Annotated in this window: 44 protein-coding genes and 1 riboswitch (2 of these 45 only partly in view); of the genes, 14 read left to right on the top strand and 30 right to left on the bottom strand. The window is 50.4% G+C overall.

From position 1 onward, the window contains the following. On the top strand, positions 1 to 311 hold the 3' portion of the coding sequence (gene cpaA, locus AC0VZ8_RS06775; RefSeq protein WP_260067006.1) for a capreomycin N-acetyltransferase CpaA. Its footprint begins 175 nt before the window's first position; only the last 311 of its 486 coding nucleotides appear in the window; its start codon lies beyond the left edge, outside the window; its stop codon occupies positions 309 to 311. Between the two features lie 140 nt (positions 312 to 451). Here cpaA and AC0VZ8_RS06770 read toward each other — a convergent pair whose 3' ends face one another. Next, the gene (locus AC0VZ8_RS06770) at positions 452 to 964 is read right to left on the bottom strand and encodes a GyrI-like domain-containing protein (RefSeq protein ID WP_475486450.1); all 513 of its coding nucleotides are present in this window, start codon (positions 962 to 964) and stop codon (positions 452 to 454) included. 57 nt (positions 965 to 1,021) lie between these two features. Then, positions 1,022 to 1,972: a helix-turn-helix transcriptional regulator gene (locus AC0VZ8_RS06765; RefSeq protein ID WP_475486449.1), complete on the bottom strand. Its 951-nt coding sequence runs from the start codon at positions 1,970 to 1,972 to the stop codon at positions 1,022 to 1,024. A gap of 242 nt (positions 1,973 to 2,214) precedes the next feature. Between AC0VZ8_RS06765 and AC0VZ8_RS06760 the strand changes: the two genes are divergently transcribed. Both AC0VZ8_RS06760 and AC0VZ8_RS06755 read left to right on the top strand, forming a co-directional pair. Further along, entirely contained in the window at positions 2,215 to 2,697 is a 483-nt protein-coding gene (locus AC0VZ8_RS06760; protein WP_071221168.1) for a PH domain-containing protein, read from the top strand. Then, a complete protein-coding gene (locus AC0VZ8_RS06755; RefSeq protein WP_071221169.1) occupies positions 2,690 to 4,366 on the top strand; it encodes a PH domain-containing protein in 1,677 nt (558 codons plus the stop codon). The genes AC0VZ8_RS06760 and AC0VZ8_RS06755 overlap by 8 nt, the downstream gene beginning before the upstream one ends. Here AC0VZ8_RS06755 and AC0VZ8_RS06750 read toward each other — a convergent pair. From AC0VZ8_RS06750 to AC0VZ8_RS06725, 6 genes are all read right to left on the bottom strand, one after another. Further along, positions 4,361 to 4,999, bottom strand: a complete 639-nt coding sequence (locus AC0VZ8_RS06750; protein WP_475486448.1) for a TVP38/TMEM64 family protein — start codon at positions 4,997 to 4,999, stop codon at positions 4,361 to 4,363. The genes AC0VZ8_RS06755 and AC0VZ8_RS06750 overlap by 6 nt on opposite strands. A 186-nt stretch (positions 5,000 to 5,185) precedes the next feature. After that, the gene (locus AC0VZ8_RS06745; RefSeq protein ID WP_475486447.1) at positions 5,186 to 8,122 is read right to left on the bottom strand and encodes a family 10 glycosylhydrolase; all 2,937 of its coding nucleotides are present in this window, start codon (positions 8,120 to 8,122) and stop codon (positions 5,186 to 5,188) included. Positions 8,123 to 8,456: 334 nt separating this feature from the next. Further along, positions 8,457 to 9,452: a Gfo/Idh/MocA family protein gene (locus tag AC0VZ8_RS06740; RefSeq protein ID WP_475487653.1), complete on the bottom strand. Its 996-nt coding sequence runs from the start codon at positions 9,450 to 9,452 to the stop codon at positions 8,457 to 8,459. Positions 9,453 to 9,490: 38 nt separating this feature from the next. Beyond that, on the bottom strand, positions 9,491 to 9,817 hold the full coding sequence (locus AC0VZ8_RS06735) for an antibiotic biosynthesis monooxygenase family protein (protein WP_339222277.1): 327 nt from the start codon (positions 9,815 to 9,817) through the stop codon (positions 9,491 to 9,493). A 230-nt stretch (positions 9,818 to 10,047) separates the two neighbouring features. Continuing rightward, positions 10,048 to 16,131 carry a phosphodiester glycosidase family protein gene (locus AC0VZ8_RS06730; protein ID WP_475486446.1) on the bottom strand — a complete coding sequence of 2,028 codons (6,084 nt, stop codon included), beginning with the start codon at positions 16,129 to 16,131 and terminating at the stop codon, positions 10,048 to 10,050. Positions 16,132 to 16,610: 479 nt separating this feature from the next. Beyond that, positions 16,611 to 17,705: a CapA family protein gene (locus AC0VZ8_RS06725; RefSeq protein ID WP_475486445.1), complete on the bottom strand. Its 1,095-nt coding sequence runs from the start codon at positions 17,703 to 17,705 to the stop codon at positions 16,611 to 16,613. A 560-nt stretch (positions 17,706 to 18,265) separates the two neighbouring features. Between AC0VZ8_RS06725 and AC0VZ8_RS06720 the strand changes: the two genes are divergently transcribed. The 4 genes from AC0VZ8_RS06720 (at position 18,266) to AC0VZ8_RS06705 (ending at position 20,639) form a co-directional block, all read left to right on the top strand. After that, a complete protein-coding gene (locus AC0VZ8_RS06720; RefSeq protein WP_475486444.1) occupies positions 18,266 to 18,748 on the top strand; it encodes an Lrp/AsnC family transcriptional regulator in 483 nt (160 codons plus the stop codon). 53 nt (positions 18,749 to 18,801) lie between these two features. Further along, positions 18,802 to 19,371: a chromate transporter gene (locus tag AC0VZ8_RS06715; protein WP_475487652.1), complete on the top strand. Its 570-nt coding sequence runs from the start codon at positions 18,802 to 18,804 to the stop codon at positions 19,369 to 19,371. Further along, positions 19,371 to 19,913, top strand: a complete 543-nt coding sequence (locus AC0VZ8_RS06710) for a chromate transporter (protein WP_475486443.1) — start codon at positions 19,371 to 19,373, stop codon at positions 19,911 to 19,913. The genes AC0VZ8_RS06715 and AC0VZ8_RS06710 overlap by 1 nt, the downstream gene beginning before the upstream one ends. A gap of 177 nt (positions 19,914 to 20,090) precedes the next feature. After that, positions 20,091 to 20,639, top strand: coding sequence for a hypothetical protein (locus AC0VZ8_RS06705; protein WP_475486442.1), 549 nt, complete (start codon positions 20,091 to 20,093; stop codon positions 20,637 to 20,639). Between the two features lie 629 nt (positions 20,640 to 21,268). Here the strand turns inward: AC0VZ8_RS06705 and AC0VZ8_RS06700 are convergent. From AC0VZ8_RS06700 to AC0VZ8_RS06675, 6 genes are all read right to left on the bottom strand, one after another. After that, positions 21,269 to 21,628 carry a Rieske (2Fe-2S) protein gene (locus AC0VZ8_RS06700; protein WP_071221177.1) on the bottom strand — a complete coding sequence of 120 codons (360 nt, stop codon included), beginning with the start codon at positions 21,626 to 21,628 and terminating at the stop codon, positions 21,269 to 21,271. Between the two features lie 488 nt (positions 21,629 to 22,116). Next, entirely contained in the window at positions 22,117 to 23,172 is a 1,056-nt protein-coding gene (locus AC0VZ8_RS06695) for an amidohydrolase family protein (protein ID WP_475486441.1), read from the bottom strand. Between the two features lie 27 nt (positions 23,173 to 23,199). Beyond that, a complete protein-coding gene (locus AC0VZ8_RS06690) occupies positions 23,200 to 24,750 on the bottom strand; it encodes an ABC transporter substrate-binding protein (protein ID WP_475486440.1) in 1,551 nt (516 codons plus the stop codon). Between the two features lie 65 nt (positions 24,751 to 24,815). Beyond that, positions 24,816 to 25,676, bottom strand: coding sequence for a carbohydrate ABC transporter permease (locus tag AC0VZ8_RS06685; RefSeq protein ID WP_071221179.1), 861 nt, complete (start codon positions 25,674 to 25,676; stop codon positions 24,816 to 24,818). A 12-nt stretch (positions 25,677 to 25,688) separates the two neighbouring features. Further along, positions 25,689 to 26,609 carry an ABC transporter permease gene (locus AC0VZ8_RS06680; protein WP_260067014.1) on the bottom strand — a complete coding sequence of 307 codons (921 nt, stop codon included), beginning with the start codon at positions 26,607 to 26,609 and terminating at the stop codon, positions 25,689 to 25,691. A gap of 228 nt (positions 26,610 to 26,837) precedes the next feature. Next, positions 26,838 to 29,144 carry a helix-turn-helix domain-containing protein gene (locus tag AC0VZ8_RS06675; protein WP_475486439.1) on the bottom strand — a complete coding sequence of 769 codons (2,307 nt, stop codon included), beginning with the start codon at positions 29,142 to 29,144 and terminating at the stop codon, positions 26,838 to 26,840. A gap of 245 nt (positions 29,145 to 29,389) precedes the next feature. Between AC0VZ8_RS06675 and AC0VZ8_RS06670 the strand changes: the two genes are divergently transcribed. Then, positions 29,390 to 30,571 carry a glycerate kinase family protein gene (locus tag AC0VZ8_RS06670; protein WP_475486438.1) on the top strand — a complete coding sequence of 394 codons (1,182 nt, stop codon included), beginning with the start codon at positions 29,390 to 29,392 and terminating at the stop codon, positions 30,569 to 30,571. Next, positions 30,571 to 32,040 (top strand): SLC13 family permease, encoded by a 1,470-nt coding sequence (locus AC0VZ8_RS06665; protein WP_475486437.1) that lies wholly within the window; start codon positions 30,571 to 30,573, stop codon positions 32,038 to 32,040. Before AC0VZ8_RS06670 ends, AC0VZ8_RS06665 begins: the two co-directional genes overlap by 1 nt. A 116-nt stretch (positions 32,041 to 32,156) precedes the next feature. Here the strand turns inward: AC0VZ8_RS06665 and atzF are convergent, their stop codons facing one another. The 4 genes from atzF to AC0VZ8_RS06645 are packed head-to-tail and all read right to left on the bottom strand — an operon-like array spanning position 32,157 to position 38,892. Further along, a complete protein-coding gene (gene atzF / locus AC0VZ8_RS06660; protein WP_475486436.1) occupies positions 32,157 to 33,890 on the bottom strand; it encodes an allophanate hydrolase in 1,734 nt (577 codons plus the stop codon). After that, positions 33,887 to 37,501, bottom strand: a complete 3,615-nt coding sequence (uca, locus tag AC0VZ8_RS06655) for an urea carboxylase (RefSeq protein WP_475486435.1) — start codon at positions 37,499 to 37,501, stop codon at positions 33,887 to 33,889. The genes atzF and uca overlap by 4 nt, the downstream gene beginning before the upstream one ends. Further along, positions 37,494 to 38,162 (bottom strand): urea amidolyase associated protein UAAP2, encoded by a 669-nt coding sequence (locus tag AC0VZ8_RS06650; protein WP_071221597.1) that lies wholly within the window; start codon positions 38,160 to 38,162, stop codon positions 37,494 to 37,496. Before AC0VZ8_RS06650 ends, uca begins: the two co-directional genes overlap by 8 nt. A 7-nt stretch (positions 38,163 to 38,169) precedes the next feature. Continuing rightward, a complete protein-coding gene (locus AC0VZ8_RS06645; RefSeq protein ID WP_071221185.1) occupies positions 38,170 to 38,892 on the bottom strand; it encodes an urea amidolyase associated protein UAAP1 in 723 nt (240 codons plus the stop codon). A gap of 67 nt (positions 38,893 to 38,959) precedes the next feature. Then, positions 38,960 to 39,068, bottom strand: a riboswitch (guanidine-I (ykkC/yxkD leader). A gap of 257 nt (positions 39,069 to 39,325) precedes the next feature. Between AC0VZ8_RS06645 and AC0VZ8_RS06640 the strand changes: the two genes are divergently transcribed. Then, on the top strand, positions 39,326 to 40,657 hold the full coding sequence (locus AC0VZ8_RS06640) for an APC family permease (protein WP_071221186.1): 1,332 nt from the start codon (positions 39,326 to 39,328) through the stop codon (positions 40,655 to 40,657). A gap of 255 nt (positions 40,658 to 40,912) precedes the next feature. Here the strand turns inward: AC0VZ8_RS06640 and AC0VZ8_RS06635 are convergent, their stop codons facing one another. The 3 genes from AC0VZ8_RS06635 to AC0VZ8_RS06625 form a co-directional block, all read right to left on the bottom strand. After that, the gene (locus tag AC0VZ8_RS06635; protein ID WP_475486434.1) at positions 40,913 to 41,254 is read right to left on the bottom strand and encodes a hypothetical protein; all 342 of its coding nucleotides are present in this window, start codon (positions 41,252 to 41,254) and stop codon (positions 40,913 to 40,915) included. A 59-nt stretch (positions 41,255 to 41,313) separates the two neighbouring features. Next, the gene (locus AC0VZ8_RS06630; RefSeq protein ID WP_475486433.1) at positions 41,314 to 43,569 is read right to left on the bottom strand and encodes an outer membrane protein assembly factor BamB family protein; all 2,256 of its coding nucleotides are present in this window, start codon (positions 43,567 to 43,569) and stop codon (positions 41,314 to 41,316) included. A gap of 192 nt (positions 43,570 to 43,761) precedes the next feature. Further along, positions 43,762 to 44,085, bottom strand: coding sequence for a hypothetical protein (locus AC0VZ8_RS06625; RefSeq protein WP_475486432.1), 324 nt, complete (start codon positions 44,083 to 44,085; stop codon positions 43,762 to 43,764). 271 nt (positions 44,086 to 44,356) lie between these two features. Between AC0VZ8_RS06625 and AC0VZ8_RS06620 the strand changes: the two genes are divergently transcribed. From AC0VZ8_RS06620 to AC0VZ8_RS06610, 3 genes are all read left to right on the top strand, one after another. Further along, complete coding sequence (locus AC0VZ8_RS06620) at positions 44,357 to 46,069, top strand: DUF4127 family protein (RefSeq protein ID WP_475486431.1); 1,713 nt, start codon at positions 44,357 to 44,359, stop codon at positions 46,067 to 46,069. Positions 46,070 to 46,375: 306 nt separating this feature from the next. After that, positions 46,376 to 46,717, top strand: a complete 342-nt coding sequence (locus tag AC0VZ8_RS06615; protein ID WP_194541295.1) for a sigma-70 family RNA polymerase sigma factor — start codon at positions 46,376 to 46,378, stop codon at positions 46,715 to 46,717. After that, positions 46,669 to 46,902 (top strand): hypothetical protein, encoded by a 234-nt coding sequence (locus AC0VZ8_RS06610; protein WP_475486430.1) that lies wholly within the window; start codon positions 46,669 to 46,671, stop codon positions 46,900 to 46,902. Before AC0VZ8_RS06615 ends, AC0VZ8_RS06610 begins: the two co-directional genes overlap by 49 nt. Positions 46,903 to 47,199: 297 nt before the next feature. Here the strand turns inward: AC0VZ8_RS06610 and AC0VZ8_RS06605 are convergent, their stop codons facing one another. From AC0VZ8_RS06605 to AC0VZ8_RS06595, 3 genes are all read right to left on the bottom strand, one after another. Beyond that, complete coding sequence (locus AC0VZ8_RS06605; RefSeq protein WP_475487651.1) at positions 47,200 to 48,408, bottom strand: sensor histidine kinase; 1,209 nt, start codon at positions 48,406 to 48,408, stop codon at positions 47,200 to 47,202. 30 nt (positions 48,409 to 48,438) lie between these two features. Continuing rightward, positions 48,439 to 49,131 (bottom strand): response regulator transcription factor, encoded by a 693-nt coding sequence (locus tag AC0VZ8_RS06600; RefSeq protein WP_475486429.1) that lies wholly within the window; start codon positions 49,129 to 49,131, stop codon positions 48,439 to 48,441. A 149-nt stretch (positions 49,132 to 49,280) separates the two neighbouring features. After that, positions 49,281 to 50,465 carry an acyltransferase gene (locus AC0VZ8_RS06595; RefSeq protein WP_260067027.1) on the bottom strand — a complete coding sequence of 395 codons (1,185 nt, stop codon included), beginning with the start codon at positions 50,463 to 50,465 and terminating at the stop codon, positions 49,281 to 49,283. Between the two features lie 472 nt (positions 50,466 to 50,937). On the opposite strand from AC0VZ8_RS06595, the gene AC0VZ8_RS06590 reads away from it, so the two are divergent. Beyond that, on the top strand, positions 50,938 to 51,684 hold the full coding sequence (locus AC0VZ8_RS06590; protein ID WP_475486428.1) for a class I SAM-dependent methyltransferase: 747 nt from the start codon (positions 50,938 to 50,940) through the stop codon (positions 51,682 to 51,684). A gap of 216 nt (positions 51,685 to 51,900) precedes the next feature. On the opposite strand, the gene AC0VZ8_RS06585 is transcribed toward AC0VZ8_RS06590, so the two are convergent. The 6 genes from AC0VZ8_RS06585 to AC0VZ8_RS06560 all read right to left on the bottom strand — a co-directional run. Beyond that, positions 51,901 to 52,389 (bottom strand): cation:proton antiporter regulatory subunit, encoded by a 489-nt coding sequence (locus tag AC0VZ8_RS06585; RefSeq protein WP_071221197.1) that lies wholly within the window; start codon positions 52,387 to 52,389, stop codon positions 51,901 to 51,903. Between the two features lie 81 nt (positions 52,390 to 52,470). Further along, positions 52,471 to 53,691 (bottom strand): cation:proton antiporter, encoded by a 1,221-nt coding sequence (locus AC0VZ8_RS06580; RefSeq protein WP_071221198.1) that lies wholly within the window; start codon positions 53,689 to 53,691, stop codon positions 52,471 to 52,473. Between the two features lie 368 nt (positions 53,692 to 54,059). Further along, positions 54,060 to 54,662, bottom strand: a complete 603-nt coding sequence (locus tag AC0VZ8_RS06575; RefSeq protein WP_071221199.1) for a response regulator transcription factor — start codon at positions 54,660 to 54,662, stop codon at positions 54,060 to 54,062. Beyond that, positions 54,659 to 55,792: a sensor histidine kinase gene (locus AC0VZ8_RS06570; RefSeq protein WP_475486427.1), complete on the bottom strand. Its 1,134-nt coding sequence runs from the start codon at positions 55,790 to 55,792 to the stop codon at positions 54,659 to 54,661. Before AC0VZ8_RS06570 ends, AC0VZ8_RS06575 begins: the two co-directional genes overlap by 4 nt. Before the next feature lie 85 nt (positions 55,793 to 55,877). After that, positions 55,878 to 56,954: a Delta(5) desaturase DesA gene (gene desA, locus AC0VZ8_RS06565; RefSeq protein ID WP_475486426.1), complete on the bottom strand. Its 1,077-nt coding sequence runs from the start codon at positions 56,952 to 56,954 to the stop codon at positions 55,878 to 55,880. Positions 56,955 to 57,080: 126 nt separating this feature from the next. Next, positions 57,081 to 57,671: the 3' portion of a Gfo/Idh/MocA family protein gene (locus tag AC0VZ8_RS06560; RefSeq protein ID WP_475486425.1), read on the bottom strand. Its footprint extends 408 nt past the window's final position; the window shows 591 of its 999 coding nt (coding positions 409-999); its start codon lies beyond the right edge, outside the window; its stop codon occupies positions 57,081 to 57,083.

The following is a 57,671-nucleotide window of genomic DNA, read 5'->3' as shown; positions in this document are numbered from 1 at the left end:
GCTGTACAGGCTCATCAGCCCAAATTCCGATCGCAATCCCGTTAGGTGCATATGACGAGGATTTGCTGGATTTCGGACTTGGGATGAAACCGGAATCGACCGGACAAGGCCGGGGAAAAGAGTTTCTCTCGTTCGTGCTGGCATCCATCGCTGAATTTCACAAGCGCCAATCGTTTCGGCTGACCGTTGCCAAATTCAATGAACGAGCCATTCGCTTGTATACCCAGCTGGGCTTCTCGGAAGTTGCAACGTTTGATTATGGCGGCACTACGTTCATAACGATGATCAAGAAGCCGGGCTCCGGATTGTAAAATAAAGAGGGTAATCCCGCTGCGGGATCACCCTCTTCTTCATCATTGGCCAATATCGCGTATTCCCGGGTTAGGTCATATCATCCGAAGAATAGTCGCTTTCCACTCCAGGCACTGGAACGCCCTGCCGATATTAACTCCTATTCAATCGCGATATATACGTCCACCACAGTATTCGCAGGATCAAACTGCTGCATGTCATAGCGTTCGTAATCCCCGGTATACGTCCTTTTATCGGCTGATTGCTGGAAATAACTCCAAATTTCATGCCACACCTGCGGAACGACTTCCAGCAAAGGACCACGTCTAGTCCGGAATACCATGTACTTGGCTGCCGGGACGGCCGCCTGCTGCAGCTCCTCGGTAGAAGCCGCAACTACCACAGCTTCATCTATCCTGTTGCCAATAATTAAGGTGTATGCCCCGGACGCGTCGCTTTCGTAATCCGTGTACAACGCATAGATGGCTTGATCCTTATCATATAATTGCGTCTGCACCCCGCTTTGGAAATACCGATCCCATAACTGCGGTATCTTGCCTTGCTGTCCTGCCTCCGCTTCATTCGTCGTTCGAACGCCGACACCCTGAATGGACATGGCGGGTCTAGTCTCGATCCATCGTTCACTTTGATTCTGCTGTTGGCTATGACTCATATGTTGTTTCCTCCTTGAGATGAATATATTTCTATTCTAAAGAGGTAACGTGGACATCTATCTGTCCTGGTTAACGTAGCGCTGCATAATCAATTGCGCTCTTCGTTTCACTTCATCCGCCGCTTCGCCTGGCTCCTCAATCAGCACCTGATCACCAAAGCTTAGTATCATGCTGTAAAACCATTCATCCAATTTGTATAACACTCGAACGCGTAAAGAGCCGTCCGGGTTGACGGTTACTTGTTCGGACGGAAAAATATCCGCCACCCGCTGACGCGCGGCAGCTTCGAATAGCAGCACCGTCTCCTGCTCCAGCGCGCTTGACCAAGAGGACTCCCATTCCAAGCGTTCCATACTCGGTATCATTCTTGTCTCCGAAGTCTCATCCAGCATCTCGATATGCTGCATGCGCGATAACCGAAAGATTCGAAAGTCTTCCCGCTCCAGGCAAAAGGCTTGTACATACCAAATATTGCCCTTCAGAATCAGGGATGCCGGTTCAATGGTTCTTCGCTCCGCATTGCCCCGATTATCGATATACTCCATCACGACCCTGCGCTTTTCTTGAATAGCCTTTTTGAGCAAGCCCACGGCCGGTTTCAGTCCTTGACGCTGTCCCCAAGGCTGAAAGTCCATGACCACCGGTTCCCTTCGATATTCATCGCCAAGCCCCTGCTCTACCCTGTGCAGCAGCGATTTTACCTTCTCAAGCAGGATGCCCATCTGCTGATCCTCCAGTGCACTGCTCATCCCTTTAACCGCTGTAACCAGCGCACTCATCTCCTCGGCGGACAGCCAGTACTTGTCAATCATATAATGCTCCATAATTTCAAACCCGCCGGATATTCCCTGGTGGGCCGCAATCGGGATCCCGGCTTGGCATAGCGTATCCATGTCGCGATATATGGTTTTGCTTGATACTTCAAACCGATCGGCCAACTCCTTGGCGCTCAGTCTCCCCCGGTTCAGAAGCAGGACGGTTATGGCTAATAGCCGGTCTATTTTCATTACACGCGATCCTTTCATTCTCGATCATTTCAAGTTCTTCCTTAACTCAAGCTTAACAGATTCAGCATATGTTCATGCAACCGTTAGGTCAGGTTCAATTGCTCGTTAGCCTGTTATGCTACAATGATAAGCACGGCAAGCAAGTCGGGAGACGGGATGAAACGAATCCTTCCCGAGCAACGTAGACATACATATAAATGCAAGGACTGTTTGAATCTTAAACATCAAGGAGGAACATACATATGGACAATCGGCTTGACGCTATGCGCAGATGTCACCCGGACTCCGTAACGATCTCCCGCATCACGGGTTTCATTACGGATGGAGTGATCCTGCTCGCTGCTGCAGCTTATCTGATCATCGCCGCTATATTCGGGTGGACCCTGATACCGGGCTGGATCACCATCGGACTGCTGGTTCTCGGAGCCTGGTTTACTTGGGCCGTGCCCTCTTTCACCTACAAACAATTCGGCTTCAAGGTAAGCGAGGAAGAGTTGGAGCTTCGCTCCGGCTGGATCTGGCTCAGTGACACCCTTGTCCCGATGACGCGTGTACAGCATGTGGAGCTTGAGCGAGGGCCGCTCCTTCGTAAATATGGTCTAGCCAAGGTAAAGGTCGTTACCGCCGCAACGACTCATGTTATTCAGGCGCTCAAGCTGGAAGATGCAGAGGAACTGAAAAAACAGATCGGCGAGCTGGCCAAAGTGGTGGATCACGATGAATGAACCGACAAGACTGCACCGGCTGTTCATCCTGTTCCCGCTCGTAGGCAGCGTAAAATCACTCATTCCCATCGCCGCTCTCGTATCCATCAAATTCCTTAACGGAAAATCGCTGCGGGACATCCCTTGGTACTGGCTGTCCGCCGTCATCGTCATCATGGTCTCGCTTCTGCTTCTGTACGGGTATCTGAAGTGGAAACGCTTCGTCTATACGTTAGAAGAGGACAAAATCCTCATCCGCCGCGGTGTTCTGTTCCGTGAGGAGCTGTCCATCTATACGGGCCGCATTCATTCTATGAATATGGAGCAGCCCTTGCTGCAGCGTATACTGGGACTTACCCAGGTCCGAATTGAAACACCGGGCAAAACGGAAGGCGGCGGCATACTGCCTGCCATCACCAATAGCGAAGGCGAACGGCTGCAGCGCTGGCTGCGCGAGCAAACCCGAACAAGGCAGACGGAACGGGAGGTTCACCAAGCTCATGAGAGTTCCGACCCAACCGATCAGAGCTTTCCCGCTCCGAGCGAGAGGGCAGCTGTTCAACCGTCGGAAACCCGAGAGAATCACGAATCCATTCAACCGTCGAATCAGAACATGGGATACGGAAGCGGTCTTTTGGAGGATTCCGATTCCGGCGGCGCCGCCGGGAGACATACCGCAGACGATCCAGGGACGGCAGAGGAAGAACGCAGCACGCTGCTCCAGCTATCCTCCGGACGCCTGCTCATTGCCGCGCTCTCCTCGCCCAACCTGTCACTGGCTTTAGCCTTTGTAGGCGGTATTATATCATTTGCCGATGACCTGCTCCCGGATCAAATGTACCAATCGCTGTTTCAATCGGCAGGGAAGCTGCTGCCCGGGAGCTGGATCAGCATTGCCGCGGTGGCGCTTATTATATCCTGGCTGCTCTCCGCCGTGCTCTACACGATCAAATATGCGGGATTTACCGTCGAGCGCATCGGAAAACAAATCTCGGTCAGCTGCGGGCTGCTGGAGAGAAAAAGGCTGCTCTTCTCTCCCGAACGAGTGCTGGCCATTACCGTAAAAGAAGGCGTATTCCGGCGCTGGTTCGGTTACGCTGAAGTGAAGGTTCATGTGCTTACGTCCGAGTCCGACAAGCATTTCATGCTTCATCCTCTACTGAAGACCGTAGATATTCCAGCGCTGCTGAACCGGGTCACACCTCAATTCAGCGCTCAGCCTATTACCGCTTCGCCGCCGCCCCGCGCAAAATGGATGTACCTGCGGTGGAAGCTGGCTTTTGCCGCGATCGTTAGTGGCGCATGCATTTGGTATTTTGACAGACTCGGTTTGTTATCGCTTCTGCTCCTCCCGCTCTCGTTAGCTTGGGGACTCCTTTCGCACCGGGATTCCGGACTTAATGTAACGGACAAACAGCTGACGATCCGCAGCCGTTTCATTGCGATGTCCACCAGGTATATACGCCGGCCGCAGATTATCGCCATGGAGGTCAGCGGTACCCGCAGACAGCGAAGAAGAGGGCTCCTGTCTCTGCAGGTGAAGATGATATTCAGCGAGATCAACGAAAGCTTAAACGGCATGGATCAGCGAGAGATCGAGGCGGTTCGGGCTTGGTTCCAAAAGAAAAAGGGCGAGACCTCCGCATCTGCAGAACGAAGTGGTCCCGCCTCATCCATTGAGCAGCTATAAACGATTGCCCTCGGTTCTTCCTGAACGGCCAAAGCCTGATAACCGATAAACCAGCAGGGTTATCGCGAGAAATACGCCGTATACCCCAATGGTTATCATGATGTGGGAAGGGTCGGTCATCAGATGATCGCCTACCATCGAGAACAGCAGCATGGCAGGGATTTTGCCTAGAGCGGACGCGATGCTGTAAGATGCGAACGTTACCTTGCTGAGAGCCGCGTACACATTGATGACAATGGAAGGAATAAACGGGATCAACCGGGTAAACAGGATGGTCATAAAGGCGTTCCGTTCGAACATCGTTGTCACTTTTCCCAGCCTGTTATAACGGTAAAGCACCCGGTCGCCCCATTCCTGAAACCCGTATCGGATAAACATAAACATGAGGATGGAAGCAGCGGTAGAGCCGACCCAAGTGACGATTCCACCGATAACCGGCCCGAGGGCAGCACCGATTACGCCTCCTACCACCGGATAAGGGATCACCGGAAACAAGGCCATGATGACAGCCATGAACATGATCAGCGTCATACTGTCTGTCGATCGAATCCAGACCAATATGGTATCTCCATAAAAATACACAAGACCACCTATGGCGGCGTAAATCAATGCCATTCCTAATTTCTTGAACATACACCACACTCCAGGTCGTAATGCACCTATTGTATCACGCAGCATGTCCATTGGAACAAACGCAAAAGGGACGCCCCAAGGCTATAAGCCGGGGTGTCCCTTTTTCCTGATGCGGGCCAGTCCGCCCTCTAAAGCGACTCCTTACTTAGGGAAGTAAACCAACCGTTAACCAGTAAGGATGTAAACTCACGGTTTGTTCGGTTTCCCCGGTGGGTTCACCGGAGGCTTTCCAGGCTTACCATGATGTTTCACTTTCACCGTGACCGGTTTGCTTGCGGCACTCTCGTTATGCAGACGATCGACAGCCGTCACAACATACGTGTAAGTTTGTCCCTCCGCTGCGGTATGATCAACAAAGAATTGCGTCTTATCGGCGGTTTTTCGGAGAGTTCCTAACAAATGCGACGGATCTTGAACACTGCCGGTGCCTCTTCCATCAAAACGATAGACCGCATAATACGTCTCCTCATCTGTCGACTTCCAGCTTAGCTTCACACCATCCTGCTCGTGATCAGCCTTGGGCTTCTTGGGCGCTGTCGGCGCTTCCGAATCGATCCAAGGCATCGCCGGAATCAATGCCGGATATCGATACAGATCGTTCTTCAGTCTGTCGGTAAATCCGAGCGCATTATCCTTAAACCATTTGGAACTGAAGTACATGCTGCCCCGGACTTCCTCAAAGTTGCGGTTGTAATGGATCTGGTTCGGCATCTCTTCGGGATTGGACCAATCGGCATTCGACCCGATTTTGTATACGGCTTGCCCGCTGTATAGATGAACATTCTTGCCGGACACAATCCCGCTCCACCAATCGATCAGCTTATCGTAAGCGGCGGCGGAATAACCGATATTCCAATAAATCTGAGGCGTGATATAATCGATCCACTCTTCTTCAACCCATTTCTTCGAGTCGGCATAGATGGCATTGTAACTCTCGAGACCATTGGTTTCAGAGCCGGTCGGATCGCTGGATTTATTTTTCCAGATACCAAACGGGCTGATACCGAATTTCACGTAGCTCTTCTCGGCCTTGATAGCTTCGTTCACCTTCTGAATGAATTGATTGACGTTATTTCTTCTCCAGTCTCCCTTATTCGTAAAAGAGCCTTTGTACTGGTTAAAGGTGTCCGTATCCGGGAAATCCACGCCGGTTACGGGATACGGGTAGAAGTAATCGTCAAAATGCACGGCGTCGATGTCGTAATTCCGAACGACCTCCATGATGCCGTCAATAATAAACTGCTGTGCCTCCGGTATCCCCGGGTTGAAATACAGCTTGCCGCCATATTCTTCGACCCACTCCGGATGCTGCCTGGCCGGGTGATCTGCCACAAGTTTGTTAATGTCTCCTTGAAGACTGATGCGGTATGGATTAAACCAGGCATGAAACTCCATATTCCGCTTGTGGACTTCCTCCAGCAGGAATGCCAGCGGGTCGTACCCCGGATCCTTGCCCTGAACTCCCGTCAGCCATTCTGACCACGGCCCGTAGTTGGACGGGTAGAATGCATCCGCCGTCGGCTTGATCTGCATAATGACCGCGTTCATTCCAGCATCCTCCAGCTGATCAAGCAGGCTGATAAACTGCTGTTTCTGCTGATCCGGATCGGTGACTCCTTTGGCGGGCCAGTCAATATTGTCGACGGTTGCAATCCACGCCGCTCTCATCTCGGCTTTCGGATGCTCCGAAGCTTTATTCACCGTAATGTAGAGTGAGCTGGTCTTTCCTTGGAATGTGGCTGTTACTCTAGCGGAACCTATCTTCAAGCCGGACACCACTCCTCTATCATCGACAGCGGCTACACTCGGATTACTGCTGGTAAACGTAACACCTTCCGTTATGATCACCGGCTCCTCCATCCAGGAGTAGGTTGCGGACACCGCCGTCTCGAAGGAGTCTCCAACCGTAACCGCTGTAAGACCTTGAAGTTCGATGCTCTGCAGAACCGGAACCGGGTCCGTCACCGTAATGGCATGCTGTGCGGTTACTCCGCGGTACATTGCTGTAATGTCTGCCGTTCCCGCAGAAACTGCGGTCAATTGACCAGCTTGATCTACCGATACAACGCCCGGTTGATCGCTTGCATAACTAATTCCTTCAGTCAGCCATACAGGATCCGTCTGGTTTCCGTAGACGGAGTAAACCACACTGGTTCTCATTTTTCCGGTAAGACTGGTCTCCATATGCAGCGGCCCGGATAACAGCAATTCTTCAGGGGCTGGCACATCCTGCGTAATATGAAGCTCATACTGAGATTGTGGTGCATCTCCGTATTCAGCCGTTATGGTTACCGTTCCCGGCGCCAATGCTTTAATGGTGTCGTATGTAGCGCCTGTCACCGTAGCGATGTTCTCGTCGCTGCTGGTAAGTTTCACGCCGGTTGTTAATAATGCAGGTTCCGTTTGTCCTTCATAGGTTGCATATACTTGGGGTTTCACCGTTTCTCCAACGCCCATGGGCGTCAGCCCGCCAATGTCGAGTCCGAACACCTGGGAACCCGTATAGAATGCCGACAGCCTGTCGAAGTACACGGTGCCTTTGTTTTTATTCGTATCTTTTAATTCGGTGATATAGATCTGATTCACTTTGAGAGGAGCCTTGATGGTAGAGGGAACGTTAAATTTGACGTATTTCCAGCCCTTCCAGCTAAAACCGGAGGTAGACGTTAAATCCACGGCATGCTTGCCGCCGGAAGAATCCTGAAGCTGGGCCCGGAGCCAGTGGTTCCCGCCATCGCCGTAAACCCATAAGCCGAGGGCAGTCGGTGAACCGGGGACGCTTCTGCCGGTAGAACCGTCCGGGTCTTTGAAGTTGAGATATGCTGCCGAGGTGCCGGATTCGCTGCCCACAAAATCATAAGTTAGAGCTGCAGCGTGATGTCCGTAATAGATTGGCTCCGGCCTCCCCACTACATCCAGCTGGGCCTTCCCCCTTGCAGAGGATGCGGACAAATTTGTTACCGATTCAAAATCTTCCATAACGACCGCCCCTGGTTCTCCGGTGCTTGCGTACTCATCAACGGAATAACCCCAAGCATAAACAGCCGAGCTGAACATCACGGCTAACGCCAGCGTCACGGATAGGATCGACTTACTTCGATAGACACGCCTTTTGATTATCATTCACGAATTCACTCCCTTTAGTATGAGTGCTTGCTATCCAAACTGAAGTCCAATTCCAAGCGAAATCGGCTGCAGCTCACCTCCTGTCGATCTGCTGGAGTAGATGATCATGATGGTTTGTACATACATGTTCATCTCTATCTCTATCATATTGAAATTTTATTTCAAATTTCAATAGTTTTAATAAAATATAATTTTATAAATCAGGCAGGAATTTAAGCTGCCCATGACGTAGCAAACACAAAAAAGAAGCCAACACGGGACAATCCCCCGTATCGGCTTCATGATTCATTCAGTTCACGTATTCCAAAAGGCTGATAATCAGCGTCACGGCTTAACCTTCCGAAGGATACTTTAGGCCCCACTGCCCCCGGATCTGATCCAGCAGCCTCATAATCGCAAGCGACTCATCAAGCGGCATCACGTCGCTCTCCAGCCGCCCTTCCAACAGACACTGCCCCACTTCGTAAGCCTCGAAGCTATACCCTTTTTCCTGACGATCATCCGTAACAACCACCGGTTCCTCGCCATCAACATGAAGCGAAGCGGATGTTGCATTCAGGAAGGACGGAATGTGAATATACCCGTTTGTGCCATAAATATAAGCTTCATTCGTCAATCCTAGCCGGATCGCCCCGTTTAACGAAGCAGTCTTCCCGGATTCATAAGATAGAATAACCGAGAACTGCTCATCGACGCCCGTTTCGCCGATATGCGCGGTACTCCATATCTTTTCCGGCTCGGTTCCGAAAATCATGGATGCAAACGATACCGGATAAATACCCGCATCCAGCAGCGCGCCGCCGCCAAGCTCCAAATTCAGCAAACGGCCCTGCGGATTCCAGCCGCTTCGAAAACCAAAATCGGCCTTCAGCAGCCGAACGTCGCCGATATGTCCGTCGTTCAGCCATTCGCGCACCTGCCGGATCGGCAGAAGGAAACGCGTCCACATGGCCTCCATCAGGAACAGCTTCTGCTCCCGTGCAGCCGCCACTAATTCCTCCAGTTCATCCCCGTTAATCGTAAAGGGTTTCTCGCACAGGACGGCTTTGCCGGCCTGAAGACACAGTAAGGCATGCTCCCGGTGCAGCGGATGCGGAGTTGCTATGTACACAACATCGACATCGGGATCCCTCACGAGCTCCTCGTAACTGCCATAAGCCTGCGGTATATCATATTTGGACGCAAACTCACCTGCACTGCTCGCCGTACGTGAGCCTACAGCCACAAACTGAGCATTCTCCACATACGCCAGATCGGCTGCAAACTGCTCCGCAATCCAGCCTGTCCCCATAATTCCCCATCTGATCTTGCCCGGATTCTGCTTCATCATTACTCCTCCTCATCCTCTTCATTGATGGGCCTTGCCTAAAGCTTGTAGAAGCTATCCCTCTCCACCTTGCAAATTCGCAAGCCGAAGCTTTCATACCACTCGTTCTTGCCCCGTTCCTGCGCTACCTGATGTGCGGCATTCTCCTTCCATAAACGAATGGCCTCCAAGGAATCCCAGTACGATACCGTGATCCCGAGACCCTCATCCCGGGCAGACTCCACCCCCAAATAGCCGGGCTGCTGCGCTGCGAGCTCTGCCATTTTATCGGCCATCGCCCCATAACCCCGGTCACCCTCTGTACGCTTGGACACAAAAATGCAGGCATAATACGGCGGCTTCGGCGTGTTCGCGTATTCCGTCATCCTCTTTCCCTCTTCCCGGTTACCAGATTAGCCATTACTCCGATTTACATTCACTCATTGACCATGTAATCATTATATCGGAACTTCCGCCATTCTTTAACCTGTAAGAAAAATGTCTTTCGACCTATATGCCATGAAGATAGACCGCGGTTAGTTTTAAAAAAAGAAACCGCCTCTCTCCACTGTGATGGTCTACAGGAGAAGAGAAGCGGTATTATGACTTCTAGAATTTACTTCAGCTTATTCAGCAGATTATAAATGACCTGCGCGCTTTCCGCACGCGTGGTCAGGCCTTCCGGTTCAAAGCGGCTTGGCGTATGACCCTGAACAAAACCGAGGGCATGCGCCGTTTCTACCGCTTCCCGAACCCAGTCCGGGGACTCGGCGAGATCAGTAAATCCGCTTCCCGCGCTGATGCTCTCCTGCTGCAGTTTCATCGCGTGGACATAAGCACGCACCAGCATCGCCGCCATTTCCTGGCGCTTGATCGGAGCGTCGGGAGTAAAGCGGTCTTTGCTGGTTCCGTTCACGATGCCGGACTGGGCAGCTGCTGACACGGCCTTGGCGTACCATTTGCTTGAAGCTACATCGGCAAACGGCGCAGGTCCTTCCGCCTTAAGATCCAGCAGACGAACCAGCATCGCGGCAAATTCAGCCCGGGTCACTTGCTGGGCCGGTGCGAAGCGGTCAGCGCTGACGCCTTCGATGAGCTGCTTCGCAGCCAAATTGCCGATCACCTCCGCGGCCCAGAATGAAGATGGAACATCCGCAAAGGTTTTCTCGTAATCCAGCAAACCGTAAGCGCTGAAATGGCGGATTCCCGCGGCCACGCGGCCGTCTTTGTTTACATCGCCAATATACTCCAGCTCTCCGTTGCCTGATAAATAGTACATGGAGATTCTTTTGCCATTGGCATCTGAAGATACAGGCAGTTCTAGCGTGATCGAATGATCGAATTCGGTTAAGCTGTGAACTTTGCCATCCGCTGTCGTTAATTGAAGCTGGAACTCCAGCATGGCTCCGGCTGCTGTCAGCTTAGCGCCGGAGACGCGGGCAGCTTGCGCGATTCGCTCCTTCATCTCCGCACCCGATAACGTTGCGGCACTCAGTTTTATCGCGCCATTCTCAAGCTGCCCAGCATTTGCAAGACCGCCCAGCTGACGAAGCACTTCGGCCGGTATCGTTAGGGACAAATTCTTCGCTTCAAGACGGATTGAACCATCCTTGAGTATGTCTGCTGCATTCCCTGGCAGCGTGATATCCGTAAAGTTTCCGTCCACCGACAAGATCACTTGCCCGTTCGACAGTTTAGCTGCAAGCTCGCTGGCCGATAGGGTGATGCTGCCTGACGGTGGTCTAACAGGCGGCGTTACCGGCGTTACCGGTGGTGTAACTGGTGGTGTTACCGGCGGCTGCACGGGCGGGTCTACCGGCGGCTCCGGTCCCGGATCAGGATTCCCCCCGCCACGGGCGATTACCTTCAAATCGTACTCCGATTTGAACCCTTCGTAGGTTGCCGAAATGACGGTCGCCCCTGCTGCCAAAGCCCGTACCGAGCCCTGTTCATCAATGGAAGCTACGTCCGGCTTACTGCTCGCATAGGTGATGCCTTCGATTAAACGGATACGGCTGCCGTCGGTATATACCGCCTCTGTTACCGTCCGATCGGCGTCCCCGACCTTCAATTCGGGTTTGCCGCTTAAGAGGATCGATTCGATGCTGCCGTTCGGAATTCGGTCCACCGTAATCTTCACGTCTGCATAAACGTCCGGTGCAACCGTGCTGGTCGCTCTTACCACCGCGCTGCCCAGACCTTGAGCCGTCACGATGCCGTCTGCGGATACGCTGACAACGTCATTCGACGGTTCGGAATGGTATACGGACCATACCACGGTTCGTTCAGCTCGGCTCGGCTTCACCGCAGCCTGCAATTCGTGACTTTCGCCAGCGGCGAGCGTCAGCTCGTCAGATTTTATAACAATCTGTTCCGGATTAGGCTTCGTCAGCGTAAACTCGTCCACGACGCGTCCACCAACCGTTTTGGTTACGAAATGAAGCTCGTCTCCCTTCACTTCCACGGAGGCATACATTTGAGTCTTTTCTTCGTCGACCACCTCATGCCAGCCCCGCTCCGTGTGGGAGTAGAATTTAGGACCTGACGATCCCGCCACGACGTAGGTCGTGCCCTTCCCTTCCGCGGCAATCTGGTTGTTCATCATCGGGTAGGAACGAATATAAATATGATCATGTCCGTTTAACACGAGATCCACGCCGGATTCCTCAAGTACCGGCGCCCACAGGCTGCGTACCTCAGCGGAATCATAGATGCTTCCATAAGGCCCGCGGTGGAACATCGCTACGGTCCATTTCTTTGTGTTGTTAGCCAGATCCTGCTGGAGCCACTTCTTCTGCTCTTCCAGCTGATACTCACTGTTCAGCATAATGAAATGAACGTCCTTGTAATCAAAAGAGAAGTTCGTTCCCTTCAAGCTGTCCAAGCCATTGCCCGGCTGGTTAAAGTGAGCCAGGAAATCACCGTTCTCCTTGGTCCCCATCACTTCATGGTTGCCGATGGCCGACACTAATGTCGTATTCAGGAAATGCTTCTGGGCTTCATCGAACCAATAGTTCCACTGCTCCTCCAGGAAGCCCTTGTCCACCATATCGCCGGCATGGACCATGAATTCGGCGTCCGGATGCTCGGCTGCCGCCATGTCGATCGTATTCCCCCACAGCTCGAACTCCTTCGCGGTGGATGCCTGGGAATCGGCAAAATACAGGAATTTCGTTGTATCTCCCGCAAGCTCCGTTGTTTTAAAAGAGCCTTGGGCACTGTAATGGCCTTGTCCATCACCGACACGGTACACATATTCTGTGCCTGGCTCAAGGCCGGACGCCGTCGCTTTATGGACGCGGACCGTGCCGAGATCCAAGGTATGGTACAGCTCGCTGGCACCATTGAACTTCTGGGCGTTCGGCCCATCGAAATCCGTAAATTCGGACCGCTTGGCCACTTCCACCACAGTCCCTTCCGTCGCCGGGTCCGTGTGCCAGTTCAGCATCCGCGACGTGGTTGGATCTTCGCCCATACCCACACTGATGTTAAACGGTGTCGGGCTTCCTGCAAGCGGCGATACCTTAAACTCCAAGGCCGGGCTATATTGATTGTTCTTCACGGCCTGTACGGTATACGTCTTGATCTGGGACGTCAGCGCACCTGTCTTTAAGGAACCCGCTGCGTCTGTTGTGCCGATCGCTGTATCGTCCACCGTAATCTGTGCGCTTTCAACAGGTTGTCCTTGAGCGTCGGTCACTTTAAATTCAGTTTCGTAGCCCTCTACGATTCCTTCCTCATTCCAGCTCAGCGCATAATGCGCTGCGATCTTCGATTCTACCGGAAGACCGAAGAACGAGAATTCGGTATTCCCCGTATCCGTGTAGGATACCGCTCCGGACGTGAGTGATATGATGCTGCTGCCGGCTGCGTTCTTTTTCAAGTCATACCGGATTTGACCGATCCAATCGGTATCCAGCAGGGATGCGGTATGAATGTCCTTCCAAGTCACTCTTACCTTTCCTGTTGTACCGTCGATGCTTGCGCTAACCTGGGATGGACTCAGCTTGTCCCCTGGTATGAGCTCCAGATTCTCCACTTTGGTGGGATCGAATTGGAAATCGATATAGCCGCTGCGGATTTGGGATGTCTTCACACCGCCGATATCCAGCGTGTAACTGCCGCCAACATAGATTGTTTCCGGCGTATCGTACACCACCTTGGCTGAGCCCGTATTTACGGTGAAGTTCCATTCCTTGGTCGTTTGGTTGCCCGACAGATCGCGGACGGTAACTTTTGCCTGATGAACGCCATCGGCGAGTGGAACATTCGGCGTGTAATGAATTTTCCCTTCCGGTGGATACAGAGTATGCTGCACCAGGCTTCCATCCAGATAGAATCGGATTTTGTCCGGATCGATCAGCGTCGTTCCCGGGTGTGCGACAGGATCATAGCCTGCATCCTCGGCATACACGGTAATGGTCGGCGTGTTCTCTGTAATCTCCGCACCGTCAGCCGGCGAAAATCTCTTCAGAACCGGCGGATCGATATCGTCATTGGCCGGACCGTACAATGCGCGAATTTCGTCCACGTAGATGACTCCGGCGTCTTTTTTCGCGTTATTTGTTTCCATATATCGTACAGGTGCGTCCATCACCAGCGGAAGTGTTCTTCCTTTGGGTACGGACGCCTCGAGATACTTCCATCCCTTGAAGTCGACGCCGGTTGTCTGATCGGTAAAATCGAGCCCGATTGTGCCTTTGCTGTCACGCAGTTGGGCACGAAGCCAGTGCGTGTTGCCATCCCCGTACACCCACATGCTGATCTTCTCGGGATAGCCTGGGATTTCGATATAGTCCGCAGCGCCTGTTGTCTCCAGATAAGCGCCGGAGGTGCCTGTCGTCCCGGTAAAATCGTACTCCAGCTTCAAGGCGCCATTCCCGGAACGAATATAGGTGTCATCGGTTTCAATGGATACCCTGCTGTATTTGAACAGCGCACCGGCGCTCGGTTTATAACGGCTAAGGCCGTTCTCGAAATCTTCGAGCATGACCGGCGGAAGACCGACGTTCACTTCGATTGAGGTCTCGATTTGACCGTACTTCACGAAAATTTTGCCGCTGACGTCCTGCTTGTCCGTGGCGGTAAACGTTCCGTTGCCGTCAATCGTCCCGATATCGCCTTCGGTACGCCACTCCAAACGGCTATTGTCGGTCTGTACCACTTGACCATTGCGAAGCGCCGTGACCTTGAGCGTCTCGGTCGAGCCGGAAGAGAAGGTCTTCACCGCGTCCGAGAACTTGAGCTCGGTCAGCTCATCGACGACTTCCAATGCGGCTTTACCTGTCAGATTACCCGATTGTACGGATACCTCGGTCAATCCAGGTTGGTTGCCTGCTTTAAACGTCCCGCTGGCGTCGATTGTCCCATAGGCTGGGTCAACGCTCCAAACCGCGGCCTCCGTCATTTTCGCCGGATGCAGATTCTGATCCACGGCCGCCGTTTTGAAGCTAGCGGATGAACCGGTCAGCACTCTTTCCAGCGTGGGCGCCACAACAAGTTTATTCGCCGCTCCTTCAGGCGCCTTGTTCACCAGCAAAATGCCGTTGGCCGTTTTGCGTTCCCCGCCGTCCGACGGCGAGTTGAGCACTTTGCGCTCTGTTTCTCCCGGCAGGCGGGCAACGAAGGTAGCCGAACCGCCTCCGTCCAGATTCAGTGCGTTCACTACGCCAAGCTCCAGCAGCATTTCACCAAGCTCGATGTAATTAAGTCCTTCACTGAACCCAGGCTGGCGGCCATCAACCTCAAACAGCACGACAGAGCCGTCCGCTTTGGTGCCCACCACCGTTCTCGGGTGTACAGCCGGATCGGTATGCTGCTGCACGACGCCATCCTTGACCAGCATCACGGTACCGCCAATCGCCATCGTGACGTCCTGCCATTCGTTATCCAGCTGAAAACTTGCCGTCACTTCATCCCCTGCCTTCAGTCCAGTAAGCTTGCTCCGCTGCGAGCCCGAAGCGGACAAAACCACTTGACCTTGGCCAATCGGCGAGTTCCCCTGGTCTTTAAGAACGGAAGCCACCTTCATCGTCAAGGTCTCCCCGCTGGCGGCCCTGCCGCTCACGATATCCAGAATGACCTCGTCGCCAAGATTATTGGTCATCGTGGTGGCATTGAATTTTTCGGTATAAAGGACAAGTGCATCCGTCCCTCTTAGACGGTTGATGGAGGACAGGCTGCTGGTGTTTCCGCCTATTGTCACGTTCTTCGTTAATTTCGGACTGCCGTACAGGCTCGTTCCGTCCTGTTTAATGCCAAAGGCGTTCCGGCCGCTGGGCGGATCCGTCAGAAGCTCCCCGTCCCCCATAAACAATCCGAGCGGAATTCCGGTGGACATATCATAGAAATCTCCGTTTACCGCCGCGATGACGCGATTGCCTGTCTTGTCGGCATCGGACGCCATTTTGCTGACTCCCTGCATGCCGTATACCTTGCCGTCCGTGAGACCCGGCTGAAGCTCCAGATTCCCCTGCGTTGGGTTGAACTCCACCATGTGGACCTTCTGCTCGCCACTGCCCTTTTGCATATTGGCCCACGTATATGTAGCCCCCGGCCCGATCTCCATCTGCCGCATATCAATAATCGATGACGCGGCGGCGGCTGGATCTTCGGCAGCAGCTTGTCCTGCGGGAAACAGCAGCGATAGAAACATCACTCCGCTGAGCAGCGATGATATTCTCTTTTTGCTCCTTAACATGTACATGAATTCCTCCTTCTCTCTGCTTGGACTCTGGTTCCTCTCGGTTGTAAGTCCGCTCATGAACGAAAGACCTACTCGGGAGTATAACGCTGGCTTGTTAATTCCACCTCCAATCTGTGTTAAGACGAAGTTAACTCTGCCGCTATCGGCTTTACATTCAGTCATTAGCTGGAAGGGCTGCAAAAAAGTATGCTGCCGATCCGTATTTACCGCTTCGGGCGACCGAAATTAACTCGTCTTTTCTCTCTTCATCATATTGAAATATTATTTCAATTTACAATATATTTTGTAAAATTTTATTTTATTTTTTCGGCAGGAATTCCCGGATGAGTGGCGTAAGCGCAGCTTTTGTCGAATGCGGGGAATGAAACAAACGCCTTGCTGCCAGTTTCCGACTTGTTTTTACGGGGACCTTCCAAAAAGCGCACAAAAAAACAACCGCAGCTTATAGCCACAGTTGTTTTCAACATTCCCTATTATTTTTTGCTGACGTTGCCGTTGGCATCAATCTTTGCATTGTAGGAGAGTTTATTAAGTTTCGCGATGATGTCTTTGTTGTACTTCTTGTCCATCAGATTCGGTTGGCCTTGAATAATCTTCACCGGCGTAACCCGGCTCGTGATCTTGGAGCCTTGGATTTCAACATGCACCATCATCGACAGCAAGGTTTTGTCCCCGCCCCGGGTCGAGCGGTTGAACACGAAGTTGCCGAGCGAATAATAAATCGGCTTGTTCTTGTAATATTCGATGCCCATCAACGTATGGCTGTGCGATCCAATAATGATGTCGGCACCGGCGTCGATCATCTTCTTCGCCATCGTGCGCGCATATTCTTCCGGATAGTCAGCGAATTCCTCGTTCCAGTGGATGTACACGATTGTGTAATCATTTGTTTTTGCCGATTTCTTGATATGAGTCAGCATCGGCTCCATCGTGTACGCGGAAGCAGCGCCCGGATGGTTCTTGCCCGCGATCCAGGAATTGTCCGACAGCACCCGGCTGACGCCCAGCACCGCAATTTTCTTTCCGTCAATGTGCTTCACGTAAGGCTGGAAGGCCTCGTCAATATTGCGCCCCGCTCCGGTATACCCGATCTTATGGCGCTTCAGATGGGTAATCGTGTCCAGCATGGCCTGCTGGCCATAGTCCAGGATGTGGTTGTTCGCCAGCGTTACGCCGTCGATTCCCGCGTATACCAAGCCCTTGAGCGTGTCCGGCTTCGAACGGAAAGCAAAGGTTTTATCCGCAGCCTTGCCGCGAATGGAGACCGGCGTCTCCAGGTTGGCAAACGCCATATCCGCTTTTTTCAAGATGGGGGCTACCTTCTTAAAAGGATATAGGTTACCGAATCTATCAATCTGGTTCCCCACGTAGCCGTCTAACAGAATGTCACCTGCAAAAACAAGATTTATCGGTTTACTCTTCGACTTGGCCTGAGTGGTTGTGCCCGCTTTATCCTTAGTCTCCTGGACCTTGCTCTGAGTCTCATTACCATCCGTGCCTGCCGCCGAGACCAAACTCGCCGGAATGAGCATAACGATAACCAGAATGAGGCAAAATAATCTCTTCATCTCCATGCCGCCTTTCCAAATAAGAACTTCTAAGAAGCTAGTCATTTACCATGTTTATCCTATCATAAATTGATAGAAAAGGGTAATTCTATAAAACTAACCATTTAATAGAATTAAGAAATGGATTCTATTAAATGGTGAACTAAAGATTCTTAGCCTGAGCATCACTACGAATGCGGATTATTTCTTCCGATCGCTGTTGCCCCCAAATTTCTTCTATTCATCCGTATCATGGTTGAAATCCGGGGGCAGTATATGCTTCCGATGCGAGCTTTCCTTTGGAAAGCTTTCGGGCGACCTCTTCGTTTCTCCAGAATAATTCCGCCTTCTCCGTTGAAGCATATAAACATCCAAATAAATCAAAACTATCTTTTTCTATCCATAGTCTTAGACTTGAAAAGCGGACAAAAAGTTTCAAATTTTGCAAATCAGATTGAAAACATTATAAATTGCTTATATATTTAAACGTATCGCAAGTATAAATTTCATTTTAATTACGTTTTGTAATAATTTTGTCAGGTAACTCTTACATATAAGTAAAACCAAAGGAGCTACAGCCCATGGATATTCATTCTTCCGGTGAGAACGCACCTCCCCTGATTGATGATACGGACCGCAAAATCATCGCGATCCTCGGCAAGAACGGACGAATCTCGTACACGGATTTGGCTAAGGAGATTGGGTTGTCCCGCGTGGCCGCGCAGGCCAGGGTCAATGCCCTGATCGATGACGGCGTCATTGAACGCTTCGCGGCTGTCATTAATCCGGAAAAAGTGGGGATTTCGGTGTCCGCTTTTTTTAATGTGGAGGTGGAGCCCAAATATTTGCAGCAGGTGGCGGACACATTGGAGAACGAGCCGTATGTAACAAGTCTGTATCATATGACCGGTCCCAGTAAGCTGCATATGCACGGACTTTTTACCGATCATAAGGAAATGGAAATGTTTCTAAATGAGAAGCTTTACCCGCTCCCGGGCATTACGAGTGTGGACACGCAGATCTTAATCAAGCGTTATAAAAGCCGAATGGGCATCCGACTCTAACTCTCTCGACAGAAAGGACTCATATCTTGCCTGATAAAACTAGCAACCCATACATGGAATTAACGTTCGGCATGTTCCGAACCGGCATACTCGGCTACGGCGGCGGGCCTTCGGTTATTCCGTTGATCCGTCACGAGGCCGTCGTTCGTTACCGCTGGCTCAGCGACGATGAATTCGGAGAGGTGCTCGCGCTGGCCAACGCGCTTCCGGGTCCGATTGCCACGAAGATGGCCGCCTATCTCGGTTACCGAAAAAAAGGGGTGCTTGGCGCGGTGGTCGCTGTTCTGGCGCATATCCTTCCAACCTGTATTGCGATGATCGCGCTGCTGTCGGCCGTGACATTCCTCAGCAGCTCCAAAGTGGTGGCGGGCATGATTGCCGGCGTTACGCCAGTTATTGCCGTCATGCTGGGCACGATGGCTTACGAATTCGGCGAGAAAGCTGTAAAGGGGCTCGGCATCTATGCCGGGATCGGATTTTTCGTGGTGTCGTTTCTCCTGCTGGAGCGTTTCCAGCTCCATCCGGCCCTCGTCATTATGCTGTTCCTTGCTTATGGCACCGTGCATTTTAGAACCGTAGCCAAACTCAAAAAACAAAGACGGGATAAGGAGGGGTCCGCCTGATGGAAGAATGGCTGCAGCTGCTGGTCAGCTTTTTTGTCTCCAACGTGCTCGGTTATGGCGGCGGCCCCGCTTCGATCCCGCTCATGTACAAAGAGATCGTCACCCATCACGGCTGGCTGACCGACCCGGAATTCTCCAACATGCTTGCCCTTGGCAACGCGCTTCCCGGTCCGATCGCCACCAAAATCGCCGCTTTTGTCGGGTATGGCGTATCCGGCTGGATGGGCATGACCCTCGCCCTCGCGGCGACGGTCATCCCTTCCGCGGTAGCGCTTATCTGGCTGCTGAATTTGCTGCAGAAATACCGCACGTCGCCCGTGGTCAAAGGCATGACCCTGCTGGTTCAGCCGGTCATCGCCATCATGATGCTGACTCTGACATGGCAGATCGGCCAAAGCTCTGTCATCTCCATCGGCCTCCTGCAATCCCTCGGCATCGCCGCCGTCGCCTTCTGGGCCATGAACATCCGCAAGATCCACCCGGCGCTGGTGATCCTGGCCGCGTTCGCTTACGGGGGCTTGGTGCTGTCGCAGGTGGTGTGAGGAGGGATTCTTTTTCAGTAAATTATTTACACTCACTAATAGATTATCTAATGAGAAGGCTACGGAATACCATAGTCTTTTCTTTTATTTCAACCTCGTGTTATATACGAAAGGATAAATCGGTTGAGCGTGGTAAAACTAGGATAAACATTCCAGTATGGAGGGAATAAACAGAAGATGAAGAAGATCGCATTAGCCCTAATGTGTATCCTGCTTTTATTTGGATTAACGCAGTCGGCGTTTGCAGATGATCAAGTTTTGCACCAGCTCAGTAAAGACACTGATTTTGTTATTTATGCGCCTCAACTGCCGAAGACCGATTGGAAACTGGACATTCCCGTGCCTTATCCGTATAAACCCGGCGAGAAAAAAATTACCTTTACCAGATTTAGTTACTTTGATATGTCTGGATCCATTTATTTAATGGGAGTCGAACAACATAAAGCGTACGGTTACAGGTTCACTCAGTCCATTACAAACATAGATATCAAAAATAACACCAGCTCAACTAAACAAAAAGAGCGTACATTTACATTTGATACAAGGGGGGAGCTGGTCACATGGGATGATATCGAAGGGCGATTTGAGTCATGGGCCACTAAAAAACAGAATGGCGGCTATCTGAAATGGATTCAAGGTGATACTTACATTGAAATGAGCAGCGTCGTTTTGACTAAGGAACAAATGATTGAAGTCGCCAGATCTATGAAGCCGGTTGAACATTAGTGTATTTCATTCTTAAGAGGAGCACCCAATACGCTAGCGTAATCTTGTTTCGACAACAATAAACCGTTCTCTAAAATCGCTATGACCAAAAGAGCGAGTAAGAGGGACTCACTCCCACCATCCTCGCTCTTTTTTCAATCGGAGCCATCCAAGCCGTCACCGGACTACGCACCGTACCTATGACCCACTTAGACGAACAGTGCAATGAGCAGCAGGTCACTGTGAACCGGACGTCCAAAAATATGATCGCCATATGGTCAACAGCCATCCAAGCATGCCCCGAACCACGAATCGTGCGCACGATGTACAAATATCATTCCATATGTCCCTAAGTCCTCTTGCTCTATGGTCGTGAGGACTTTCTAACGGACTCAGAATACCTTATTTTGTACAAAATAGCCCTATGGGTAGCTTTAGCGGACACAGAGGACCTTATTTGCTGTTTTTATTGGTATTGGCACCCGTAATTCGCACAATAGCGGATCTGGAGTCCGGTACATTGTAAAAAATCGAGTTTTGATCTTAAATAACGGATCTAGGGTCCGTTAAAAGTTGACACAAGTAACTTGAGTGCCCATGGGTAGTAATGTACCATCAGCCCCATGAATTACATCCCTTCATTTCCCCGCCTATTTCCTCCCCATCACCACCCCGATCCTGCCCTCTTGGACCTCCACCTTATACTTCTTCACCCGGATGCGGTCGCTAAACAGCGACTTGCCGGTCTGCAGGTCAAACTCCCATCCATGCCAGGGACAGCGGACAATTTCGCCTGCCCGGCCGTATTCGTAGTCGTATACCTCCGAAGGAAGCGTCGTACCGGAGACCAGTCCTGCGCAGATTGGCGCCCCCTGATGCGGGCAGTAGTTCAGAATCGCGTGATACTCGCCGTTGACCTGATAGATGCCGATTTCGCGTCCCTCTATGTTCACGACCGCGTGCCCGCCCTCCGGAACGTCCTCCTCCGCCAGCACGTAATGTACCGCCATATATGCCACCTCCTTGCCTATGCGCCCAGCTTTGTAGGGTTTGGCTTTGAGTTTGCTTTGAGTTTGCTTTGAGTTTGCTTTGAGTTTGCTTTGACTTTGGTTCAACTTTAGTTCAACTTTGTTATGCCTTTGTTTTCGCCCTTCTTCTTTTGCCTTTGGTTCAACTTTGTTTTTGTGTTTTCGAACTTCTTCTTTCGCCTCTGGTTCAACTTTGCTTTGAATTTAGTTCACCTTTGTTTTCGACGTTTTTTCGCCTTTCTTTCAACTTTGGTTTCGACTTTCTCTCATCTTTGGTTTCGACTTTCTCTCGCCTATGGTTCGTCTTTCGTTTTTCTCTGGCTCGCCTTTCGTTCGTCTTTCGTATGTCTCTGGCTCATCTTTGGTCCGTCTTTGGTCTGACCTTGCTTTACCCATAACCCCAGCTTCAATTATTCAAGCAAGCTTTCATACGGATACCGTGCATCCATTTATCCATTTATCCGTTCCGCTCAATCCAACTTGTACAGCTGCTTCGCATTCTCATAAAAAACCTTTCGCCGCGCCTCCGGCTTCAGGCCCCGTAAAATATGGCCAGGCGAGTCGAAGTCCCAGTGCGGGTAATCGCTGGAATAGAGCAGCATGTTCTCCGCATCGATCATATTGAAGAGATCGATGAGATGCTGCGGGTTGTCGGGCTCCTCAATCGGCTGCGTCGATAAGTAGCAATGCTCCCGAATATACTCGCTTGGCATTTTCGTTAACCAGGGAACGGTTGCGCGCAGCGCTTTATAATTTTTATCCAGCCGCCACATCAGGCCCGGCAGCCAAGCGACTCCGCCTTCAACCAGAACCACCTTCAGGTTCGGATACTTCACGAACACGCCCTCGCATACCATGCTCACCAGATGTGCCATAAACATCTGGGAGAGGCAGGTGTGCCACTCAATGTAGCGGGTCGGGTAGCCGGCCGCGGTGGGAGCGGTCGAGCTGCCGCCTCCCTCAGCTCCCGGATGGATTGCGAGCGGCAGCCCGTTACGCTCCGCCGCTTCGTAGATCGGGTGATAGAAGCGCTGCCCCAGCGGCGAACGCGCCGCACTGGAGATCATCACCTCCACGATATCCGGGTGCCCGCCGATGCGGTCGATCTCGCGTCCCGCCAGCAGCGGATCCTGGGTGGCTACCGCCATTGCGCCTTTGAACGCTTTATGTTTGCCGAGCCACTCGGCTATCAGGTAATCGTTATAGGCCGAGCATATGGCTGCCGCGTAATCCGGATCATGCGTTGATGAAATGTTGTAGACGACCCCCGTCAGCACGGCATAATCCAGATTGTAGCCTTCGATCAGCTGCTTGATCATATAATCGGGATCGGAGCCGGCTTTGCCTCCCCCCGGAGGGATCGAGTCTTTTTTCATCACGCCGATCGGCGAGTAATAACCCGAGCCGGCATAGCCGATACCAGAGGCGGCCACCCGCGAGCGCCAGGGCTCCTGCAGATAAGGAAGCAGCGCCCTGTCATCCTGTTCATTATGAACATCGACATCGATGATTTTGTAGTCGTCCATGTCCCATTCCTCCATCTCCATTACAGATTACTTCCCGCCATACGTGCGCGTATATGCGTTGTTATACATGGCAAGGAGTTCGTCGGAGCCGAGTTTCTTGGCCTGGTCAATAAATTGCTGGTAGGTTGTATCATTAATCGGTGTTTTGCCTGTTACAAACTCCGTCACCTTCTGCTCAAGGAATTTGTTCAGATTGTTCAGCTTCGATTTCTCAAGCTCCAGCTCCTCTTCCGTCTTAACGATCTGCTTTGGTGCCGGGACGATATACTGCTCATACCGTGCATTGATATCCTTGCTCTTCTCGCTTAACCCGCGTTCCCACACTTCCCGCGACTTGGCGTTATTCAGCGTGATCAGGTCATACCAGACGCCCCAGTCCTTGCGCAGCGCATTAAACGGAGATTCGCCGAACTCCTTGTTATATACCGCTTTGCCGTCCTCCATCGTATACGTTTTGCCTTCGATTCCTAGGGACAAATAATTCGTTCCTTCTTCGCTGACCAGATAATCGAGGAATTGGACGGCGCGCTCCTTATCCTTCACTTTGGCCGATATCGCTCGGCCGACGGTGCCAACGACCGGACGGGAGAACTGATAGTTCTTGATCCCTTCGGCGGCAAAGGATGGAATCGCGTCCAGCTCATATTCCGCCGTACCGGCTCCTCTCGCCTTGGCAACCAAGGATTCAAGATCCGCCTTCCAGAAAAACGTCACCAAGGATTTGCCCGTCAGAATGCGCTCCTCCCACTGCGCTTGCGTCAGCAGTGAGAATTCCGGATCCAGCAATTTTTCTGCGTACAGCTTATTCAGAAACACCAGCATATCCTGATAATTCTCATGATAAGGAGCGAACCCGTACTGATCCGTTGTCGGATCCAGATTGTAGAAGCCGCTGATACCGGTGAAGATTCGTCCGAATGTTGTATACAGCCCTGTATCCCCGACAATGGCGTTCGAGATCAGCGGATATGAATCCGGCACCTTTTCTTTGAGTGTTTTTAAATATTGATAAAATTCATCCACCGTGGTCGGAGCCTGTATCCCATGCTGATCCATGATGTCCTTGCGGGCATACCATATAAAGTTGAAGCCCTTGCCCTCCGCATCCCCTTCCAGGACAGGTACGGTATACAAACCTCCGTCCGTGCCCGTTGCCAGCGCTTTGGCTTCCGGATATTTCTCGTAAAAGGCTTTCAGATTCGGAGCCCGATCCAAATAATCATTGAGATTCAGGAACACCTTCTCCGGCCCATGCTCCCGGCCGTCCTGCGTCGGCACCTGGATAAAATCCGTGGCGGTATTCGTGGCAATCATGATCTGCCTTTTCTCGTCAAGACCTTCCTGGCTTACGATCTGGAACTCAACCTTAACGCCCGTCTTGGCCTCAATTTCTTTGAATATTTCCCAATCATCCCGTACCTTGCCCTCCACCCGGTCATAGACCAGCCACGAGAATGTAACCGGATTGTCCGGACTTAACATGCCCGTATCCTTCTTGTCTCCGCCTGTGCAGCCTGTCACGAGCATTACGCAGAGCAGTAGAATCGTGAGCGCCATTCTGAACCCCGTTCGCTTCATTCCTTAACCTCCCCTTTTCTAACTCAGCATTTTGCAAAATTCGATCTCGTTCGCAGCTTATTGCATTACCCCTTGATCCCCCCAATCATCGTGCCCTGTACAAAATACTTCTGGATGAACGGATAGACGCACAGAATCGGCAGTGTACCAATCATAATCATGGCGTACTTCAAGGTTTCCAAATGGGTCAGGTCCCCTTCGCCCTGCACATTCGTACCGGCGATCAGGATGTTGCGCATCATAATTTGCAGCGGGTACATATCGCGGTCATTCAGATAGATGAGAGCGCTGAAAAAGGAGTTCCATTGATTCACAGCCGTAAACAGGCCGATCGTGACCATGACCGGCACGGATAACGGCAGCACAATCCGCACCAGGATTTGCAGGGACCCGCATCCGTCGATGGCGGCTGCGTCCTCAAGCTCCTCCGGCAGCGCCTCGAAGAATGTCCGCATAATAAACAGATACCAGGTGCTGATCAACGACGGGAGCACGATCGCCCATATCGTATCCAGCATCCCAAGCTTCTGAACGATCAGGAAGGTCGGAATCATTCCCCCGCTGAAGAGAAGGGTGAAAGCCGCCATCAACAAGATCACCCTCCGGCCGGGCAGCCAGCGCTTCGCAAGCGGGTATGCCATCGCAGACGTCGCAATCAGGGTTAATACCGTATGGACAAATGTATAGCGGATCGTATTCCAATAGCTCACCCAAAGATCCGGATTGTAGATGAGCTGCTCATAAGCGATCAGCGTAATCTTCTTCGGCCAGAGCAGGACAGCACCGCTCGCTACCATGGCATTGTTGCTGATCGATGCCGAAAATACATACACCATCGGATAGGCCATCACGATGACAAGCACAAGCATGAACACCACATTCAATACATCAAACACCTTCGAGGCCAAGCTTTCCTGCTTCTTCATCACACACCTCCCTTACCACAGGCTGGTCTCTGAATATTTGCGTACGATCCGATTCGCCGCAACGACCAGAATGAAGCCAATCGCGGATTGGAACAGGCCCACCGCTGTTGCGAAGCTGAAATCGGCATCAAGAATCCCCCGCCTATAGACAAAGGTGTTAATGACATCCGAGGTTTCGTAATTCATCGTGTTGTAGATCAAGAGTATTTTCTCGAAGCTGGCCTCCATGAAATTACCGAGCGACAGCACGAACAGAATAATCATGACCGGAACCATGCCGATGAACGTAATATGCCGGACCTGCTGCCAGCGGTTCGCCCCATCCATCTTGGCCGCTTCGTACAGCGTTGGATCGATTCCGGCAATCGCTGCCAGATAGAGAATGGTGCCCCAGCCCACCTTCTGCCAGATCTCGGAGCCGACATAGACTGTACGGAACCACTCCGGCATACCTAGAAACATAATGGGCTCGATGCCAAACATCTTGACGAGCAGATGATTGACAACTCCGGTTGTCGGCGAAAGAAAGGTAACGAGTATGCCGGCGATAACGACGGTGGAGAGGAAATGCGGCATATAGCTGATGTTTTGCACAAATCGTTTGAACCATTTGCCCTTCAGTTCATGGAACAGGACCGCCAGAATAATAGGGGCGGGAAAATGAAACAGAAGGTCGTACACATTCAGCATGATCGTGTTGCGAATCAGCTTCCATGCATCGGGAGTAACGTAGAAGAATTCAATCAAATGCTTCAGTCCGACAAACTCGCTTCCCAGAATGCCCCGGCCGATCGAATAGTCCTGGAAGGCGATGATAATGCCATACATCGGCGCGTACTTGAATATCAAGTAGTACAAAATGCCGGGCAGCATCAGCAAGTACAGCGCTTTATGCTTTTTCAGAACATACCCGATCCGCGATAGCTGCGCCAATCATCCCCACCTCCAATTCTGTTTAAGATGAACGAAAGAATCTTAGCCTGAGCATCTCCACGATTGCGGAGATTCGTTGTTGTCCCCACTATACGAGCCGTGCTTCAAGGCGTAAAGCGTGCATCTTTTCATCGAGACACTTCTTTTGCAGGCCTGTTAGCACAAGGCTTTATCGGCAGCCGAATGCAAAAAAAGAGACTTCAGAAAATAATGCAGTCTCTTCTTCCCTTATTGGTGAATGTTCCGGTACTTTGCAGGTGTTATGCCTTCGTATCTGCGGAAAGCCCGAATCAGCGAATTCCTGCCCCAATACCCCACCTTCTCGGCAATCTCGTCCATTTTCAGATCGGTCTCCAGCAAAAATTGCTTGGCCTTCATCAACCGGTACTTCGCGATATATTCCACATATTTTTCACCCACCTCCTCCTTGAAGGTCCGACTGAAATGTCCTATGGACATGTTCATCATGCCTGCAAAATACTCAATCGACAGCTCTTGATCATAATGCTTGTGGATGTAGTCCACAATCTCTATGAATTGCTGACTGCGGCTGTTAGCCTGCGGCATCCGGAACAGAAACCCGTGTATGTCCTCGAAACAGCGCTTTAACTCGTCCCATGTCATGCAGCGATTCATTCGTTCAAACAGACCCGAATAATAAGGAACGTTCAGTTCATTGCGCTCTGATTCCACCGCCCGGATCCATGTGTTCAGCACGTCAGCGAGCAAATATTTCATTTGCACGGCTGCCGCGTCTTTGCGCTTCCCCTCCTCCAACAGATCAAACACGGATTGGAGCAGCTTGTCGTACTCTCTGGTTTTGTACTGATTGAGAATTCGCTGGACCTCCTGCACGGACAAGAAAGGGTCCCATTGCTGCAGCTCCCGGTTAGGCTGACTCGTGCAAATTTCAATCATAGAGTGCAGTCCCCGATACTTCAGCATGGCGGCGGCATGCTCATAGGACAGATGCAGCTCTTCCATGGCGTGAACGGTTTTGCCGATACCGATGGTCGCTTTATAATAAGCGCTATATTCCAGGAAAATGAGTCGAACGCTTTCCGCCATATACTCCGGGTGGTCTTCCCGAATCGGATCATGCTGAACGATGCAAGCGAGTATATCCGGCCTTGTCTGGCAGATCCACAACATACCGGGTGCCAGCTGGTGGATCTTGTCCTTCAGCTCTGTGAGCAGAAACGTCTTGGTCGACTCCGATGCCCCATCGTACACGGGCGGATCATAGTGGAAGGAGATGCACAGGACGGTTCTGGCCGCTTCATGGCTGTAGGCAAACTCAATCTCCTTGGCGTAGTATTCAATCGATAATGCGTCACGATACTGGCCCAGTAATATTTTCGTAAAAAACTGCTCCTGCACAATCGGCAGCATCCCGCTCACCATCTGGAACAGCTCTTTATTCTCCGTCATGATGAACTGGGAGTAGCGTTTGATGACATCAAACTCATCTCCTTCGTGACGGAGTGCCTCGCCAGAGAGGTGATGTGGCTTCAGCCCTTCCCTAATCTCCCGGATCGGCCGATATAATCGCCGGCTTAAATAATACGAGGCGAGAGCGCCGACAGTCAGGAAGAAGATAAGGAACAACCAGCTGATCAAGCGGGTAATATAAACCGGCTTCATTAATGTTCCTAAATCAATCATGCTGATATAATGCCAAGACTCGTCAAAGCTCGAAGTTAGGAAGGACAGCCCCATCTTGTCCGATATCGTAAATTGCGGGGCCATGCCCTCTGTGCGGATTCGCTGCTGCAGCGCTTGCTGATCCTGCTCGGTCAATCCGGTTTGAGAGATCAGTTTTCCTGCATCATCCACAATTGCAGTACCGTTAACCCAGTTTTCCGTAATATGAATTTGCTCTTGAAGCTTGTCTGGGTTCACATCGACCAGGAGATATACTTCAGGTGCGGCGGTATTGAATGGATAGCTCATCGAAGCCGTTAAGGTGGCTGAAGAATCCATAAAGTCCATCATTTTCTTACCGGACAGTTCAGCCTCCAGCTTATTGCGGCGGTTCAAATCCATGGGATATCGGGAGGAGAAATAATACGATTTATTCGTATACGTTTCGGAATCAATGATCAGGTCCTCGTGTACAAAATAATAGGATGCTCTATCAACCAAATCATCCGATTCCAGCTGCTGGAGCTGTTCCCGCAGCGAATGAAGCAGCTCCGGGAGGAGCTGACGGTCCGGGGATGAAGCCATGGGTGTGAGGAGCACGCTTCGCAGTCTCGAGGTGCTGAGGATATTAATCATATGGGTCTTCAACGATTGCAGCTCTGTGTCGGTCTGCTCGGAGAACCGGCTCATCATGACGTTGTTGAAGCGCTCCGCATCCTTTTCAATGATTCGAACGACAAGCACCTGTGCAAGCACACATGCAACAATGACCGGAATGAGAATCAGGAGGAAATAGTTCGCGAACAGCCTCCAAAAAAGGGTATGCCTCCTGGGAGGAGGGGAAGCAGCTCCTAACTCAGGAGATCGGTTAGGTGGTATCCTTCGCTTCATAAATATCCCCCCTTTGTATTTAAAATTTAAGGATAGCGAATCCCCTTGGCATGATCGGGTTCGTCATTTTTACTATATTTTGATGTTAGTTATAATATTCTTAATAGAAACCATTCGGAATCTCCTCTTATTCCACGGCACCCGGTCATGGCATTATTTCACAGCAAATTCTAATTCATCTCTAACCGTCCTCTCCTCTTTCTGTTTTAAAGTTTAAGCAACAACAGACAACAGGAGGAAAAGATATGAAAATCGTTATGGTTCCATCCGGATTTAAAGAGTGCCTGGATGCCGATGAAGTGGGAGAAGCCATGGAAAGGGGCGTTCATCGTTTACATATGGATGCAAGCATTACCGTTATCCCTATGATTGACGGCGGGGAAGGATTTGCTAGGAGCATCGTCAATATAAAGCAAGGACAGCTGTATCATATGGAAGTAACCGGGCCAGTCGGTCAACCTATCACGAGCTGCTTCGGAGTCTACACTGAACATAATAAAAAGACTGCGGTCATCGAAATGGCTGCAGCAGCAGGCTTGAAGCTTGTTCCAAGAGACCGTCGCAACCCTTTATGGACGACCACCTATGGCGTGGGGGAGCTCATCAAAGGGGCACTGGACTATGGCGTCGACCATATCTTGATCGGCTGCGGAGATTCCGGAACATGCGACGGTGGTGCGGGAATGGCACAAGCCTTGGGAGCAGTGTTTAGCGATGAAGCTGGGAAACCGGTCTTTGTTAGGGGCGGCGGGGATTTACATAAAGTGCAGACCATTGAATTGGCAGGATTAGATCCAAGACCTCGGGATGTGCAGATCGACGTGGCCTGCAATTGGCATAACATCCTTTGCGGAATGGATGGCGTTGCTCACGTTTTTGCCCCGCAAAAAGGAGCTACTGAAGCAGAAGTGGAGCAACTGGCAGGCGCTCTTCATCATTATGCCTATCTGATACACAGCCAGCTTGGAGTGGATATAACCCATGCTCCTGGAAGCGGGGCATCCGGGGGCTTAGGCGCAGGACTGGCCGCTTTCACCAAGGCTAAGCTTCACCCACGTTACGAGATCATCATGCAATACATAAATATCGAAGAGCATATCCTTGGAGCGGATGTCGTGTTAACGGCAGAGGGCTGTCTGGATTACCAAACCCCAAACGGGAAAATACCTTCTGAGGTTGCGAGAATTGCCAAATCAAAAGGAATCCCGGTTATTGCAATCACCGGAACGATCGGCGAAAATGCTGAAATCAATTATGAAAATGGAATCGATGCGTATTCAAGCATTATTCAAACACCGACCTCATTAGATCAAGCCATCAAAAAAGCAGCCCTATGGATTGCAGATAGTACCGAAGCTGCGCTCCGGCATGTGCGTATCGGATATCAGATTGCCCATAGGTCGTTTGTCGAAGGGAAGCGACCATAATGGAGCCTGAATACGTACGATCTACGGGAAAAGAGCTGGGCAAGCCTGCCCTCGGATCAGAGGCAGTCCAGTCTACCAAACGCTTTTCCCCAAAAACCTGGTGGATTGTATTGGGTATTGCAGGATGCAGTGTTTGGATCGCTTCTGTCGATCGTTTATCTTATTCAGGAAAAATAGCCCTCTTATTCTTTATCATAGCCATGGTTTTGTGGATTTTTTCCAGCCTGCCGGCCGGGATGATTGCTTTAGGCGCCCTGATGTGCATAGTCTTATTGAAGGGCTCATCCGCTTCATTACTTTACGAATCCATTGCTGAAGAAATCGTATGGTTGATGATAGGTTCATTTATAATCGGTGAAAGTGTAAAAACCAGCGGACTTGCCTCGCGATGTACTCGCTTCGTGTTACAGCGTGCCGGCAAACCCGAGCATTTATTGGGGTGGCTCGCTTTGGTCATCCAGCCCTTAACTTTTTTTATACCGTCTACTTCCGGCCGGGCGGCACTAACGTTACCTGTGGTGAAAGAGCTTCAGAGTGTATTAAGGAATTCGCAGCAAAAAAGAGCAGTCGCGATGCTCATTCCCGTTATGATATTACTCGCTTCATCGGCTACGATCATCGGGGCGGGCTCTCACATCATTGGCATCGGGTTATTAAACGGGGCAACCGGTGAAGATATTTCGTATGTAACATGGTTTCTTTGGGGAGCGCCCTTCGCGCTTGTCATGTGCGGTCTGGCTCTTGTATTCATAAAAATCATGTTTTGGAGAAATGAACCGCGCAGCGAAGTCATGACCTCTGAATATAAAAATGTAGAAAAGCTCCCTCTAACCAACAGTGAGAAGAAAACCATCGTTATGATTGCGGTTTTAGTGATCCTGTGGATGACTGAAGCCCTGCACGGTTATGACATTGCCTTTATTACCATGGTTGGCTCCATGCTCTTCATGCTGCCCTCTATCGGGATAATGGGATGGAAGCAGGGCATACAGAGTGTTTCTTGGAATTTGATCCTCTTTGTCGCCGCAGCTACGGCACTGGGAAAAGCACTTGTTGAGAATGGCGTGGTTGCTTGGCTTCAGCATATGGTATTCAGTAAACTAAGTTTTCTGCAAGCGGCCCCCACATTTATGACGGTGCTCATCGTGATCCTCATATCGGTTACCTCACACTTATATATTACGTCGCATACAACCAGAGCGGTAGTAATGACGCCGGCTTTTATTGTGCTGAGCCAGATTCTTGGACTTCATGCGCCTTCGGTGGTGTTTTTGACGCTGGTAGGCATGAACTACTGCATTACATTTCCAGTAAGTTCAAAGGCACTGCTCCTATTTTACGAAGATGAGCATGTTTCCTATCAGGCTAAGGATTTAGTGAAGCTCAGTATTGTTTTAATGCCCGTTTATATAGTAGTTATGCTATTGTTCTACTACTCTTATTGGAAATGGACGGGATTGACGATATAAAAAAGAAATAGACCGTTATCCATGGAAGGAGCGGTCTATTTCTATTTTCTTGTTCAACGGATAAGCTGCACCTCGGAACAACGGGCACTATCCTCGTACAAGTTAAAGCATTCTGTTCACACATTCTCCATCACGTTTCTCCACCCTCCGGCAGAGGTTAGATCGAGCGCATCTTCTACGGCATACGACTCACAGACAAATCCTGAAACTAAGCGTCCATCGACCAATTCAATCTTGCCAATCCCCAGCGGGGCTGGAATGGAGGCTGTAAATATGCCGAAGGCATCAGCCGACATCTCCCACAGCTCTAAGGCCATCGATGAGCCCCCTTCTCTTACCCGCACGAGCCCAGGTTTGGGCGGGGCCGTCGGCAGTTGGAACAATTGGTACTTCGGAGCAGTTACGGCCTCCTCCACGAAAATTGCACCAAGCCCAGTCATTTGCGGTTCAAGTACCATCCCTCGCATGTGGAGTCCACAGACAGCCACGGTGATCAGCTCCGTCTGCTTCAGAAAAAAGCGCGACGCGGCCACCATATTAGCCTCCTCCTCAGGCAGCGTAAACAGCGTGATGCCAAACGGCAGACGATCCTTGGCAAAACCGGCGGGAATGGCAATCGCACTTAAATCAAGCAGATTGCAGTGGTTTGTGTACAAACCCATTTGGCTATTCGTTGCAATCGGATCAGTATTCACCTGCTCCCGGGTCCAAGTGCCTCCACATGTCGGAAGGACAAGCACACCGCCCTTAAGCATTTCTTCCGTATGACGACGAATGTCGGCCAGGCGGTGCTGTGCTTGAAATAACGTTGCTGCTGTAAACTCTGCCTTGGCTCCAGAGCGAAGAATGGTTTCAGTCACCGGAGTTGCCGAGCCGGGATGACTCTCGATGAAGTCCGCAAGATGTGACCATCGCTCCGCAACGAGAGGGCCTTCATAGAGCAGGGCAGCCGCTTCCTGCAGCAAGGATACATCCACCTCTTTTACTTTGACGCCGGATCGAATGAGGGTTTCCTTCGCCCGATTCCATGCCGCTTCATATTCTGATGCAAACGGGCCGAAGAACTGCGGCGGCTCCGATGGAAAGAGCCATGTGACTGGCAGCATAGGTCGGCCGAGCGGGCGGTCTTTGGAATACGGATCGCTGGCGAGGTACCCGCGAACGACTCCGTCCACCAGCTCTGCATCCTCTACGGAGCGGGCAAACACGGTGACGCAATCCAGGCTGCGGCATGCCGGGATCACGCCTTGTGAAGGCCAGGCGCCTACAGCCGGCTTGTAACCAACAAGCCCGTTCAGCGCAGCGGGCACCCGGCCCGAGCCTGCGGTATCCGTCCCCAACGCGAAGGCAGCCTGACCGCAGGCTACGGCAACGGCTGAGCCGGAGCTCGATCCGCCGCTGATTAACTCGGGACTCAGCGCATTATGCGTTGCGCCATATGGACTCCGCGTACCCACAAGTCCTGTGGCGAACTGATCCAGATTGGCCTTTCCAACAGGGATAGCTCCAGCCGCAATGAGTCTCTCGACAACAGCAGCATGTTGTTCCGGTACATAAGTGAAATCCGGGCACGCCGCGGTCACGGGCCAACCTGCCACCTCAATATTATCCTTGACCGCAAATGGAATTCCCCATAAAGGAGATTCAACCGGATTCAGATCGCTCAGCCGCTCCAAATACGGCTTTATCCGATCAAGCGTTGGCGGTAGAATCCAGATGCTGCTATCCCGCTCCCGATCCACCCGCTCAACAATAGCCATAATCACGTCTTCAGGCGTAAACCCGCCATGACGATACCCCTTCCGTAAAGCTTCAATCGATATCGCTGCAGGAACCGCTTCAATCGTCATGATACTGTCGCCTCCTCCTCCGCAGGATAAATGGCTGCAACGCAGTCACCGGCCCTTACCTGATCCCCGGATGATACATACACCGATGCAACTACTCCGTCAAATGGAGCCTGCTGCGGAAACTCCATTTTCATACTTTCTTCTATTATAATATCTTCACCCTTCCGAACCTTTTGCCCGGGTTGTACAAGCACCTTCCATACACTGCCGGACATGGAGCTGTTCACAGCGAGGCTTCCCTCCGGCAGCACTTCCTGCGCAAGTGCTGCGGCAGCTTCCGGCTCTGACACGTGTTCTGCAATCCCAAGCTCCTTCCAGTAGGCACGTTCCTGCTGAAATGCAGCCTGACGCGATTGCCTGAACGCCGAAGATTCCTCCTCAATGGTATTCAGCCAAGCCAAGTACTTGCCCAGATTAAATGTCGTCTCTTCGACTTCAACCTTGAATTCGCCGCGCGGAAAATCTTCTCTCATCTTCAACAACTCTTCTTCAGATACAGGATAGAACCGAATCTGGTCGAAGAAGCGCAGCAGCCACGGCTTGCCCTGCTCAAAATTTGCCGTATGCCGGAACTTATTCCACATCTGTACGGTACGACCGACGAACTGGTATCCGCCAGGGCCTTCCATTCCATATACACAGAGGTAAGCACCTCCGATGCCAACGGCATTCTCCGGGGTCCAGGTCCGGGCAGGATTGTATTTGGTGGTCACCAGCCGGTGGCGTGGATCAAGCGGTACCGCAACCGGTGCACCAAGATAAACATCTCCCAATCCCATGACTAAATACGAGGCGTTATACACAATTTCCGCCACCTCCTCCAGTGAACCGAGCCCGTTCATCCGGCGGATAAATTCCAGATTGCTTGGACACCACGGCGCGTCGGGGCGAACATTTTGCTGATAACGCTCAATTGCTAGCTTTGTGGCAGGATCATCCCAGGACAATGGGAGTTTCACGATCCTGGAAGGAACCTCAATCGAATCTAGCGTTGGCAGCGTAAGATCAATATCCATAATGAGCGCCACCGCTTCTTTCACGGTCATTCGGGCAGCATCCAGATGAATCTGCAGGGAGCGGATACCCGGCGTCATTTCGATATAAGGGATCTTCCCGCTATCTTTCACAGCCTGCATCAGCACATAGACCTGGAACCGGTACACCAGATCAAGCTCCCGCTCCCCGTACTCAATCAGAACATTCTCATCGCCAGAGCATCGAATGGCTATCGGGAAGCGTCTGCCTTCCTCCTCATAGGCGAGGAGCGGCATATACTCTTTCTTCGACTCTTTCGGAAGGGCAGGCAGTTTCGCCCCTCCATCCAGGTTATCCAGGAACAGCTCTTGTGCTGCTCTAAGCTGCCCCGCTTCCTCTACGGTGATTAACTTAAAGCGTACCTTATCCCCGGGACGAAGCTGACCAACCTTCCAGAACTCTGCCGTCGCCGTCGTTACCGGGCAGACAAATCCGCCCAGACTCGGGCCATCCGGTCCGAGCAGAATCGGCATGTCACCGGTCAAGTCCAGCGCACCAACGGCGTAGGCATTATCATGTATATTCGACGGGTGCAGTCCTGCATCGCCCCCATCCTCACGGGCCCATAGCGGCAAAGGCCCTATCAGACGGACCCCGGTCCTTGAGCTGTTAAAGTGAACCTCCCATTCGGTCCCGGTCAGCTGCTCCATATAGGCAGGCAGCAGATATTCCTCTGTACAATGAGGTCCCGGAATTACCCCGATGCTCCATTCCCGAGTCAATTCCGGACGGGACCGCATGGCCAGCGCACCAAGCGCTGTGCCAGTACCTTTGCGAACGCGCAGTACCGCACCTGTACGAAGCGCGCTGCCGGTATGACCGCCAAATCCGCCAAGCGTAAACGTGGATGCACTTCCAAGCGTAAGCGGCATGTCAAGCCCGCCAGCTACAAGAAGGTACGTGCGCATGCCCGCTGCCGCTTCACCAAGCACAAGGATGGAGCCTGAGCCTGCTGTAACTGGTGTGTACATGGGAACTGGGACCCCGTCCAGCGTCGCTGACATGTCCGCACCAGTCAGACAGAACTGCATGTCGCACCGGAACCGGTAGGTTCCGCCTCGAAGTGTCATTTCGAGACCGGCTGCCCCTTTTTCATTGCCGAGCAAACGGTTGCCGATCCGGAAGGCCAAGGCGTCCATCGGCCCGGAAGGGGGAACTCCGATATCCCAATAGCCGATTCTTCCCGGAACATCCTGTACCGTTGTCTGAACTCCCCCATCCAGCACTTCAATAGCACGCTCGGGGGGCTGGAATCCGTTTAACATATTAGTATTTACGAGACCTTCCGCAAAAGCATCCGTGTGCAAAAAGGCTTCGATGTAAGACTGATTTGTCGTCACGCCATAGACTCGGAGCTCCTGCAGAGCGGTAATCATCGCTTCAATTGCATCCTTACGGGTCTTTGCATGCACAATAATTTTGGCCAGCATCGGATCATATAGCGTCGTTACCTCTAGTCCGCTCTGAATCCATGTCTCGACCCGCGTGTTCTCAGGCCATACCATGCCGTCGATCCGGCCGTCACCCGGACGGAAGTCATTGGCACAATCCTCCGCGTAGAGCCTTACTTGAAGACTGTGACCTTGGGGCTCTCGAACCCGACCACCCAAATCGCTTAAGTCTCCGCCTGCCTCACGAACCATCCACTCCACCAGATCAATCCCGAGCACTTCCTCCGTCACTCCATGCTCGACCTGAAGCCGGGTGTTCACCTCAAGGAAATAATACTGCTCCTGCTCCGGATCATACAGGAACTCCACGGTTCCCGCGCTGCGGTATCCAGCGGCAAGCGCCAGGCGGCGCGCACTCTCATGCATCTCCCTACGTACATCCGCAGGCAGCAGCGGTGCAGGCGTCTCCTCAATGATCTTCTGGTTGCGGCGCTGCACGGAGCAGTCGCGCTCCCCAAGCGCTACCGCTTCCCCATCGCCATTACCGAAAACCTGCACCTCGACGTGCCGTGCACGCGCGATGTATTTTTCCAGGAACACGCCGCCATCGTTAAAGTTCACCGTAGCCAGCCGCGTTACCGAATCATATGCGTCACGTAGAGTAGCTTCATCTGCACAGATCCGCATCCCGATGCCGCCGCCGCCCGCTGTACTCTTGAGCATGACCGGATACCCGATTCTCCCCGTATGTTCAATTGCTTCCTCCAGCGACTTCATCAGGCCGGTCCCCGGCAGCATCGGAACCCCTGCCTTCTCTGCCATGGAACGGGCCGTATGCTTAAGGCCGAACAGCTCGATATGGTCAGGTGTTGGCCCGATAAACGTGATTCCTTGCTCCACGCAGGCTCTGGCAAAAGCAGCGTTCTCGCTCAGGAATCCATAACCGGGATGAATGGCATCGGCTCCGGTCTCACGAGCAACTTGCAAAATAAGCTCAGCATTGACATAACTCTCTTTGGCAGGGCCTTCTCCTATCAGTACCGCTTCATCTGCAAACTCCACATGTAGGCTGTCGCGATCTGCTGTCGTGTACACAGCAACCGATGAGATGCCCATGCTCCGCAAAGTGCGGATAATCCGTACTGCAATCGCGCCGCGGTTAGCGATCAGAATTTTGTTAAACATCCCCTTTACCCCCTTCTTCATCCCAGATCAGAACCTGTGCGGGAGTTGGGTTGTAAGCATTGCAAGGATTGTTGAGCTGAGGGCAATTGCTGATGAGCACGGTGACCGGTGCAAGTGCAGTCAATTCTACATAGCGTCCTGGACCGGATACGCCATCTGCAAAGGTGAGCTCCCCCTCCGGTGTGACCGGCACATTCATGAAGAAGTTCACATTCGGGGCCAAGTCCCGCTTCGTAAATTCATGTCGCTGGGACAGCATAAGCATGAATGTATCCCGGCAGTTATGCATCGGCAGCGTATCATGCGAATAGCGGACGGTGTTGCTCTGTGCCGAGCACGCACCGCCAATGGTGTCGTGACGACCGCAGGTATCTGCCGTAATCTTCAGCAGTTCCCGGCCTGATTCTGCAATTAGCAGAGATCCTGTCGTTAAATACAGATTCTGCTGTCCTGTAATCGTTCGGATCGCACTGTAATGATCACCCGGATCTTCTGTGGAGTAGAACAGGGTATCCACCGCTTGGTTCCCTTCCACATCCACGATCCGCAGCACTTGACCGGGAAGCAGATCATACAGCCATCCTTCTCCTGCTGGAATCGTCTTATCATAAACAGCATTCGCTGGATTCCGTTTGCTGCGTGTCGGCTCAAATGTACTCATGCCCATATTAATTCGCCCCTTTCATTAAAGCATAAGCGCTCCACGTATTTTCAAAAGCACGCCGATTCTCACCGCAATGCTGTACGCAAGAATCATCTTCCTGCACTGCCTCCGCATCGGTCACTCGGATCTCAACCGCCGCATCCGGGTAGTCCGGGGACGGGTCGAGCAGGTTCGGTGTATTGGAGAACACCACCAGCACATCCATTTCCGTACGCAGTGTCACAGAACTTCCTGCCGTTTCCTGCTCCTCATACCGCAGGGTCCCATCCAGCTCGCAAACCACTTTGGAGAAAAAATTAACCGGAGCGCTCAGATCCCGCGGCGTAAGCTGGTGGCGGTACATTTCCACAATCAGATTTTCCTCTCCGCTGCGCAGCCAGGCGTTCCGCTCATTCTGGTAGCTGGTACGACCATACTTCTGGTCCGTACTCTGCCGGGTGGTATAACCCGATAACGGATCATGCCAGCCGACCGAATCCCTGGTGATAGATGCCAGCACTCTCCCCTGGTCACTCATTAGCACATGTCCCGCCGTGAGCATCGCGGTATGCTGAGCCTTCAGCGTATCCGGCATATTGTAGCGCTCCGAAGGATACGGAGCATGGAAGAGAAGGGTCGACAGATTCGCCCGGTTACCGGCTGCCGTCAGCGTCATGGATTTTCCTCTGCTGATATAAGCAGACCACTTGCCGCCTGGTTGAATGGTGATTGAAAAGGATGATGTCATCTGAATTCCTCCTGTTATAAAAAAATAGAAAAAAGCCCGGGAGAAACATCAAAGATCATTTGATAGATTCTCCCGGGCTTTTTTCCCGCCGTGTACATCGACCATTCGAGCATCGATGCGTTTTCTCTCGGACCAGTCAACCGCAGAGGCGATTCGGAACCCTAGAAAACATTGTTATTCAATTATTTATGTTAAGTATCCTAACACAATAAATTATACCCTGCAACAAAAACAAGCTAAAAAATAAATTTTGTTTGTGTTTTTCAGCTTGAAACTCACAATTATGTAAGGTAAATGAACATAAACACATTGAATTCACTTTGATCCGTGAAAAAAAGGCTTGATTTTTTCTGAAAGCCCTGTAAGAATGTGAGATGTCATGACATATGTTTCGATTTGCCTTAGATTCATTCTCATTGGAGGAGGAAAACGCATGTCACAAAATATAACATTAAAGCGAAATCTATCCCTTTCCCATGTCGTGACGATGGGCTTGGCCTGGATGTCACCTATGATTTTTTTCACGAGTTTCGGAGTACTCCATGAAGGATCAGGGGGGATGCTGCTAGCGGCTTACATGCTTGCATTTATTGCTATTGTGTTTACGGCTGCAAGCTATGGCCAGATGGCCCGGGCTTTTCCAGTGTCAGGTTCAGCCTATACCTATGTGACCAAAGCGATGAATCCCTTTCTAGGTTTCCTTGTCGGTTGGGCCGTACTGCTCGACTACCTGTTCTCCTGCATCATCGCTGTGCTCATGTTCGGCATTAACTTGAATGCCCAATTCCCGACCGTGCCTTCGGCCCTATGGGTTACTCTGTTAACCGTCATCGTAATGACCATCAACATTATCGGCATCAAAACCTCCGCCAATGTCAATAAAATTTTTGTACTGATGCAGATTGTTTTTATTGCCGGCTTCTGCGCCCTTCTCGTATATAAAGCCATGCAGGGCGGCATAACGGCTGGCCTGAATCCTTTTGCCGCAAGTGAGGGAGTCTCCTTCTCGGCGATTCTTGCCGGCGCTTCGCTTGTATGCTTCTCCTTCCTTGGGTTCGATTCTATTACCACAATGGCTGAAGAAACCAAGGATCCGAAAAAAACCATCCCCCGTGCCATCATCATCATTGTGGTCCTGGCCGGACTGATGTATTTTGTCACCGCTTATTTGATCCAACAGCTGTATCCGTCCTTTGCCTTTGGCAACATCGACTCTGCAGGTTTTGAGCTCATGCAATCCATCGGCGGAGGCGCGCTCGCATCGGTCTTCACCTTTGTGATCATCTTCTCGGTCCTGTCACAAGGCATGTCCTCGATGACCACCGTCACCCGCCTGCTGTTCGTCATGGGCCGAACGTCCCTGCTGCCGAAGAAATTCGGTTCCATCCATCCCAAATACCGCACGCCTGTTTTCAACATTGTGCTCGCCAGTATCATCTCGCTGTCCGCCATGTTTGTCAGCCTGGAGACAGCTATCAAATTCGTGAATTTCGGCGCCCTAACCGCCTTCCTGTTTGTGAACGTGTCCGTCATCTTTCATTACATCATCCGTGAAAAACGACGCACGCCCACAGACCTGCTGCTGCGCCTGTTATGTCCGTTGCTGGGTGCCGGCTTCGTGTTCTATCTGATCACGCTGCTGGATCTCTCCTCCCTGATGCTCGGCTCCGGCTGGCTTGTAATCGGGCTGGTCTACTATTCCATCAAACGGGTAAAATCCGTTCAGCATGAGGTGCCTATCCCTGAGGCTGAGAGTGCGGTGTGAACTCCATGGAATCAGGGTTGATTAGAAGCGAAAACCCCCTGGCTCCGGGTTAAGGAGACAGGGGGTTTTTATCCGCTGTTTATGAACCTCATCTCTTGTCAGAATGTAAGTCTTTCAAATCTAGTGCATTCGAACCAGGAATATAATACCATTGAATAGAAATGAAACCATATCAAAATTTGCAAGATTGCAGAAAACCAAAAACGCCCCCGCATCTGTCGCCAGACGCCAGGGACGCTTATCCATCCATTCGTTTTATTCCATGCGCTCAAACACCTTGAACCTTTGGCCTTCCTGCAATGCCACCAACGTATGTTCATCGACTACGTAGATTTCCGTGCCTTCCGGCAGCTCGTTCGACGATAAATGCGTATCCGGGTATTGATCTGGTTCGAGCCGCTTCTGAATCGTGCCCGCTAAGGTCAAATCCGCCTCAGCAAAAGCCTCGGCACCCTCAATGCCTTTTCCGATATACTCTTGGTCATCGTACTTTAACAGAGACGCATAACTGGCCGACTGTTTGCTGCCGCAGCCCAAACATAGGATCAACAATAGGCTGATGATCGAAATCCCTGCTATCTTAAGCCTCTTGCCCATCAGTCTTCCTCCTTTGCGAACGTCTCCCTACGGTTTTTGTCATTTATCGATAACAGCTATTACAGCTCATCCAAGCGTTCCTTTAATGCCCGGGCATCATAACGAATAAAAGCTCCGTTGACCGTGCCGACGAGCACTTCCCGTTCCGTTACGTTCAGCGCGCCGTTCTTGGCATACACCTCTCGCAAATCGACGCTGCCGGTGATTACGTTATGCAATCTGCCCAAGCTCCTGCCGTCTTCCTTGTTCAACACCACGAGATCGCTTCCCAAACTTACCAGCAGGTACGAATCCATGAATCCGTAGCTGCTGCCAACCGGATGGGACAGATCGTCGCCCGCTTTGGAAATGGTCTCCATTTTCCATATGATGCTACCGCTCTCTATATCCACCGCTGCCGGAATGCCGTTCAACGTAAGGTAGACCCGTTCTCCCTCGATGACGCCGCGTGCGGCTTTGCCTCTCACGGTCCACATTTCCTTATCTTCCAGGCTGTCATACAATACGCTTTCGTAAGCGGTAGCCCCGCTGAAATACTCCCCGTTCAGCGCACGCTGCACCAATAGATACCGCTCATTCAGCACCTCGAACCTTTCCATCTCACGGGCCGGATACACGGCTTCGCGCGCCCCGGTTTCCGTATTGAGCAGAACCCATTCCTTGCCAAGCAGCATCCATCTTGTTGTCATATCCACAGGAGATACCGGATTGTAGCGATACCCTCCGATAAAATACGGATCTTGGGTCGGATCGTCCATAACCCTCTTACCAACCTTTACATTCCATGCCGCTTTGCCGGTGACCGGATCGTAAGCGGTAAGCTGTCCGTTCTGCTCGACGAGCACATACGGATCACCCGATCCTGCATTCAGCAAGCGGTGTTCGCCGGACAACGTCTTTTTCCAACGCAGCTTTCCGGTTTCCTGATCCAGCACGCTCAGCATGCTTTTGGTTTCGTTCAGATTCAAAGCCTCATCCAGAATAATTGTATCGGCCGCAGCCGTTATTGTCAGGCCAAATTCATTCTTCGGCTTAACCTCCCACAACACTCTTCCATCCGACATTCGAATATGCCTCACTCTGGCCACATAATCCTTAACCTCCGGGTTATAAGCCGAGTACATCGTAACATGCTTCCGCTCCTTATCCGTGAAAGCCGTATACCAGCCAAATCCCGCATCCTCCTGCCACAGCTTCTTGCCGGTGCTGCGGTCAATCGCATACAGGGAAGAATTATCGTGCATCCCGCTGTATCCGCCATCATCTCCCTTGAGGAGCAGGACATCCTCGCTTGCCTCAAGCAGGAAGGTGAAATTCAGATTGCCCTGATTTCGCCAGTCGGGTTCAGCTTCAATCGTCTTTTGAGGCGGCACGGCGGCAAAACGATAGGTAAACTCGTAATCATCGCCAGGACTGTAACTCCGCGCAAAGGATCCGGTCCCAGGGATTACCCACTCGCTGGATGTCAGCTTTCCGGATGGGGAGAACGTCACGGTATAATGGACATCCCGCTGCTCATATCTCCAGGTGTTGCCGAGTATCATCGGTTTATTGGAGCTCATCTCCTGATTCCGCGATGTCTCCCTTACCTGCGGCTCACCGAGCAGCTTTTTCACGTATGAAGAAGGAGTCCCTTTCTTAAAAAGAAGCTCCGTCAAGTTGCGTACCACATCCGTCGTTACTTCCGAATTTCCATCGAGCAGCCCATCAGGCATCGCCTTCTTGGCCGTTATGTCCTTACCCTGTACCCACATCATTGCCGGGCGGTAGATCCGGTAATCTTCCTTCCACTTGGAAGGTGCGACCATGACGCCGTACCAGTCCTTCCACTGCGCTACGGCGATGAGCGACGTTCCGGTTTGGGATACCGGCCATTTCATTGCGCTTCCAGGAGCAAGATATATATTACCGCTGCTGCGCAGTTGAAGCGAGAGCGGGAACGTTTCTTTCACTTGGGCTGCTTCCTTGGATACATACCATGTCGGGAGCCACAAATCTCCCCGGGAATCGGACTGAATAAAGGCTAATTCCCCTTTCACGGAGGTAAGCCGGAGCCTCTCTCCCTTGGCGCCGTAATAGCTCACCTTGAGATTTGTCAGATGGCTATTCTTACTAAGCGCATTAGGAAACAATGCAGCCTTCTGCTGAATCGTAACCCGTTGGCCGGATGTAAAGCCCTCAGCTTCTGCAGCATCAGCGAATACGACATGTGCGCTTTCCTGTGTCCGCTGAGTTGGGTGCCCAACAAGTAAAATACAGACGGCTGCCGTTATTCCGATGAATAGTCGCTTTCGGATCGATACGCGTAAACTCACAGAAACCATCCTCTCCCATACAAGCCTATATAATGTAAACGCTATTATAAGGCAAACTGTTCCAAAATCAAAACAAAAAAACTCCCTTCCAGGAAAGGAGTCTATCCATCTCTTATTGCCCATGTACATTCACAAAAGATTCTCGTTAAAATGATTCTTGCTGCAAATTCACAATTAGCCGTCTTCTCCGCATTATCGTACCTCCATACGCCAACTCGCTTCGGATAGAGTACGGCTCGGCGTTGGCCTGCCTATCATTATTCTGGTGCGGTTCGTCACCCCGTCCGATATGTCCCCCCATAACTGCTCGAGAAAGGATGCTGGAGTCATTGACGTGCTTCTATTGCTTGCTGTCACCATCCCCTGAGCGGATCGATTCTCAATCCGCGTATCTTCGCGGGACATTTTGAACTCTGCACATCCCGATATCAACATGACACCAACAACCATCACAATGATTGCCGGCCATGCCATCGTAAGCCTGATATTCCGTTTCGCATGATGTATGGATCCCATCCCGACTGCCTCCTTATGTACGTTCCTGAAGGAAAGTATAAGGAACACATCTTACCATTCCATGGTCCAAAATCTTAACGAATACTTAAATAAAGCTGAACAATTACCTTCGCCACGTTATAACAGATCTTAGCAAGCTTATTCGAACTCCTTTTCTACCCCTTTTTTTGGACTGCTTAATGAAAAAAACTGATTTGTGGTTGTAAAAGGAATGGGAAATTCACCTATATATATGAAGGCCCATTAAACCATATATAAGGAGAGTTGACCAATGAGAAATGTATTGTATGTACCCTTGGATGACCGCCCGGTAAACCTTGATGATGTAATCAAACTAGGACAAGCCTCAGGCTTGAACCTGATAACTCCTCTTGCTGCAGATATTCGTAACCGGCTCGATTCGGTCGCAGAAGCTTCAGGCAGCCAACTTATAGGCACCTCGGCACCTACCTTTGGTAAACCGGAAGATATTCGTCAGTTCATATTGAGTCACGCCTCTTCCGTCCAGGGTTTTATTATTTCGATCGATATGCTCGTTTATGGAGGCTTAATCGGTAGCAGACGTTTACGAACAAGCGGAGGAGGGACGTATCCCCATTATGATTCAGGGACAGCAGACTTGCTTGACGTAATCCGCGAGATTAAACAGCTTTATCCCAACAAGCCAATCTATGTGTTGGATACCATTATGCGACTCGCTACGACCACATATGTGGAAGGACTCTCTTACAACGCGTACACAGAGTCTCGCAGTCTCATGGGGATAGCTCGCAAAAAATATACAGACTTCAACGATATTTTGAACGGCTATAATATATCCAGTGATGGCACCGAGTTGGGCGATACCGTCCACTTCAATAAAACCCATTACTACAATACAAGGCAGCATAAGTTTAAAACCAATCATTATGTCTTGGACAGCCTTGTATGTCAGGGTTATATTGATTTCCTGGCCGTTGGGGTGGACGATGCGAATAAAGAAGGCGTGCAAATCAATGAAATTCGATTTGTGGAGAACTACATCGATCGTTATCTAGGCGGTTGTGAGGGGCAAAATCCGAATCGTGCCATTATATTGCCTGATGCAGATGGCTTGGGTCATTCTCTGGTAGCACGGATGGCTAATCAATTGCATCGGGAAGGAAGAAAAACGCAAATTTCGGTGCAATATTTCGGTCCTCATGGATCCACAATCATCAACAACTATGAATACATGACTGTTCATCAGAATATTCTTCGTCATATTGATGTTGTTGGTGGCCAATGTGTCACTAGCACACCAAACATTGAAATCCTGGCAATCACAGACGAAACACAGGTGTCCAGTGCCGTAAGCCGTATCCATGCCAATGGAACAAACTTCGTAGCAACTGTGGTTATGGATTTCACGGGAAAAGGCTCTGCCAATCCAACGGTAACGGAAGCGCTGCTAGACAGCCAGTACACGGGACGCCTATTGGGTTATAGTGCATGGAACACTGCCGGGAACCTTATGGGCATCTCGCTTGGCATGGGACAAGCGCGCTACGCTTTTATGGTGTCAGAGACCTCTGCCTCCGTATTGAATATGGCCGTGAACGCTCATGGGTCACTACTCTTCAAACGATTTTTGAAGGATTATTATTATAAGAGGCTTGCTGTAGTCGATGTCCGAAGCTATTCCAGAACTCCAAGCAATATTCGTTACGATAATCTTCAAGCCTCGTTCGCTGATCAAAACATGCGTCTCTTTAACACAGAACCAGCTTACCAGCAAGTGTTCACGATTCTTCGAGATCAAATGCAGATCCACCAAACAACGCTGGCCGGAAGGAACGCTTTCCTGATCGGTGCCCCCACTCCGACATGCAATGTCAAACAAATAAAGGGGGCTTTGTGGACATTGTCAGAATACGACAGTGCTTCGCTGGTTTATGACAATCCTGATTTCATCTGGTGGCGCGCCTTTGAGATCACGCTCAACCCTAAGGTCACACTCCAATAATATGAGAATGAAAAAGGACAGCTCGGGCTTTTAAAATGTACCCCGTAGAGTAAACACCTAAAAAAGGTCTACTCTACGGGGTACATTTTATTTATCGGAGCTGTCCTTTTTCTATTGTCCTTTTTATGAGTGGATTTCTACAGTAAATTCAATAATTCAACTTATAGAGTAGATTACCATTTCACAATAGATGTAAAAAATGGTACAATAAAACGGGAACAAACGTTCCTGTTTTGTAATTCGTTAGCTTTCTCTTTTTCCCTAAATAATGAATACGATGATAGACAGGCATAGGAGGGACGCGTTATGAAAAAGCATATAACAGCATACGAGCGCTATAAAACTGAAATTTATCGAATTGGTTGGAGAATACAATATCAGGCTAAAAAACTTAGAAAACGAGAAACGCTATACCCTGATTTTAGTACCGTGCAAACGGGGTCATTTCATGCTAGATCCGATGACCGCATTTGGATTGGTCAATTACTGGATTCATTGCCCCCTCAAGGAAGAACCATTATATATAAACTCTTCTTAGAAGACCTCACTGAAGCGGAAGTAGCCAAGCAGCTCCATATCTCTCAACAGGCGGTGAACCGATGGAAAAGAAAAATGATCCAAAAGTTATCTCAGATCGCGAATTCATGATTTTGCTGAAAGCTGCAAAGCAGAATGAAGATCAAGCCATTCTGCAACTCATTGATTTATACAAAGACGATATAATGAGAATCAGTCAATATATCTATATGCCTCAAGAGGATGCCATATCAACGATTGTCCTGGAGTTTATGGAAGTGATTCGAGAGAACAATGATACGTCTGAGACAGACTGAATTTCTTTTGAACCCTTTCCCGGTTCAGAGCGAATATAAAGATGGGACGCTTTATTCTATCGACCATCCAGTTCAGGTTTACGACGAACACGGTTAATTGTCTGCCTTGTGAATCAAACGACTTCTCTCCCTTTTTCCTTTTTCCAATATAACAACAAACCCAGTACCTCCCGAGGCACTGGGTTGTGTTTTATAGAAATTGCATTCGTTTTGCAGTGCCCTCATTAAGGGGCACACATTCAAGATCACATCCTGTTTTCCTGGGGAAATAGGCAATACAGGAAGTTGAAGCAGTCGCTATACGACTTTAGGAAACCTCGTTTCAAAAGTCGTTCGATGCCGATCGCTCCGCACCCGGATTTCGCCGCCCTGGACTTCCACTATGCTCTTCGTAATGGCCAACCCCAGGCCGGTGCCACCGGTCTGCTTCGAACGGGAAGCCTCTACACGGTAGAAGCGGTCAAAGATGAACGGCAAATCCCGCTCGGGAATCGGATCGCCATAGTTGGTGAAGCTGATGCTCACCTGATTGCCATCGCTGCGGACGGCAATGTCGATCCTTTTGCCCGACTCCCCGTAACGGATCGCATTGGATATCAAATTCTCGTAAGCCCGGACGAGCTGGGCGCCGTCTGCCCGAACCACGAGCCCTTCCTCTGCAGCAAGCTTACATTCCAGCCCCGCTTTCTCCAGGGCAGGAACGAATTCCTCGATCAGTTGTCTCATGAACTGAGCCATATCGATCTCCCGGATATCCAGCGGAAGCCCGTTATTAATCCGGGTGTATTCGAATAAATCATCAATCAGCTTCTTCAGACTTTGCGCCTTCTCATAAGCGATATTTACGTAATATCGCAGCTCCACTTCATCCTGGTACCGATCTTCCTCGATAACCTCCAGAAATCCCAGTATCGATGTAAGCGGCGTCCGCAAGTCATGGGAAACTCCCGTAATCAGATCATTCTTTGTTTTCTCCGCGTTACGCTCCTCCAGAATGGATTGGTGAAGCTGCCTGCTCATCTGATTGATGCTCTCGGCCACCTCACCCAGCTGGCTGCCTGACTGAACCGGAATGTCGATGTCGAAATTCCCCTTGGCAATCTCGCGAAGCCCATTCCTGATTTCCTCCAGATAAACGTTCAACTGATCGGTCATGCGGTTTATGCTGGAAGCGACGACGCCTAATTCGTCTTGGGATTTGAGCTCGATTCTGGAATCGAATCGGCCCGCCGTAATGTCCTGAAGACCGGTCTGAATCTTCTGCAGATCAAGGACAAACCACTTCGTGCTCACATAATAGCTGACCAAAAAAAGAATAATGCCTGCAACCAGCATAACCGGATCCGAGCCAATGTTGTTAATGATCCAGACGAGCGGCGGCTTGATGGCCGGAATAGAGAGTATCAGCGTGCTTAATGCGTAGAGTATGATAAGCAGGGCGGCCGTGATGCCGATGCTGGCAAGCAGCATAAGCAGCATCTTCAGGCGGATGCTATGAAGCTTCATTATTTTCAAGTTCGTCACCTCTGCTTAAGTTTACTCTATTTTATAGCCAATCCCCCACACCGTCTTAATATATACCGGCTGCTGCGGATCCTTCTCGATCTTCTCGCGCAGCTTGCGAATATGTACCATGACTGTATTTTTCGATTCCATGAACGGTTCGTTCCACACCTCGGTATAAATCTTGTCCATGCTAAGGACGAGTCCGCGATTGATGGCCAGCATATGCAGCAGAGCAAATTCGCGGGGCGTCAGCTTAATCTCAACGCCTGCCACCGTCACCCGGTGGGAAGCGACATTAATAACCAGCTCATCGATCTGGATTTCGTTCTCATCCCTCACCGAATTACTGTTCAGCTGTTTGTATCGGCGGAGCTGCGATTTGATTCTTGCGATCAATTCCAGCGGGCTGAACGGCTTGGTCACGTAATCATCCGCGCCGATGCTGAGTCCGGCGATCTTGTCAATCTCCTGACTCTTTGCCGAGAGCATGATGATCGGCGTGTTGTTCTCCTCCCGAATTCTCATGCATGCCTCAATGCCATCCATCTGCGGCATCATGACATCAAGGATGATCAAATCCACTTTATGGGTTCTTAGAATCTCCAGCGCTTCCAGGCCGTGAGATGCGGTGAGCAGCGTGTAGCCCTCATTTCTGACGTAAATCTCCATCAATTTCAAAATTTCGGTTTCATCATCAACCATTAATATCGTAACTCCAGACATGGCTCCTCCTTGATCAACGGCTGCCAGAACAACGCCGTACGGCGTCATTCTTCACGGATGTCAGACTGCGTGGTGGTAATGGTTGTCTCTTCGCTTCGCCAGAGCCATGCCCTCGTCTTCGGATACGTCCTGGTTTGCCATGAAGCAGACTACGAACCGGAAAGCGGCACAGACGGCGAATCGACTGATTTAACCGACTTCTTCGCCTTCGGAATATTACCGAATATCACCCATGAGCCTGGTATATATCGAACCGTCAATTCCACAACGATCCATGAACAGACTAATGCTGCCGCAAAACCGCCTGCGTACCACAGGTGGGTTAGCATTGAATTCCCCGTAGTTAACGGAAACTCCCGGTAGACGAGCAGAAAGAACGGATGAATGAGATATATCCCGAAGGATACGGCACCCAGTCTTTCCAGCGCCGGCGTCCATCCCCGCACCCCTGCCCGATAAAAAAGAATCGCAAGCTGGAGCAGAACGAGCGCCCCCAGGTACGTATGCATATTCCACAGCAACTCATACAGCGTTGAATTATACCCGGTTCCATGCAGCCGGCTGTTGTAATAAATGTACACATGCCCGAGACCGGCCGCCGCCCATGCGATCCACAGCACTACCCAGGCGGTAATGCGATGAGGCCGTGCGTTCCCGCGGCTAATAACAAGCCAGGCTTTCAGTTTCGGGTAATAGACGCCGATAAAAGCACCCAGCATGAAATAGGCAATATAGGACAATGCCCAGCTTCCTTTATTCGGTACCTGCCAATAATACTTATTCATTAGTATAAACGTCCACTGGATCACCAGTCCAATCGGTATCGCCCATTTCGCCAGCTGGGGCATCTTCTTGAACAGCCATAATACAAGCGGAAACAGCACATAAAACTGAATGCTGATAAATACGAAATAGAGATGCGTATACGCTTTGCCCGTCAACAGCTTTTGCACAAAGCTCTCCATCGTCTCACCGAACGGCCTGCCCTGATAATGCAAATAGTGCAGCAGCGCGAAGTAGAACACGGAGAACAGCGTATACGGAATGATAATATACAGCAGTCTTTTCTTGTAAAATCCGCCGATCAGCTTCTTCGTTGTGGGACGGTCATAGTAATTATAGAAGAGTACCAGACTGCTCAAAAATATAAATGTCGGCGTTCCGAATTTCATGAAGATGTTCATGAAATTGTACATAAAAAAGTAGTTGGAAGCCGTCATCGCAGATACGGCATACGATGTGGAGTGAACGGACAGCACGCCGATGATGGCAAATGCGCGTACCAATTGCAGCTCGGGAAGACGTTCCCTTGACAAAGATTTTAATTTGTTCATGACAGTACCCTCTCATCTTTAAAATCCGATTATTCTCGTTCCTTGAACAGATTCATCAAGTATAGTAGACAGTTCTTAACGCCATACTTCCAAATTCTTATCATTTGCTTAAGATTATGGTCCTTCCTCCTAATAAAATTCTCCTTGATCATGAAGAATCCTTGGACTTACAATAAGAAAAACATCTATCGACGTACTTTCTCAGAAGACAGACCGCGTATAGCGGAAGTTTTTCTTGCGAGATAAGGATGGTAAGCCTCTGAAGCTTATACTTTTTTATCTCTTAAAAATAATCTTTCAGAATTGAGGTGAATTGGATGCTGATTAGGATCCTTGCCGTTCGAAGTAGCTAGGCCCGGTCTATCATACTGGACCGGGCCTAGCCAGAATCACAGTAGCTGGCTGCGAACGAATAAGAGACGATCTGTTTTCAGCATCCCATTTTATCTCATATGGAAGGTGAACAATATAAATGAATTCACAGGAATACAAGCAGTTTTATGATATAGTAGGAGCCCTAAACGGCTGGGACTTCAGCCAGCTAAGATGTATCTCGGAGGGTATGGAGTGGGATTTTTACGATGAGGTCGGCAAATTATGCAAATCATCCGATGTGGTGCTTGATATCGGCACTGGTGGTGGAGAGAGCTTGTTGTCCATTGCCGACCAAGCAGCCCTGCTGGTTGGAATCGATCTTTCCCATTCGATGATAGAGACTGCCCAGAGTAATAAACGGAAGGCTTCGGCTTCCAATGTACGCTTTATGCAGATGGATGCAGAGTCGCTTCAATTTTCGGAGGCGTTTTTCAATTTGATCTCTTGCAGACACTCCCCTTTTCGTGCATCAGAGGTGGGAAGAGTACTAGAAGAGGATGGCGTGTTTTTGACGCAGCAGGTTCGCGAATCTGATAAAGCCAATCTGGCTCAAGCCTTTGGCAGAGGGCAATCTTCCCGTGAAGACGGCGCTTTAAAGGATCAATATATGGAGGAACTTCGGCTTGCCGGGTTCCGCAATATCCAATATGCCGAATACGATGCGGATGAATACTATGAGCGTGAAGAGGATCTTATCTTTCTGCTGAAGCACACGCCCATTATCCCCGGGTTTGGGCAGGAGGAATCGGATTTTCGCATCCTGCAGCAGTTTATCAGTGACCATCGCACAGATCGGGGAATCCGGACGAATTCCGCCCGGTTTATGATCGTGGCCCGGAAATAACCGGCCCCTCTGGCAATCCATAACCCGCAGCATCCCGCTGGTAAACATAAAAAGCGCACAAGGGCCGCAGCCCTTGGCGCTTTTTCTTATGCAAAACAGCTTCGGATATCATCCCTTTGATGAATAGGTTGCCCTCCACATAAAAAAGCAAGCCCCTCGCAAAAGGAGAAGCTTGCTTTCGGTATGGTTTATCAACCCATCGGCCATGGAGTGCTATTAGCCGTTAACCAGCAACTCTTTCAGCTGCTTGATCTGCTTACGCTCGCCCGCTAGCACCAGCGTCGATCCGGCTGTCAGGATGTCGTCCGGACCCGGATTGATTTTCTGCTCTTTCTTGTTCACAATCGCTAATACATTAGCACCTGTACGTTGACGAACCTGAAGCCCCGCAATGGATTGTCCGACGCATTTGTAATGCGGCTCGATGCGTGCCCATTCGATGATCAGATCCTCGAGTGTCACCTCGATGGTCTCGAGCGCTTTCGGTTTATACGTCATGCCGCCGATGATGCCGGCGATTTGTCTAGCCTCATCATCCTCTAATGTAATCTGGGAGATGGTCTCCTCAGGATCGTCATCTTCAAAATGGTACAGCTCTCTACGGCCATCGTCATGAATAACAATAACCAGCTTATCCCCTGATCTCGCCTGAATAAGGAACTTCTTACCGATACCCGGCAGATCAGATTCGCGAATAATACTCATGTGAAAATCCTCCGTTCTGGGGTTAATTCAATCTCTAGATTATATAGATTACTTGGAAGAAAGTAAATCAGCCCAGCAGCCTTACGCCTTCCTTTTTTTTACTTTCTCCACAGGCTCGCTCCATTTGAATATTTTATTCGCTCCGCGGTAGATACGTTTTGACTCCTTCGCTAGAAGAGGACCGAGAATCGCAAGAATCAGAACATAGAGGGCCGAGAATGGTTTCAGCATCGCGGACAGTCCGCCGGCTAGTCCCAGATTCGCAACGATGATCGTGAACTCCCCGCGAGCCATAATGGTCAATCCGATGTTAAGCGACGATTTATGCGATAATCCGGCCTTGCGACCCGCTATCATGCCTGCGACCAGGTTGCCGATAATGGTCAGTACCACCGCGCCAAGAGCAAGCCATAACGCATTCCCAAGCGTGGTCGGGTCGATGCCGAGACCAAAGCTGAAGAAGAAGATGGCTCCAAAAAAATCACGGAAAGGAATGACCAGCTGCTCGATCCGTTCGCTATGATCCGTCTCCGATAAAGCCAGTCCGAACAACAGCGCGCCGATCGCTTCGGCTACGTGCAGTGTCTCGGAAAACCCGGCAATAAAGAACATCGACGAGAATACTACGATAATGAAAATCTCGCTGGACGTAATATTCAGCAATTTGTTAAGTATAGGCGGTCCTTTTCTCGCAATAACAAAGAACAACAGCATGTAACCTATGGAAATGCAAACCGAGATGATGGTTGCCCCTATCGATGTAGCCCCGCCTAATAACAGTCCCGACATAATCGATAAGAACACGGCAAGAAAAATATCATCGAACAAAATCATGCCAAGTATGAGTTCCGTCTCCGCATTCCCTGTGCGCCGCAGATCCACGAGCACCTTAGCAACAATGGCGCTGGAGGAAACCGACAGCATCCCTGCAATGATCAGCGTCTCGTACAGAGGCATATTGATCACGAAACCGTAAGCCACACCCAGCACGAAGTTCAATACTACATATACGGTTCCGCCTACCACAATGTTTTTTCCGGATTTGATCAATTTTTGAACGGAAAATTCAAGACCAAGGTAAAAGAGCAGGAATAGAATACCGATCTGTCCCAGAAAATCGATGATCCCCTGGCTCTCGATGAACTTAAAGTCAAGAATCCCTATCGTTGGTGCATGCGGACCGACAAGCATCCCGAGTACAATCAAGAACGGTATGATCGAGAACTTGAGCTTTCCAGCAATTACGGAGGCTATAGCAACCAGAATCAGAGCAGTTCCAACCTCAAACATCATATGGTCCATAGAAGACCTCCTCCTCCTCAAATTTGACTTCTGGCAATCATTTCTATTATACATAAAAATGCATACATTTACAAAGTGACAACAGTATTCTTGCTTGATAACCCAATAGATGCTATATTTACCCCATAATGATCAGGGTTAATTTTATTAGTGATTTTATGGTTTCCAAAAAATATAAATTATATCCAAACACTTTACCCTATAAAAGAAAATGAATATTTATGCATAATATTGAATACTATACCAGGTAAAAAAATACATATATCGCGAAAAAAACGCCCTTGCGACCATCCCCCATTATCTTTTATCCGCACAAAAAAAGAAGCCCGGTGGCTGCAACCACGGGGCTTCCGGCTATTTTCGGATGATTATTTAAACCAACCTTTTTCTTTAAAACGCGTAATCGCTTCGATCCGGTTGCTGACACCGAGCTTATCAAGAATAACGGAAATATAATTCCGGACGGTGCCCGTTGTAATAAACAGCTGATTGGCAATTTCCTTCGTGTTCTTGCCGTCCGCAATCAGGCCCAGCACTTCCTTTTCCCGCTCCGTCAGCGGATTCTCTTCGCCGGAATACGCTTCATCCACCAGCTCGGAGGCGTATATTCGTCTGCCGGCCATTATGCTCCGAATGGATGCCGCCAGTTCCTCGCTAGGGCTGTCCTTCAGGAGGTAGGCGTTGGCGCCGGCCTTCACGGCACGCTCAAAATACCCCGGCCGGGCAAAGGTTGTCAAGATCATCACCTTGCAGCCAGAGCCCTTTAGTTCTTCAGCCGCTTCAAGTCCGTTCATCATCGGCATCTCAATATCCATGATACAGATATCCGGTTTATGAAGTTTGACAAGCTGTACGGCATCCTTCCCATTACCTGCCGTCCCGACAACCTGCATATCTTCTTCCAGATCAAGCAGTGAGGCCAGGGCTCCAAGCAGCAATCGCTGATCTTCGGCTATGACAATTCGGATCATATTCCCGCCTCCTTATCCGGCATTCTGAGCACATTAGGTACACGTAGCACCAGCGTAGTCCCCTCGCCGGAAGTGAACTCCATGCTTCCGTTTACGAATTCAAGCCGCTCTCTCATTCCCCGCAGTCCGTTGCCGCGGTTTCTCGCATCGGTCACGAACCCTGTTCCATTGTCCTTCACCCTCGCAACCAGATCCGTTTCCGTGGATTCGATCACAATGGAGCAAGCCGTGGCATTGCTATGTTTCACTATGTTATTCACGGCCTCTTTCAGGCACATGCTGATCACATTTTCATTCATTAACGACAGATTTTCCGGCTCCAGCGTTCCCTCAAAGGTTAATTCAATCTGGGCAGCCTTTAGAATTTGCTGAATGCGGAAAATTTCATCCGTAAGCCGGGTCCCCCGCATCCGTGTCACCATTTCGCGCACTTCCTTGAGTGCCGTTCTGGCCGTTTGGCGTACATCGTTGATCTCGGCCTGGGCTCTTTCCGTATCCTGCGTCATCAATTTACCGGCCAAATCACTTTTGAGGCCAATGAGAGACAGCTTCTGTCCGAGCGTATCATGCAAATCGCGGGCAATCCGCTGACGTTCCTCCAGCTTCACCAGTTCCGAAATCCGTTTGTTGGCATCCTCCAGCTGACCCTGCAGCTGATCATTCTTATTCCGGTTATAGTTCGTCACGGGCAACAGAATCACCCCGACTACACTGACAAGCACAAATGGCAGCTGTGTGATAAAGAACGGATTCCGCGTTAACAATCCATAATTGACCGTAATGATGGTCGTGACCAGATGGATCGAATACAGCGTGATAAACCCGGCCTTGTTCTTGATGTTCCCGATAAAAAAGGCGAGGAACAACGAGAAATAGATATACCCGAATACCAATGACATCGTAATCGATATCAGAATTTGCAGACTCGTCCAGAAGTAGACGAGCCAGCCTTTGGCCAGAAATGAAAGCACGTAGAAAGCAAAGAACATCAGGATCATCAGAGTACCGAATATAACCTGATAGGTAGAGGTCGACCGGAAGATGAAATAGAATGGAAGGATATAGAAGACGACCCATACATAAGGGCTCAGCCCCGTACTTTTATGAAATATCTGATACCATTTCTGCATGGAGTCCCACCTTCTGTCGGTTCTAGCTTTTTCCTCATTTCTGCATACTTATTTATTCCTATTATAACCTCATAACCGCAAGGAATTACTCGCCCTGCACTCTGGGCCTGCTGCTCGCCAGGCTCTTCTCTGCTTTTGCCAATACCGATTCCTGCGGTTTACGGAGCGACTTCTTTGCTTGCTTAAATGTGACAAACTCCTTTTTCTCTTCATCCCACAGACGGAAACGAATAGATTTCAAACTGGTCTTGAGTGTAATCGTTGTTGCCTTTTGCAGCGGAGGAGCAGCTTCATGCGCCTTCTCCAGGTTGTAATTAGGAACCTTCGGGCTCAGATGGTGAACGTGATGGAAGCCGATGTTACCCGTGATCCATTGCAGAACCTTCGGAAGTTTGTAATAAGAGCTGCCTTCTACGGCTGCATTGATATAACTCCACTCTTCATCATGCTCGTAGTACGTTTCTTCGAATTGATGCTGTACATAGAACAACCAAATGCCAAGCATTCCCGACACCATGAAGATAGGAGCTTGAACGAGCAGGAAGGCCTGCCATCCGATCGCCCAGCACAGCAATGCATACAGCGCAACAATCGAAATATTCGTTATATAGTTACTGAATTTCTCCTTGCGTCTCGCACCTTTACGGTTAAAACGGTAGGATACCAGAAATATGGCGATGGGACCCAGTCCGAACATCACGATCGGATTACGGTATACCCGGTAGTATAAACGCTGCCAGAAAGAAGCCGCTCCATACTCTTCAACGGTCAATACCCACATATCGCCGATTCCCCGCTTATCGAGATTGCTGCTCGTCGCGTGATGAATCGCGTGCGTGTTCTTCCATTGCTCGTAAGGGCACAATGTAATAACGCCTGTAATCGTGCCGAGAATTTTGTTCGCCCGGCGGCTTTTAAAGAAAGATCCGTGACAACAGTCATGGAATATGATAAATGTCCGAACAACAAACCCCGATGCAATAACCGCTATGGGAATGGTAAGCCAGTACGATACGGATAAACTTAAATAGGCTGCATACCATAGCAATATCAAGGGAACCAGTGTATTGAAAAGCTGACCTATACTCGCCTTTGTGTCAATTTCTTCATAAGGGGCAACGTTCTTTTTCAAGCTGGATAGTTTGTTATCGGGTTTAGCCATAGTTGTCTTCCTCCTCGAAATGGCGCAAGGACGTTATACATGCATCACGCACTTGTCTAATCTAATTATAGATAGAATGTCATGCGCGTCGTAGTCATAAACGTCATTTCGGGAGTATGACAAATATCATATATTGGTGCGGGAATCGGCCGGAAACCGCAGTCCTACCTGGCGTCTGGCCTCCTGCATGATTTCAGCCGTAATGAGTGAGTTGGCATGGGTATTGATTGCACTTTCCCGTTCGCCGCATTGGATTAAATGGATAAATTCCCGGGCTTCATAATACATCGATTCATGGGTCTGCAGCTGTGTCACGTTCTCAATGGTGCCGTCTCTGTAATGAATCTTCACATCATAAGGCTGATTGATCTTGTCGATAATCATCGTGCCGTTCTCGCCCTGGATTTCGGCAGGGGCATAGGAATCGCTGATCTTGGAGTGCATGATCACGGCATCCATCTCGGGATAGGACAACAGCAGGCTGCCCTCGCCATCAACCCCGGAGGATAGCATATAGCCGGAAGCTTTGACGGAGTCCGGTTTACCGAACAGGGTGACCATCGGATACAGGCAATATATCCCCAGATCCATAAGAGAGCCGTTGGAGTATTCGGGGTTAAACGCATTGAGCACCGTCCCCTGCTTGAAAGCATCGTAACGGGAAGAGTATTGGCAGTAGCTTGCAAAATAACGCCGAATCGGACCCAGCTTGTACAG

This window comes from Paenibacillus sp. QJM3NY_38, from assembly GCF_056173265.1.
The sequence above is the reverse complement of the archived record's forward strand: the minus strand, read 5'-3'. Positions and strand labels throughout refer to the sequence as shown.

Bases quoted from the DNA above. Each gene is read 5' to 3' on its own strand.
- AC0VZ8_RS06770 (WP_475486450.1), bottom strand. From the start codon at position 964: ATGAGTCATAGCCAACAGCAGAATCAAAGTGAACGATGGATCGAGACT.
- AC0VZ8_RS06765 (WP_475486449.1), bottom strand. From the start codon at position 1,972: ATGAAAATAGACCGGCTATTAGCCATAACCGTCCTGCTTCTGAACCGG.
- AC0VZ8_RS06760 (WP_071221168.1), top strand. From the start codon at position 2,215: ATGGACAATCGGCTTGACGCTATGCGCAGATGTCACCCGGACTCCGTA.
- AC0VZ8_RS06755 (WP_071221169.1), top strand. From the start codon at position 2,690: ATGAATGAACCGACAAGACTGCACCGGCTGTTCATCCTGTTCCCGCTC.
- AC0VZ8_RS06750 (WP_475486448.1), bottom strand. From the start codon at position 4,999: ATGTTCAAGAAATTAGGAATGGCATTGATTTACGCCGCCATAGGTGGT.
- AC0VZ8_RS06745 (WP_475486447.1), bottom strand. From the start codon at position 8,122: ATGATAATCAAAAGGCGTGTCTATCGAAGTAAGTCGATCCTATCCGTG.
- AC0VZ8_RS06740 (WP_475487653.1), bottom strand. From the start codon at position 9,452: ATGAAGCAGAATCCGGGCAAGATCAGATGGGGAATTATGGGGACAGGC.
- AC0VZ8_RS06735 (WP_339222277.1), bottom strand. From the start codon at position 9,817: ATGACGGAATACGCGAACACGCCGAAGCCGCCGTATTATGCCTGCATT.
- AC0VZ8_RS06730 (WP_475486446.1), bottom strand. From the start codon at position 16,131: ATGTTAAGGAGCAAAAAGAGAATATCATCGCTGCTCAGCGGAGTGATG.
- AC0VZ8_RS06725 (WP_475486445.1), bottom strand. From the start codon at position 17,705: ATGAAGAGATTATTTTGCCTCATTCTGGTTATCGTTATGCTCATTCCG.
- AC0VZ8_RS06720 (WP_475486444.1), top strand. From the start codon at position 18,266: ATGGATATTCATTCTTCCGGTGAGAACGCACCTCCCCTGATTGATGAT.
- AC0VZ8_RS06715 (WP_475487652.1), top strand. From the start codon at position 18,802: ATGGAATTAACGTTCGGCATGTTCCGAACCGGCATACTCGGCTACGGC.
- AC0VZ8_RS06710 (WP_475486443.1), top strand. From the start codon at position 19,371: ATGGAAGAATGGCTGCAGCTGCTGGTCAGCTTTTTTGTCTCCAACGTG.
- AC0VZ8_RS06705 (WP_475486442.1), top strand. From the start codon at position 20,091: ATGAAGAAGATCGCATTAGCCCTAATGTGTATCCTGCTTTTATTTGGA.
- AC0VZ8_RS06700 (WP_071221177.1), bottom strand. From the start codon at position 21,628: ATGGCGGTACATTACGTGCTGGCGGAGGAGGACGTTCCGGAGGGCGGG.
- AC0VZ8_RS06695 (WP_475486441.1), bottom strand. From the start codon at position 23,172: ATGGACGACTACAAAATCATCGATGTCGATGTTCATAATGAACAGGAT.
- AC0VZ8_RS06690 (WP_475486440.1), bottom strand. From the start codon at position 24,750: ATGAAGCGAACGGGGTTCAGAATGGCGCTCACGATTCTACTGCTCTGC.
- AC0VZ8_RS06685 (WP_071221179.1), bottom strand. From the start codon at position 25,676: ATGAAGAAGCAGGAAAGCTTGGCCTCGAAGGTGTTTGATGTATTGAAT.
- AC0VZ8_RS06675 (WP_475486439.1), bottom strand. From the start codon at position 29,144: ATGAAGCGAAGGATACCACCTAACCGATCTCCTGAGTTAGGAGCTGCT.
- AC0VZ8_RS06670 (WP_475486438.1), top strand. From the start codon at position 29,390: ATGAAAATCGTTATGGTTCCATCCGGATTTAAAGAGTGCCTGGATGCC.
- AC0VZ8_RS06665 (WP_475486437.1), top strand. From the start codon at position 30,571: ATGGAGCCTGAATACGTACGATCTACGGGAAAAGAGCTGGGCAAGCCT.
- atzF (WP_475486436.1), bottom strand. From the start codon at position 33,890: ATGACGATTGAAGCGGTTCCTGCAGCGATATCGATTGAAGCTTTACGG.
- uca (WP_475486435.1), bottom strand. From the start codon at position 37,501: ATGTTTAACAAAATTCTGATCGCTAACCGCGGCGCGATTGCAGTACGG.
- AC0VZ8_RS06650 (WP_071221597.1), bottom strand. From the start codon at position 38,162: ATGAGTACATTTGAGCCGACACGCAGCAAACGGAATCCAGCGAATGCT.
- AC0VZ8_RS06645 (WP_071221185.1), bottom strand. From the start codon at position 38,892: ATGACATCATCCTTTTCAATCACCATTCAACCAGGCGGCAAGTGGTCT.
- AC0VZ8_RS06640 (WP_071221186.1), top strand. From the start codon at position 39,326: ATGTCACAAAATATAACATTAAAGCGAAATCTATCCCTTTCCCATGTC.
- AC0VZ8_RS06635 (WP_475486434.1), bottom strand. From the start codon at position 41,254: ATGGGCAAGAGGCTTAAGATAGCAGGGATTTCGATCATCAGCCTATTG.
- AC0VZ8_RS06625 (WP_475486432.1), bottom strand. From the start codon at position 44,085: ATGGGATCCATACATCATGCGAAACGGAATATCAGGCTTACGATGGCA.
- AC0VZ8_RS06620 (WP_475486431.1), top strand. From the start codon at position 44,357: ATGAGAAATGTATTGTATGTACCCTTGGATGACCGCCCGGTAAACCTT.
- AC0VZ8_RS06615 (WP_194541295.1), top strand. From the start codon at position 46,376: ATGAAAAAGCATATAACAGCATACGAGCGCTATAAAACTGAAATTTAT.
- AC0VZ8_RS06610 (WP_475486430.1), top strand. From the start codon at position 46,669: ATGGAAAAGAAAAATGATCCAAAAGTTATCTCAGATCGCGAATTCATG.
- AC0VZ8_RS06605 (WP_475487651.1), bottom strand. From the start codon at position 48,408: ATGAAGCTTCATAGCATCCGCCTGAAGATGCTGCTTATGCTGCTTGCC.
- AC0VZ8_RS06600 (WP_475486429.1), bottom strand. From the start codon at position 49,131: ATGTCTGGAGTTACGATATTAATGGTTGATGATGAAACCGAAATTTTG.
- AC0VZ8_RS06595 (WP_260067027.1), bottom strand. From the start codon at position 50,465: ATGAACAAATTAAAATCTTTGTCAAGGGAACGTCTTCCCGAGCTGCAA.
- AC0VZ8_RS06590 (WP_475486428.1), top strand. From the start codon at position 50,938: ATGAATTCACAGGAATACAAGCAGTTTTATGATATAGTAGGAGCCCTA.
- AC0VZ8_RS06585 (WP_071221197.1), bottom strand. From the start codon at position 52,389: ATGAGTATTATTCGCGAATCTGATCTGCCGGGTATCGGTAAGAAGTTC.
- AC0VZ8_RS06580 (WP_071221198.1), bottom strand. From the start codon at position 53,691: ATGGACCATATGATGTTTGAGGTTGGAACTGCTCTGATTCTGGTTGCT.
- AC0VZ8_RS06575 (WP_071221199.1), bottom strand. From the start codon at position 54,662: ATGATCCGAATTGTCATAGCCGAAGATCAGCGATTGCTGCTTGGAGCC.
- AC0VZ8_RS06570 (WP_475486427.1), bottom strand. From the start codon at position 55,792: ATGCAGAAATGGTATCAGATATTTCATAAAAGTACGGGGCTGAGCCCT.
- desA (WP_475486426.1), bottom strand. From the start codon at position 56,954: ATGGCTAAACCCGATAACAAACTATCCAGCTTGAAAAAGAACGTTGCC.